51 protein-coding genes and 1 pseudogene (1 of these 52 running past the window's edge) are annotated in these 55,798 nt (G+C 62.9%); 21 read left to right on the top strand and 31 right to left on the bottom strand.

Going from position 1 to position 55,798, the window contains the following annotated elements; all coding sequences use genetic code 11:
• Positions 1-289: 289 nt before the first annotated feature.
• From ACQ7C1_RS18350 to ACQ7C1_RS18305, 10 genes are all read right to left on the bottom strand, one after another.
• Positions 290-757: a cyclic nucleotide-binding domain-containing protein gene (locus ACQ7C1_RS18350; protein ID WP_004679746.1), complete on the bottom strand. Its 468-nt coding sequence runs from the start codon at positions 755-757 to the stop codon at positions 290-292.
• A 97-nt stretch (positions 758-854) separates the two neighbouring features.
• Entirely contained in the window at positions 855-3,569 is a 2,715-nt protein-coding gene (locus ACQ7C1_RS18345; protein ID WP_430959318.1) for an ABC transporter transmembrane domain-containing protein, read from the bottom strand.
• A 173-nt stretch (positions 3,570-3,742) separates the two neighbouring features.
• Positions 3,743-4,888, bottom strand: coding sequence for a glycosyltransferase family protein (locus ACQ7C1_RS18340; protein WP_430959317.1), 1,146 nt, complete (start codon positions 4,886-4,888; stop codon positions 3,743-3,745).
• Positions 4,885-6,132, bottom strand: coding sequence for a glycosyltransferase family 4 protein (locus ACQ7C1_RS18335; RefSeq protein ID WP_430959316.1), 1,248 nt, complete (start codon positions 6,130-6,132; stop codon positions 4,885-4,887). Before ACQ7C1_RS18335 ends, ACQ7C1_RS18340 begins: the two co-directional genes overlap by 4 nt.
• A 9-nt stretch (positions 6,133-6,141) precedes the next feature.
• The gene (locus ACQ7C1_RS18330) at positions 6,142-7,350 is read right to left on the bottom strand and encodes a glycosyltransferase family protein (protein ID WP_430959315.1); all 1,209 of its coding nucleotides are present in this window, start codon (positions 7,348-7,350) and stop codon (positions 6,142-6,144) included.
• 97 nt (positions 7,351-7,447) lie between these two features.
• A complete protein-coding gene (locus tag ACQ7C1_RS18325) occupies positions 7,448-8,620 on the bottom strand; it encodes an ABC transporter permease (RefSeq protein ID WP_430959314.1) in 1,173 nt (390 codons plus the stop codon).
• Positions 8,620-9,618 (bottom strand): ABC transporter permease, encoded by a 999-nt coding sequence (locus ACQ7C1_RS18320; RefSeq protein ID WP_085780650.1) that lies wholly within the window; start codon positions 9,616-9,618, stop codon positions 8,620-8,622. Before ACQ7C1_RS18320 ends, ACQ7C1_RS18325 begins: the two co-directional genes overlap by 1 nt.
• Before the next feature lie 3 nt (positions 9,619-9,621).
• Entirely contained in the window at positions 9,622-11,529 is a 1,908-nt protein-coding gene (locus ACQ7C1_RS18315) for an ABC transporter substrate-binding protein (RefSeq protein WP_430959313.1), read from the bottom strand.
• Positions 11,529-13,418 carry an ABC transporter ATP-binding protein gene (locus ACQ7C1_RS18310; RefSeq protein ID WP_430959312.1) on the bottom strand — a complete coding sequence of 630 codons (1,890 nt, stop codon included), beginning with the start codon at positions 13,416-13,418 and terminating at the stop codon, positions 11,529-11,531. Before ACQ7C1_RS18310 ends, ACQ7C1_RS18315 begins: the two co-directional genes overlap by 1 nt.
• Positions 13,419-13,573: 155 nt before the next feature.
• A complete protein-coding gene (locus ACQ7C1_RS18305; RefSeq protein ID WP_221114836.1) occupies positions 13,574-14,917 on the bottom strand; it encodes an adenylate/guanylate cyclase domain-containing protein in 1,344 nt (447 codons plus the stop codon).
• 635 nt (positions 14,918-15,552) lie between these two features.
• Here ACQ7C1_RS18305 and ACQ7C1_RS18300 point away from each other — a divergent pair.
• Entirely contained in the window at positions 15,553-16,890 is a 1,338-nt protein-coding gene (locus tag ACQ7C1_RS18300; protein ID WP_430959311.1) for a nucleotide sugar dehydrogenase, read from the top strand.
• Here the strand turns inward: ACQ7C1_RS18300 and ACQ7C1_RS18295 are convergent.
• The gene (locus tag ACQ7C1_RS18295) at positions 16,880-18,055 is read right to left on the bottom strand and encodes a DUF3095 domain-containing protein (RefSeq protein ID WP_097598942.1); all 1,176 of its coding nucleotides are present in this window, start codon (positions 18,053-18,055) and stop codon (positions 16,880-16,882) included. The genes ACQ7C1_RS18300 and ACQ7C1_RS18295 overlap by 11 nt on opposite strands.
• A 124-nt stretch (positions 18,056-18,179) precedes the next feature.
• On the opposite strand from ACQ7C1_RS18295, the gene ACQ7C1_RS18290 reads away from it, so the two are divergent.
• Positions 18,180-18,659 (top strand): class I SAM-dependent methyltransferase, encoded by a 480-nt coding sequence (locus ACQ7C1_RS18290; RefSeq protein WP_430959310.1) that lies wholly within the window; start codon positions 18,180-18,182, stop codon positions 18,657-18,659.
• Positions 18,660-18,699: 40 nt separating this feature from the next.
• Positions 18,700-19,200, top strand: coding sequence for a GFA family protein (locus tag ACQ7C1_RS18285; RefSeq protein WP_183704481.1), 501 nt, complete (start codon positions 18,700-18,702; stop codon positions 19,198-19,200).
• A 17-nt stretch (positions 19,201-19,217) separates the two neighbouring features.
• On the opposite strand, the gene ACQ7C1_RS18280 is transcribed toward ACQ7C1_RS18285, so the two are convergent.
• Positions 19,218-19,673, bottom strand: coding sequence for an Rrf2 family transcriptional regulator (locus ACQ7C1_RS18280; RefSeq protein ID WP_430959309.1), 456 nt, complete (start codon positions 19,671-19,673; stop codon positions 19,218-19,220).
• Positions 19,674-19,804: 131 nt separating this feature from the next.
• On the opposite strand from ACQ7C1_RS18280, the gene ACQ7C1_RS18275 reads away from it, so the two are divergent.
• The 9 genes and pseudogenes from ACQ7C1_RS18275 (at position 19,805) to ACQ7C1_RS18235 (ending at position 28,198) form a co-directional block, all read left to right on the top strand.
• On the top strand, positions 19,805-20,710 hold the full coding sequence (locus tag ACQ7C1_RS18275; protein WP_430959308.1) for an NAD(P)/FAD-dependent oxidoreductase: 906 nt from the start codon (positions 19,805-19,807) through the stop codon (positions 20,708-20,710).
• Positions 20,711-20,953: 243 nt separating this feature from the next.
• On the top strand, positions 20,954-21,385 hold the full coding sequence (locus tag ACQ7C1_RS18270) for a DUF805 domain-containing protein (protein WP_430959331.1): 432 nt from the start codon (positions 20,954-20,956) through the stop codon (positions 21,383-21,385).
• Between the two features lie 3 nt (positions 21,386-21,388).
• Complete coding sequence (locus ACQ7C1_RS18265; RefSeq protein ID WP_430959307.1) at positions 21,389-22,156, top strand: hypothetical protein; 768 nt, start codon at positions 21,389-21,391, stop codon at positions 22,154-22,156.
• Positions 22,149-23,421 (top strand): annotated as a pseudogene (locus ACQ7C1_RS18260) (hypothetical protein). The gene ACQ7C1_RS18265 and the pseudogene ACQ7C1_RS18260 overlap by 8 nt, the downstream one beginning before the upstream one ends.
• A complete protein-coding gene (locus ACQ7C1_RS18255; protein WP_430959306.1) occupies positions 23,408-24,364 on the top strand; it encodes an AAA family ATPase in 957 nt (318 codons plus the stop codon). The pseudogene ACQ7C1_RS18260 and the gene ACQ7C1_RS18255 overlap by 14 nt, the downstream one beginning before the upstream one ends.
• The gene (locus ACQ7C1_RS18250) at positions 24,364-25,683 is read left to right on the top strand and encodes a DUF58 domain-containing protein (protein WP_430959305.1); all 1,320 of its coding nucleotides are present in this window, start codon (positions 24,364-24,366) and stop codon (positions 25,681-25,683) included. Before ACQ7C1_RS18255 ends, ACQ7C1_RS18250 begins: the two co-directional genes overlap by 1 nt.
• Positions 25,683-26,756: a stage II sporulation protein M gene (locus ACQ7C1_RS18245; RefSeq protein ID WP_430959330.1), complete on the top strand. Its 1,074-nt coding sequence runs from the start codon at positions 25,683-25,685 to the stop codon at positions 26,754-26,756. Before ACQ7C1_RS18250 ends, ACQ7C1_RS18245 begins: the two co-directional genes overlap by 1 nt.
• On the top strand, positions 26,753-27,652 hold the full coding sequence (locus ACQ7C1_RS18240; RefSeq protein ID WP_430959304.1) for an RDD family protein: 900 nt from the start codon (positions 26,753-26,755) through the stop codon (positions 27,650-27,652). The genes ACQ7C1_RS18245 and ACQ7C1_RS18240 overlap by 4 nt, the downstream gene beginning before the upstream one ends.
• Positions 27,653-27,871: 219 nt before the next feature.
• On the top strand, positions 27,872-28,198 hold the full coding sequence (locus ACQ7C1_RS18235) for a hypothetical protein (protein WP_430959303.1): 327 nt from the start codon (positions 27,872-27,874) through the stop codon (positions 28,196-28,198).
• Between the two features lie 208 nt (positions 28,199-28,406).
• On the opposite strand, the gene ACQ7C1_RS18230 is transcribed toward ACQ7C1_RS18235, so the two are convergent.
• The 3 genes from ACQ7C1_RS18230 to ACQ7C1_RS18220 all read right to left on the bottom strand — a co-directional run bounded on the left by ACQ7C1_RS18230 (position 28,407) and on the right by ACQ7C1_RS18220 (position 33,107).
• Positions 28,407-30,320, bottom strand: coding sequence for an adenylate/guanylate cyclase domain-containing protein (locus ACQ7C1_RS18230; RefSeq protein ID WP_430959302.1), 1,914 nt, complete (start codon positions 30,318-30,320; stop codon positions 28,407-28,409).
• A 193-nt stretch (positions 30,321-30,513) separates the two neighbouring features.
• Positions 30,514-31,392: an FkbM family methyltransferase gene (locus ACQ7C1_RS18225; protein ID WP_430959301.1), complete on the bottom strand. Its 879-nt coding sequence runs from the start codon at positions 31,390-31,392 to the stop codon at positions 30,514-30,516.
• Entirely contained in the window at positions 31,392-33,107 is a 1,716-nt protein-coding gene (locus ACQ7C1_RS18220; protein WP_430959300.1) for an adenylate/guanylate cyclase domain-containing protein, read from the bottom strand. The genes ACQ7C1_RS18225 and ACQ7C1_RS18220 overlap by 1 nt, the downstream gene beginning before the upstream one ends.
• A 258-nt stretch (positions 33,108-33,365) precedes the next feature.
• Between ACQ7C1_RS18220 and ACQ7C1_RS18215 the strand changes: the two genes are divergently transcribed.
• Together ACQ7C1_RS18215 and ACQ7C1_RS18210 are read left to right on the top strand one after the other, a co-directional pair.
• The gene (locus ACQ7C1_RS18215) at positions 33,366-34,448 is read left to right on the top strand and encodes a glycosyltransferase family 4 protein (RefSeq protein WP_430959299.1); all 1,083 of its coding nucleotides are present in this window, start codon (positions 33,366-33,368) and stop codon (positions 34,446-34,448) included.
• A 4-nt stretch (positions 34,449-34,452) separates the two neighbouring features.
• Positions 34,453-35,214 carry a polysaccharide deacetylase family protein gene (locus ACQ7C1_RS18210; RefSeq protein WP_097598944.1) on the top strand — a complete coding sequence of 254 codons (762 nt, stop codon included), beginning with the start codon at positions 34,453-34,455 and terminating at the stop codon, positions 35,212-35,214.
• Here ACQ7C1_RS18210 and ACQ7C1_RS18205 read toward each other — a convergent pair.
• From ACQ7C1_RS18205 to pcaD, 8 genes are all read right to left on the bottom strand, one after another.
• A complete protein-coding gene (locus ACQ7C1_RS18205) occupies positions 35,202-36,125 on the bottom strand; it encodes an alpha/beta fold hydrolase (protein ID WP_430959298.1) in 924 nt (307 codons plus the stop codon). The genes ACQ7C1_RS18210 and ACQ7C1_RS18205 overlap by 13 nt on opposite strands.
• The gene (locus tag ACQ7C1_RS18200; RefSeq protein ID WP_085780906.1) at positions 36,074-36,448 is read right to left on the bottom strand and encodes a GFA family protein; all 375 of its coding nucleotides are present in this window, start codon (positions 36,446-36,448) and stop codon (positions 36,074-36,076) included. The genes ACQ7C1_RS18205 and ACQ7C1_RS18200 overlap by 52 nt, the downstream gene beginning before the upstream one ends.
• Positions 36,449-36,557: 109 nt before the next feature.
• Positions 36,558-37,388, bottom strand: coding sequence for an MBL fold metallo-hydrolase (locus ACQ7C1_RS18195; protein ID WP_430959297.1), 831 nt, complete (start codon positions 37,386-37,388; stop codon positions 36,558-36,560).
• Positions 37,389-37,713: 325 nt separating this feature from the next.
• Entirely contained in the window at positions 37,714-38,760 is a 1,047-nt protein-coding gene (locus tag ACQ7C1_RS18190; protein WP_430959296.1) for a 3-carboxy-cis,cis-muconate cycloisomerase, read from the bottom strand.
• A gap of 228 nt (positions 38,761-38,988) precedes the next feature.
• Positions 38,989-39,600 (bottom strand): protocatechuate 3,4-dioxygenase subunit alpha, encoded by a 612-nt coding sequence (gene pcaG, locus ACQ7C1_RS18185; protein WP_430959295.1) that lies wholly within the window; start codon positions 39,598-39,600, stop codon positions 38,989-38,991.
• A 2-nt stretch (positions 39,601-39,602) separates the two neighbouring features.
• On the bottom strand, positions 39,603-40,352 hold the full coding sequence (gene pcaH / locus ACQ7C1_RS18180; RefSeq protein WP_430959294.1) for a protocatechuate 3,4-dioxygenase subunit beta: 750 nt from the start codon (positions 40,350-40,352) through the stop codon (positions 39,603-39,605).
• A 9-nt stretch (positions 40,353-40,361) separates the two neighbouring features.
• Entirely contained in the window at positions 40,362-40,766 is a 405-nt protein-coding gene (gene pcaC, locus ACQ7C1_RS18175) for a 4-carboxymuconolactone decarboxylase (RefSeq protein ID WP_430959293.1), read from the bottom strand.
• Entirely contained in the window at positions 40,763-41,572 is an 810-nt protein-coding gene (gene pcaD / locus ACQ7C1_RS18170; RefSeq protein WP_430959292.1) for a 3-oxoadipate enol-lactonase, read from the bottom strand. Before pcaD ends, pcaC begins: the two co-directional genes overlap by 4 nt.
• A 404-nt stretch (positions 41,573-41,976) precedes the next feature.
• On the opposite strand from pcaD, the gene pcaQ reads away from it, so the two are divergent.
• From pcaQ to ACQ7C1_RS18155, 3 genes are all read left to right on the top strand, one after another.
• Complete coding sequence (pcaQ, locus tag ACQ7C1_RS18165) at positions 41,977-42,894, top strand: pca operon transcription factor PcaQ (protein ID WP_430959291.1); 918 nt, start codon at positions 41,977-41,979, stop codon at positions 42,892-42,894.
• Between the two features lie 70 nt (positions 42,895-42,964).
• Positions 42,965-43,477, top strand: a complete 513-nt coding sequence (locus ACQ7C1_RS18160) for an MbcA/ParS/Xre antitoxin family protein (protein ID WP_430959290.1) — start codon at positions 42,965-42,967, stop codon at positions 43,475-43,477.
• Positions 43,474-44,169, top strand: a complete 696-nt coding sequence (locus ACQ7C1_RS18155; RefSeq protein WP_430959289.1) for an RES family NAD+ phosphorylase — start codon at positions 43,474-43,476, stop codon at positions 44,167-44,169. The genes ACQ7C1_RS18160 and ACQ7C1_RS18155 overlap by 4 nt, the downstream gene beginning before the upstream one ends.
• On the opposite strand, the gene ACQ7C1_RS18150 is transcribed toward ACQ7C1_RS18155, so the two are convergent.
• Positions 44,166-44,804 (bottom strand): alpha/beta hydrolase family protein, encoded by a 639-nt coding sequence (locus ACQ7C1_RS18150; protein WP_430959288.1) that lies wholly within the window; start codon positions 44,802-44,804, stop codon positions 44,166-44,168. The two genes, ACQ7C1_RS18155 and ACQ7C1_RS18150, sit on opposite strands and share 4 nt — an antisense overlap.
• Before the next feature lie 70 nt (positions 44,805-44,874).
• Here ACQ7C1_RS18150 and ACQ7C1_RS18145 point away from each other — a divergent pair, with 70 nt between their 5' ends.
• Together ACQ7C1_RS18145 and ACQ7C1_RS18140 are read left to right on the top strand one after the other, a co-directional pair.
• A complete protein-coding gene (locus tag ACQ7C1_RS18145; protein WP_430959287.1) occupies positions 44,875-45,057 on the top strand; it encodes a hypothetical protein in 183 nt (60 codons plus the stop codon).
• A gap of 469 nt (positions 45,058-45,526) precedes the next feature.
• On the top strand, positions 45,527-46,228 hold the full coding sequence (locus tag ACQ7C1_RS18140; RefSeq protein ID WP_430959286.1) for a DUF899 family protein: 702 nt from the start codon (positions 45,527-45,529) through the stop codon (positions 46,226-46,228).
• Positions 46,229-46,248: 20 nt separating this feature from the next.
• On the opposite strand, the gene ACQ7C1_RS18135 is transcribed toward ACQ7C1_RS18140, so the two are convergent.
• From ACQ7C1_RS18135 to hutI, 6 genes are all read right to left on the bottom strand, one after another.
• Entirely contained in the window at positions 46,249-46,878 is a 630-nt protein-coding gene (locus ACQ7C1_RS18135) for a J domain-containing protein (RefSeq protein WP_011427926.1), read from the bottom strand.
• Positions 46,879-47,053: 175 nt separating this feature from the next.
• Positions 47,054-47,629, bottom strand: a complete 576-nt coding sequence (locus tag ACQ7C1_RS18130; protein ID WP_430959285.1) for a HutD/Ves family protein — start codon at positions 47,627-47,629, stop codon at positions 47,054-47,056.
• A gap of 5 nt (positions 47,630-47,634) precedes the next feature.
• Entirely contained in the window at positions 47,635-49,308 is a 1,674-nt protein-coding gene (hutU, locus tag ACQ7C1_RS18125) for a urocanate hydratase (protein ID WP_221139336.1), read from the bottom strand.
• 24 nt (positions 49,309-49,332) lie between these two features.
• Complete coding sequence (gene hutG / locus ACQ7C1_RS18120; protein ID WP_221139337.1) at positions 49,333-50,136, bottom strand: N-formylglutamate deformylase; 804 nt, start codon at positions 50,134-50,136, stop codon at positions 49,333-49,335.
• A 235-nt stretch (positions 50,137-50,371) separates the two neighbouring features.
• A complete protein-coding gene (gene hutH, locus ACQ7C1_RS18115) occupies positions 50,372-51,907 on the bottom strand; it encodes a histidine ammonia-lyase (protein WP_430959284.1) in 1,536 nt (511 codons plus the stop codon).
• Positions 51,904-53,166, bottom strand: a complete 1,263-nt coding sequence (gene hutI / locus ACQ7C1_RS18110; RefSeq protein ID WP_430959283.1) for an imidazolonepropionase — start codon at positions 53,164-53,166, stop codon at positions 51,904-51,906. Before hutI ends, hutH begins: the two co-directional genes overlap by 4 nt.
• A gap of 121 nt (positions 53,167-53,287) precedes the next feature.
• Between hutI and ACQ7C1_RS18105 the strand changes: the two genes are divergently transcribed.
• Together ACQ7C1_RS18105 and hutC (ACQ7C1_RS18100) are read left to right on the top strand one after the other, a co-directional pair.
• Entirely contained in the window at positions 53,288-54,634 is a 1,347-nt protein-coding gene (locus ACQ7C1_RS18105) for a formimidoylglutamate deiminase (protein ID WP_430959282.1), read from the top strand.
• 60 nt (positions 54,635-54,694) lie between these two features.
• Positions 54,695-55,417 (top strand): histidine utilization repressor, encoded by a 723-nt coding sequence (hutC, locus tag ACQ7C1_RS18100; RefSeq protein WP_285195561.1) that lies wholly within the window; start codon positions 54,695-54,697, stop codon positions 55,415-55,417.
• A 27-nt stretch (positions 55,418-55,444) separates the two neighbouring features.
• Here the strand turns inward: hutC (ACQ7C1_RS18100) and hutC (ACQ7C1_RS18095) are convergent, their stop codons facing one another.
• Positions 55,445-55,798 carry the 3' end of a histidine utilization repressor gene (hutC, locus tag ACQ7C1_RS18095; RefSeq protein ID WP_085780927.1) on the bottom strand. Its footprint extends 402 nt past the window's final position, so the window shows 354 of its 756 coding nt (coding positions 403-756); the start codon falls outside the window, past its right edge — the gene reads right to left on this strand; the stop codon is at positions 55,445-55,447.

Here is a 55,798-nt window from a genome sequence, read left to right as displayed (position 1 = left end):
ACAACACCGGAAAAATTAAACATGGTTGCTCCCCGCCTGCGGGGCGAAGGGGGCAAGCCGCGAGCGCTCTGTTCCCGCCAGCCTCTCGCTGGGCACGTCCCCTCGCCCCGTTTACGGGGAGAGGGTTAGGGTGAGGGGCAGCCACGCGGCACAAAGGCTGCAGCAGCGGTGGCCTGCCGCCTGCATCTGCTGGACATTGCAAATACAACACGTCAGGACATCAAACAGGTCGAAATGCTGCGCCTCGTCCGTGGCGCGCAGAAAGGGCCGCCGAAATCTTGATTTGATCTTACTGCGCCATCTGCGGCTGCTTTGCCGCCCGCGCTGCGGTCAATTCCGCCGTCGTGTGATTCAGGCGGTCGGCGAGCACGCGCATGATTTCCACGGCCATTTCGGGGAAGTCGCTGAGCAGCTTTAAAAAGTGCTCTTTGCTGATGCGCAATACTTCGAGGGGCGAGGTGGCCCGCACTGTCGCCGTGCGTGAGACATCGCAGAGAATGGCGATTTCGCCGACGATGGAATTGAGCTCGACGTCGGCGACCTTGATCTCGCCTGCCGGCGAGGAGACGATGATATCGGCGCTGCCGGAGAGGATGACATAGGCGGCATCGCCGACATCGCCCTGGTGGAAGAGATCCTGACCGGCTTTGTAGGTCATGCGGTCGGAGGTGAAGGCCAAAAGCTTGAGTTTCGCTGGTGCAATCCTGGAAAAGATCGGCACCCGGCGCAGCATTTCGACTTCGTCTCTCAACAGCATGAGCGTTTCAATCCCCTGACGCAGGGTTCTTGGAACCAGGCGTCTCAATTCCGGGCGTTCCCCCGGGAACGCCTACCATCGCCGCCCCCATAGAATATTACGATAACAGTTCCTTGAACATACCGTTTTTCTCGGAAAGTTCCGGATAGTTTCCCGCTTCCGCCAGCCCGCCGCGGTCGAAGAGCAGGATCCGGTCGAACATTTCGGCAAGCCGCGCATTCGAAAGCACCCAGATGATCGCCGGGCGCTCACCTTCCTTATGCAGGTCTTCGATGATGTTGCGGGTGATCTGATCCTGAACGCGCTGGTCGAGTGCCGACAGCGGCCGGTTGAAGACGAAATAGTCCGAGCGCTTCAGAAGCGCGCGGGCTAGGTTCAGCTTCTGGCGCTGCACCATGGTCAGCCGCTTGCCGCCGGAGCCGACGTCGAATTCGAGGCCGATCGACAGAACATCGTCATAAAGGTCGAGTGCGTCGAAGAGCTCGCCCATGATGGCGCGGATGCGGTCGGAGGCGTCGGCCTGCTGATAGGCGATACGGCCGAAGAGCACATTGTCCATCAGGCTTGCCGACGGGGTGAAACGCTCGGCGTCGTAGCGCTCGATCAGCTCTGCGAGATCGGTCGGAATATGCGCATGGAACTGCTTGCGGGCGCTGACGATCTTATCCATAAGCTCGTTGGTCAGCAGGCCGAAGCGATGGCGCGGTTCGATATAGGCGAAGCTCAGCCGGATGATGGCGGATCGCTCCTCGGGTGTCGCGTCCTCGAAGCGGCGGCTTTGCAGCTTCTGCAGGAGCGCCTGATAGGTCGGAATGTCATCCGCTGTCATGAAGGTCAGCTGCTGGAAGAAGGGATGATCGGGCGGCAGGTCGTGGAAGAGTTCGACGGCGTTCTCGGCGATCTCCAAACCCATGGCGTAGAGATCGGTGCTGAGGCCCGTCTCGCGGAACAGCTGCTGGAAATAGGGATGGGCGGCCAGCCGGCGGTTGGTCATCAGCGGCCGCTTCATCGTGCCGAAGAGCAGGTTTTCACCGACCGTCGCCTGGGCGTTGTAGGCGTCAAAATCGAAAGGTACGACGATGCCGTCAAGACCTTCGTCGCGCAGCCGGTCGCGCAGCGATGCGCGAAGCGCCACGACATGGTCGCTGACCGCCACGTGCACCTCGGTATTGACATTCGAGCGCAGCGCCAGATCAAGGATGTCCTGCGAAATCTGCACGGCGTCGAGCACCGGCCGGATCGCTTTCAGGAGATCGTCCGGCCCGTTGGCGCCGGCCGCCTGGTAATCCACCCAATCGCTGTTGAGGTCGAGCGTCGGGTTGCCGGCCTTCACCGCCTCGATGGAATGCCATTTATACTCCTGCGCTTCCTTCTCGTCGTAGACGGCGTCGATCATCGGCGCGTGCTTGAGGCCGTAGAGCAGATTGCTGGCGAGCGTGCCATGGAAGAAGAAGGTGTCGGCCGAGGCATAGGAGATGCGGCGGCCGGTGATCGATTCCGGCAGCTCGAGCAGGTCGCGTCCGTCGATGGTGATGCGGCCGGAGTCGGGCCAGATCATCCGGCCGAGCGCTTCGGCGAAGGCTTCGGCGCCGCTGCCGTTCGGACCGACGATCGCAACCGTCTCGTTCGGCTTGATTTCGACCGAGACGTGGTCGACGAGGCGGGCGCCGCTGTCGTCGGAGAGCGTCAGATTGGTGACGACGAGTGCGCTGGTCAGTGGGCCGACGGGAGCGGTCGCCAATTCCTGGATGTGGCTCTCGATCAAGGGCTCGACGTTGAACTGCTCGTAGACCTGCTGGTATTTCACCTGCACGTCCTGGCGCATCTGGTCCCAGTCGATCAGCTCCTTCAGCGGCCCGGGCAGGTCTTTGTAGGCTGATATGACGGCGACGAGCTGGCCGATGTCGAGCCGGCCCTGCAGCGCGAGATAACCGCCGATCGCGTAGAACAGGAAAGGCGTGACCTGGGCGAGAAAGTTATTGATGAACTTCACCAGGAACTTCCACTGGTAAAGGTCGTAGCGGATCGAGAAGATGCGGCCGAGCCGCCAGGCGATATCGGCGCGTTCGAGGTTGGATGTGTCGTTGCCGTGGATTGTGCCGATGCCTTCGACGATTTCGCCGACGCGGCCGGAAAGCTCGCGCGCCGTCAGCTGCCGCTGGCGGCCGAGATCCAGCAGGCGCTTGCGCATGCGCGGGATGACGACCGCCTGGACGCCGACGATGGCGGCGGCGATCATGCCGAGCCAGAAATTCTGCACGATGATGAAGGCGAGCGCGGTGATCGCCTGGCCGCCGAGCAGGGCAGGCGAGACGAAGGCGTCGCCGGTGAAACCGCCCATCGGCTCCACCTCGTCCTTGATCATCGTGGCGATCTCGGCCGATTTCACCCGCTTGAAATGGGCCGGCGGAAACCGCAGCACCCGGTCGATCAGTTCGAAGCGGATGCGCCGCAGCATGCGTTCGCCGAGCCGGCCCTTATAGGTGTTGATGTAGAACTTGAAGAGCCCGTTCAGCACCACCAGCGCCAGGAACACCAGGCTGAGGGCCATCAGCATCTGGAAACGGTCGAGCTGCACGCCCTTGAAGAATTCGACATGGCCGATCAGCGGAATGTCATAGGCGATATGCATGAAGGTCTGGGTTGCGCCGGGGCCTTCAAAGCCGTCGCCCTGGATCGGTCCGTTGACGATCTGCTTGGGCAGATCGAAGGACAGGAAATAGGGGATCATCGAGGCCGCGACGACAGCCAGGATCCACAGCTGCTGCAGCCGCGTGTTTTTCCAGATATAGCGGGCGAGGCTCTTTTCCATGGCTAACCGTCAGCTTGCTGGGAAACGGGATGCGGGCGCGGGGACGGGAGGGATTCTTGAGAACAGGACCATGCAGCCGGACCGCCGATATCGCAATCAAAACAAGGCGAAGGGACCGGCTGCAGAAAGGCCGATTCTCGCCGGAACTCTGCTTATATCACAGGATTTTTAAATTAGGCGAGGGATTCGGCAATCATGGAGCGAATGATGGCGGCCGTCTTCTCCGCCCCGTCGAGATCGAGCGAGACCGGCTCCTGGCGAGGCGCTGCCAGCGCCTTTTCGACAGCCTCTTTCACATGGCCTGAGGTCAGCCCCTGTTCCGGCAGGATATCTGCAAGACCCAGCGCCTGTAGCCGTTCTGCGCGCACCGTCTGCTCGGTCTCGCCGCCGGCGACGAAGGGGATGAGGATCGGCCGGCACTGGGTGCGCAGGAGGTCACCGACGGTGTTGTAGCCGGCCTGCGAGATCGACACCCTGGCGCCGCGCAAGAGCGAGGGAAAATCCTTACGGAAGCGCACCAGCGTCACATTCGGGGCTGCGTCCCGCGACAGCCTGGCGAAATCGGCCTCCGGCAGGTTGGGACCTGAGATCAGCAGCCAGCGAAGATCGACCGGCAGCAGCGCCGCCGCCTCCTTCGCCGCGCCGATCAGCTCGGCGCCGACCGCGCCGCCGCCGGCCGATGCGATGATGTCGAAGGTTTCCGTCGGTTCGGGCGCCGGCGGCGGCGCGACGAGGCCGGTATACCGCAGCCTGTCGGCGATCTCAGGCGTCAGCGGGAAGGTATCCTCGAGCCTGATGAAGCCGGGATCGCCATGGACGAGCACGGCATCGAAGTGATCCCTGACCAGGGCGACGGTCTCGGCATCGCGGCCGGCCTTGCGGTTTTCCTGCAGGATGTCGCGCACCGAGCTTACGAGTTTTGGCCGCGGTTCGGTCTCTTCGATCGCTTGAAGCAGGGGCAGGAGTTCGAAGCGCATCTGCCGCCGGCCAAAGGGGAAGGCCTCGATGATGACGACATCGGGCCTTGCGGCATGGAAGGCGTCGAGCAGCAATTGCCGGCGGGCGGCGAGGAATTCTTCGCCGGCCGGCCGGCCATCGGCATCGGCAAGGCCGGAGAAACCGGCATTGCTGGCGACGACCGCCGGCAGGGCGACGGTCTTCACACCCTCGCCGGGAAAACCCGGCACCGGCAGGCCGCCGGTCACGACGGTGACGTCGAAGCCGTCCCTGACGAGTGCATTGGCGATGCGGCTGGCGCGGGCGATGTGGCCGATGCCGAGCAGATGCTGGACATAGAAAAAGATGCGCGGTGCCATCATGACGCCTTCTGCCATTCGGCCTCGAACAGGCCGGCGAGCTGTCTGATACTGGAATGATAATCGAAGTCCTCGCGCACCCGCCTTTCGGCGGTGTCGCCGAGGCGCTGGCGCAGCGCCGGGTCGCGGATCACCGCCTCCAGCGCGCTGGCGAGCAGCGCCGGATTCTCCGGCGGCACGACGAGGCCGTTCTCGCCGTCCGTCAGCAGCTCCGGCACGCCGGATACCGTGGTGGAGATGCAGACGAGGCGCTGACTCGAGGCCTCGACCAGCACGTTCGGCAAACCGTCGCGGTCGCCGTTGGCGGCGATGCGGCAGGCGAGCGCAAAGAGATCGGCGCGGCGGTAGTGATCGAGCACGTCTTCCTGTGCCATGGCGCCCTTCCAGACAATGCGGCCGGAGAGGCCGAGCTCGGCTGCGAGCGCCTTCAGCCTGGCAAGCTCGTCGCCGCCGCCAATATGCTCCATGCGCCAATGGAGATCAGCCGGCAGCAGCGCCAGCGCCCGCAGCAACACGTCGTAGCCTTTCTTCTCGACCGCGCGGCCGACGCTGAGAATGAAGGCCGGATCGGCCGGGTCGTTGCCGGTTCTCTCGGAATGTGCGCCGGAAAAATGGCCGAAGCGGGCGAGATCGAGGCCGTGATAGCTCAAATGTATGGCCTGCTTGCGCGATGTCAGCATGCGCATGTGTTCGTAGCCGGTCCGGGTGCAGGTGACGGTCCAGCGGGCGCTCTTCAACTTTTCCTTCAGTTCCCAGTCGGGCGAGGTCCATATGTCCTTGGCATGGGCCGAACAGGTCCAGGGCGTGCCCGTCAGGATGCTCGTATATTCCGTCACCGAGGCCGGCGTATGGATGAAATGGGCATGCAGCCACTCGCCTCCATCCGGCCATTCGCGCGCCAGCACCAGCGCCTGACCGAGGCGGCGGAAGCGATTGCGGGAGAGGTCGCGCTTGAGGTCGGCAAAGAAGCGTTTGATCAGCGCTTTGAAGCGGGGTTTGCCGTAGGCGGCGGCGAGGCCTTTCAGTACGCGGATCGGCTCCTCGTGCAAATATTCCGGCAGATAGACGACAGGCGCCTTGATCTCGTCATGCACCGGATGGCGCTTCTTGTCGGTCGGTCGGCGCATGGAAATCAGCGTCAGGTCGAAGCCGGCCCGTTCGAGGCCGAGCAGTTCCTGGGCGATGAAGGTCTCGGAAAGGCGGGGATAGCCTTTCAGCACGACGAGGATCTTGCGGCGTGGCGGCAAGGCTGTGCCCTATTCTGCGCCGACGACGGCAAGGTGGGTGGCGCGGCCGTCGAGCCATCGGCCGACAGTCTGCGAGATGTGGTCCAGCCCTTCGAGATGCATATTGCTGCCGCTTTTCGACGGCGGCAGCCGGGAGGGCAGGCGCTTCAGCGCCGCGGCCATGATGGCCGGATCGGCCGATTGTTCCGGCAGCAGCATGTCGACGAGGCCTAGCTCACTTGCCCGCTTTGCGCGCAGCAGCTGTTCCTCGCGCGGCTTGACGCGCGGCACGATAAGGGCCGGCTTGTCGAAGGAGAGGATCTCGCAATAGGTGTTGTAGCCGCCCATGGCGACGACGCCGGTGGCGCCGGCGATCAACTCTTCCATATGATTGTCGAACTCGATCACCTCTATATAGGGAATGGCTTCGCCCTTCTGCACCAGCTTGGCGCGCTCGGCGGCCGGCATATAGGGCCCGAGCACGAAGAGCGCCTTCTGCGTCAGCGTCGGATCGGCCTCGTAGGCGTTCATGACGTCGTGGACGAGATCGGAGCCGTCGCCGCCGCCGCCTGTGGTGACGAGCAGGTAATTGTCCTTGCGGGCGTTGATCGAGCTCTTGCCCTTGGAAACGCTGCGCTGCAGGAAGCCGACAAAATCCATTTTCCGGCGCAGACTGGCCGGCACGTCGAGACCAACGAGCGGATCGTAGAAGTCAGGCGGGCCGTAGACCCAGACGCTGTCGTAATATTGGTCGATCTTCTGCATGATGCTGTTTTTCTTCCACTCGGCCTCGAGCAGATGCGGCGCGTCCATGATCTCGCGCAGGCCGAGCACCAGCACGGTGCCGCGGGCCTTGAGATAGGCGAGCGTATCCTCGACCTCGCCCTTCAATCCCATCGGCTCCTTGTCGACGATGAAGATATCCGGCTGGAAGGTCTCGGCCGTATGGCGGATGCTCGATTCGCGCATCTTCAGCGTCTCGTGGAGATCGATATGGCTGGCGAGCGACGTATATTCGCCGTTGCGCAGCTTGATGACGCTCGGGATCTTCACGAAGTCGACGCGGGCGCGGTAATCGAAGGCGCCGGCGATCGTCGCCCCCGAAATGATCAGGATGTTGAGGCCGCGATAGTCTTCGACCAGCGCATGGGCGATGGTGCGACAGCGCCTGAGGTGGCCGAGGCCGAACGTGTCGTGGCTGTACATGAGGATGCGAGCATCTTCGAGACGTCTGGCCATGGGTGTTCCCTCCGGGGTGAACAACATGAATTAGTACCCCCACCGTCCGGAGGCCAAGAGGCGGGCGCGGTGCCGGAAGGCGCCGCCGAGCTTCCCGCTATTTGTAGGGATCTGCCGCATCGCGCAAGCCGTCTCCCAGAAAGTTGAACGCCAAAATGACAAGAACAACAGGAATGATCGGAAAGAGCAGCCAAGGATAGAAGGCGATGACGCTGACGCTTTTTGCCTCGGTCAGCAGAATGCCCCAGCTGGTGATCGGCGGCCGAAGACCGAGGCCGAGGAAGGAGAGCGCGGTCTCGCCGAGGATCATGCCGGGGATCGAAATCGTCGCCGAAGCGATGAGATGCGACATGAAGCCCGGGACCAGATGGCGGCCGATGATGCGCGGCGTGCTGGCGCCCATCAGCTGCGCGGCCTGTACGTAATCCTCCTCACGCAGCGCGAGAAGCTTGGAGCGCACGGCCCGCGCCAGTCCGGTCCAGTCGATGATGCCGAGGATGACGGTGATGCCGAAATAAATGACGATCGGACTCCAGGTCACCGGCATGATGGCGGCGAGCGCCATCCACAGCGGCAGGCTCGGCAGCGATTGCAGCACCTCGATCAGGCGCTGGACGATGAGGTCGAAGACGCCGCCCCAGTAGCCGGCAAGCCCGCCGATGACGATGCCGAGCACGAAGCTGATCGAAATGCCGATCAGGCCGATCGTCAGCGATATGCGCGCGCCGTAGAGGATGCGCGACAGCACGTCGCGGCCGAGCCGGTCGGTGCCGAGCAGGAACATCTGGCCGCCGATCGCTGGGCAGACGAGGTGATAGTTCGAGGCGATGAGACCCCAGAATTTGTAGGAATCGCCGCGGCAGAAGAAGCGGATCGGCTGTACGTCGTTCGGCCTGTCGGTATAGACGCGGTGCAGCGTGTCGAGATCGAGCGTCATGCTGCGGCCGTAGACGAAGGGACCGACGAACTCGCCCTTGTCGAAGAAATGGACGCGCTGGGGTGGCGCGTGGATGAAATCGACATTGCGCGTGTGCAGGCCGTAGGGCGCCAGGAACTCGACGATCAGGATCATCAGGTAGATGGCGGCAAGGAAGATGCCGGAGATCAAGGCGAGCCTGTGCTGCTTGAACTTCCACCACATCAGCTGTTTCTGCGAGGCGAGATGGATGCGCGATTGCGCCGCCGTCATGCTCTCGGTCGCGTGCGGATCGAAGGGCGCGGTGGAGACGTAATGCGGCAGCGGCGCGCCGGGTGCGGGAAGGGGCGACATTATTTGGTGCTCCTGCCTTGCAGTCGGATGCGGGGATCGAGGAAGCCGAGGGCGATATCGGAGATCAGCACGCCGATGACGTTGAGGAAAGCAAGGAACATCAGGAAGGAGCCGGCCAGATACATGTCCTGGCTCTGCAGCGCCTTGATCAGCATCGGCCCGGTCGTCTCCAGCGACAGGACAATGGCGACGATCTCGGCGCCCGAGATGATCGACGGCAGAATCGAGCCGATGTCGGCGATGAAGAAATTGAGCGCCATGCGCAGCGGATATTTGACCAGCGCCCGCATCGGATGCAGGCCCTTGGCGCGGGCCGTCGTCACATATTGCTTCTGCATCTCGTCGAGAAGATTGGCGCGCAGCCGCCGGATCATGCCGGCCGTGCCGGCCGTGCCGACGATGATGACGGGGATCCAGAGATGGGCAAGGATCGACTTCGCCTTTTCCCAGCTCATCGGTGCGTTGAGATATTGCTGGTCCATCAGGTGGCCGATCGACAGCCCGAACCAGACATTGGCGAAATACATCAGGATCAGGGCCAGCATGAAGTTCGGAACGGCGATGCCGAGCAGGCCGAGAAAGGTCAGCCCGTAATCGCCCCAGCTATACTGATGCGTCGCCGAATAGATGCCGATCGGAAAGGCGATCAGCCAGGTGAGCAGGATCGTCGTGAAGGAGACGAGGATCGTCAGCCACAGCCGTTCGCCGACGACGTCCGAGACCGGCAGCTGGTATTCGAAGGAATAGCCGAAATCGCCGTGCAGCATGCCGGCGACCCAGTAAAAGTAGCGCACGATTTCCGGCTTGTCGAAGCCGTATTGCTCCCGCATTTCCTCGATTTCCTGGAGGTTGGCGGTCTCGCCGGAGGCGCGCAGCTCGGCGATCTGGCTCTCGAAGAAGTCGCCGGGCGGCAGCTCGATGATCGTGAAGACAAGCGCCGAAATGACGAAGAGCGTCGGCACCATGGCGGCGATGCGCCAGAGAATATATCTGAGCACGCCTCAGGCCTCCTTGTACCAGAAAACATCCGGCATGTAGACGCCGAGATAGGAGGTGGGATCGAAGCCGTAGAGCGCTCTCTCCGGCAGGTTCTGCAGCTTGGCGGCGCGAAGGATCGGCTGCAGCGTGCTGTTGATGAGGCCGATCGAGAAGACCTGCTGCGTATAGAGCGACAGCATTTTGTGCCAGATCGCCTGACGCTCCTCGAACTTCGCCGTCGAGCCCCATTGGCCGAGCAGGTCCACCAGCTCTGCAGCTTCCGGCAGGTCTGGTGCGACGCCTTCCTGGCCGGCGGAGAGATAATGCATGCCCCAGAGCGGCCATTGCAGCTGATCGTCGAGCGTCGGCGCAAGACCGGACGGCGACATGTCGGCCGTCGGCACGCCGTTGTCGAGACCATACCAGATCGACATCATGATCGTGCCGCTCATGGCGCGGTTGCGGAAGACGTCGCGCTGCGAGGTGCGGGTATAAAGCGCAAGGCCGATATCGGCCCAGTGATCGTGCACCAGTTCCAGCACGTCGGTATCGAGATTGCTTTCGCCGGCGGTCTCGACGGTGATCTCGGCGCGCCGTCCGTCCGGCAGCAGCCGGATACCGTCGTCGCCGCGCTTGGTTAGGCCAAGCTCGTCGAGCAGGCGGTTGGCCTCATCGGGATCGAACTTCACGAAGGCGTCGGCATATTCCTGCTTGAAGAGCGGGCTGTCGGGCAGCACGGTATCGGCGCTCGGCGTGCCCAAGCCATAGAAGGCGACCATGTTGATCTCGTGCCGGTTGATCGCCAGCGACAGCGCCCGGCGCAGCCGCGCGTCGCGGAAAAGGCCGCGCCACACCTCGTCGGCGCAGTTGAGATTCGGCAAGAGCGTGATGCGCGAGCCGCGCGCGACCTTCCAGAGATTGACCTTCACCGGAAAGCGCTTCTCCGCCTCTTTCAGGAAGGTGTAGTCGTTGAAATCGATGCCGGTCGCCTGCAGGTCGGCCTCGCCAGCACCCGCTTTGGCAGCGATGATCGACGAGGAAGAGACGTTGAGGACGAATCGGTCGAGATAGGGAAGCTGCCTGCCGTTTTCGTCGACGCGATGGAAGAACGGGTTGCGCTCGAAGACGAACTGCTCGGCTGGCAGTGCGGTCGTATTGTGCCAGGGATCCAGCGTCGGCAGGTTGGGATTCTCGGGCCGGTAGGAGCGCGCCATCTTGATGTGCAGGTCCTGCCATTTCTTGGCGCGGTTGGCCTGCATCATCTGTTCCATCTTCGCCTGGTCGGGCTGATACTTCTTGTGGAACTGCTTGAGGTAATGCGCCGGCCCGAAGATGACGAGGGGTTGCGGGCCTGCCAGGCTCGGCAGGAACATCGGGTTGGGTTTTTCCCAGGTATAACGCACCGTCAGCGGATCGAGCATCTCGAAGCGCGGCAGGCTGCCGTGTGGACGAAGCTCGAGCGCACCGCCGCCCGGCGTCAGCTTGTCGTTGAGGATGACGTCTTCCCACCAGTAGCGGAAATCATCGGCGGTGAACGGCGCCCCGTCCGACCATTTATGGCCCTCGCGCAGCCTGAAGGTGAAGACCGTGTCTTCCTCGGAACGGAAATCGGCCAGAATGTCGGGCTGGAACTGCAGGTGCTTGTCGTAGCCGATCAGGCGGGCATAGCCGTAGATCGTCATGAAGCGGATATCTCGCTGGCTGCCGATGATGGTGCGCACGGTGCCGCCATAGGCGCCGGGTTCGAGCCCCATCTCCTTCAGGTTGACGATGCGCGGGCGGGCGGGAATGCGCTCGGCCATCGGCGGCAGGCTGCCTGATGCCAGCCGCTCCTTGAGGAATTCCGGTTCGCTCGCCTGCTCGGCCCGCAGCACCGCCGGCGCGATCGCAGCGCCGACAAGGCCGCCCAGAAAGGTACGACGCGTCACCATCAGCGCAACTCCCGGATATCGGCGCCCTTGCGGGCGCGTACCAGATGGCCGTCGCCGAGGTCGGCATAGGCAAGCTCGGAAGCGTCGTCATGCTCGGCGGTGAAGGTAACGCCCCAGTTCTGCTTGTCGGCAGCGCCGTTTTCCCGGAGCGCCTTGAAATCGAGCGGCCGGTCGAGATCGGGGAAGGGGACGGCGGCAAGCAGTGATTTCGTATAGGGATGCACCGGATCGCGCAGTATGATCTCGCGCGGCGCGATCTCGACGATACGGCCCTTGCACATGACGGCGATGCGGTCGGCCATGTAGTCGACGACGGCGAGGTTGTGCGAGATGAACAGGTAGGTCAGCCCCAGCTCCTTCTGCAGGTCCTTCAAGAGGTTCAGGATCTGTGCCTGCACCGAGACGTCGAGGGCCGACACCGGCTCGTCGAGGATGACGAGCTTCGGGCCGAGCGCCAGGGCCCGGGCAATGCCGATGCGCTGGCGCTGGCCGCCGGAGAAGCTGTGCGGGTAACGGCTGAGGTAACGCTTGTCGAGGCCGATCGCGCCCATCAGCCCCTCGACCTTGCGCTTGCGCTCGGCGCTGTCGCCGCGGTCGTGGATCTCGAGCGGCTCGCTCAGAATGTTGCGCACCGTCATGCGGGGTGAAAGCGAGGAGACCGGGTCCTGGAACACCATTTGGATCTTCGTGCGCAGCTCCTGCAGCTCGGCGCCCTTGACGGCCAGCACGTCGATGACCTCTTTGCCGTCGTTGAACACCACCGAGCCGCCATCGGGGGTGACGGCGCGCATCAGGATCTTGCTGAGTGTCGTCTTGCCGCAGCCGGATTCGCCGACCAGGCCGAGACATTCGCCGCGGCGGATGTCGAAGCTGACGTCGTCGACCGCATGCACGACGGCGGCTTCGTGTTTGCCGAACAGGCTGCGCCTTCGCGTCCTGTAGGTCTTCGACAGATTGGCGACGGAAAGCAGCGTGCCCGGGGTTTCGGCCTGCAGCGGCTTCTTCTTGCCGACCAGCGTTTCAAGATTGACCGGCACGTCGCGCAGCGCCTTCAGCCGCTCGCCGGGTTTCATGTCGAAATGCGGGACGGCTGCCATCAGCGCCTTGAGATAGGGATGCTGCGGATTGCGGAAGATCGCCTCGACCGGCCCTGCTTCCATGATCTCGCCGTGATAGATGACGACCACCTCGTCGGCCATGTTGGCGACGATGCCGAGATCGTGGGTGATGAGCAGCATCGCCATGCCGAGCTTGGCCTGCAGGTCGCGCAGCAGCTCAAGGATCTGCGCCTGGATCGTCACGTCGAGCGCCGTCGTCGGCTCGTCGGCGATCAGCAGCGCCGGCTTGCAGATCAGCGCCATGGCGATCATCGCGCGCTGGCGCATACCGCCCGACAGCTCGAATGGATACATGTCGTAGGTGCGGTGCGGATTGGGGAAGCCGACGAGGCCGAGCATTTCCTCGGTCCTTTGACGTGCTTCCTGCTTGTCGACGTCTGTATGGATCAGCAGCACTTCGCTGATCTGGTTGCCGACGGTGTGCAGCGGCGAGAGCGAGGTCATCGGCTCCTGGAAGATCGTCGCCATGCGCTTGCCGCGCAGATCGCGCATCTCTTCGCTGTCGCGCGGCAGCGACAGGATATCGGTCGTGCTGCCGTCGAGTGGATCGGTAAACAGGATGCTGCCCGACGCTTTCGCCGGATTGGGCAGAATGCCCATGATGGCTTGGCTGATCACCGATTTGCCGGAACCGGACTCACCGACGAGAGCGGTGACCTTGCCCGGAAGAATGCGGAGATTGGCTTCTTTTACGACACGCAGGCGGTCGCCGAAAACCGAGAAGGAGACGTCGAGATTCTCAATACGCAACAGATCGGCAGCGGACGCCATACCAATGAAATTCCCCAGTCTTCTATGTTCCCGTTAAGGCAACACTATCGTACCGCAAACGGGGTGTCTAGCTGATGACAATCAAGGGGAAATTGCCGCGTTTCTCCATCTCTGCCCGGAAAAACCGGCAGTTCTAGCGGCCGCAACCTGGCGTTTTATTGGATGAACTTCTCCATACTTGTGCGCTTGACCTGTTTCTTGGCGTCGCGGTGCAGGAGAATGACCTGTTCGGCTTCGGAAAGTCCGTTCTGCACGGCCTCTCGGAAATGTTCGTCGACATGAATCTCCGGGGCCGGGGCACGTGGCTGCAGCACCGTCACCTTCTGGCGGATGCCGCGCAGTTTCTCCTCGCCGAGCGTCGTCCATTCGCCGCCGCAATAGCCGGCGAAGGCCTGACTGGCGACGACTTCGCGGCCGTATTTCTTGGTCAGGATCTGCAGACGCTGCACCTCGTTGACCGCCGATCCGAAGGCGGAGAAGGTCAACCGGTCCTTGAGGCCGACATTGCCGAACATGACGTTGCCGACATGCAGGCCGATGCCGTAGCCGATCCTGGCCAGACCCTTCTCCTCGCGGTCGCGGTTGAGCTCGGCCACCCGCGCCTGCGCCTGGTAAACGGCGGAAAGTGCTGCCTCGCAGGCGATTTTCGACGGGTCTTTGTGACGCCCGCAGGGATAGACGGCCAGAAAGCCGTCGCCGAGGAAGCTCAGGATCTCCCCGCCATTGCGGTTGAAGGGGGCGGCGATCGCGTCGAAGAACTGGTTCAGCGTATCGATATAGGCCTGGCGGCCCTCCTTTTCGGCATACATGGTGGATTCGCGCATGTCGCCCATGACGAGGGCCGCACGGATCGTTTCACCGTCGCCGCGGCGGATCTGGCCGTTCAATACCCGCTTTCCGGCGTCGCCGCCGAGATAGGTGGTCAGCATGTTGTTGGCGAGCTTGCCGAGCACCGCCATCTTGGCGGCGACCGCCAGATGGTTCTGCATCCGGAGCAGCGCGTCGATCATGTCGTCGGTAAAACCGTCGTGATGGTCGGTCGACCAGGAGCCCATCATGCCCTGCACCGAATCGTCGCCGAAGGGCTGCACGAAGGCAAGGTAATCGGTCATCCGGTCCTTGCGCAGATCCTCGAAGATCGGGAATTCGGCCGGGCCTTCCTGCATCAACCGCCGCCGAATATGCTGCAGGTTGTTGTCGAGCAGGTAATAATAGGGGCTCTGCAGGAAGCGGTCCGGCTTCTGTCCGGCCGGCATGCGGAAGCCCTCGATGGTGACGCCGCTGGCGCGCCGCCAGGTGAAGCTCAGCGCATCATAGAGCGGATGCAGCATCGAAAAGGTCAGGTGCACGCGCGCGATCGGCAGGCCCGCGGCGGCAAGTCGTTCGCAGAAGCCGCGCACGATGTTTTCGAGGTCGTCGCCGGCCAGCGAGGAATGCGTCAGCCATTCGGCGACCCGGTCCAACAGGATGGAGGACACGCTGGATTCGATCGTGCTCATTCTCGGTATGATCCTCATAAGGCACGCCATCCCCAAGAGCCAAAAATCCCCCGGCCGACGCATCTTCATGCGCAGGTCACAAGGAAATCAGGATGTACGAGCGGTAATAATTGTCAACGATCTGCCGAAAGCCCGGCAGCAGCGCCCCCCGGATGGGGGTTCGGACGGGAGGTCCTTTCTCGGTGGTTCAATATCCAACTCAGATAGGGATGCTGCATATGCGAAACAATGGGACCCGGACTCTTTTGTGCGTCGAAGTTGCAGCAAAGGCTGCCGCCGGGGCATTTCGGCCACACCCTACGGGGTCTAGCCATCGAAGTCATGTGACATCCGCTTGGGAGATCGGCGAGGCCCGCCCCTCATCCGCCTGCCGGCACCGACCGGGGTCGAGCCACGGGTCTCGACCCGTCCTTCGGACCCCCGCACGCGGGGAGAAGGGGATATGCCGCGGCCCCTCCGTCCCTCACCAACTTCTCGCAGGGCGCGTCCCCTCGCCCCGCGAGCGGGGAGAGGGTTAGAGGGGCAGCTTTTGCCACCAACCGGACGGCATTATCGCCGGGAAGAACCTCCGGGTTTAATTCCCCGCCATCATGCATTAGATCAGCTTCCCGTGTTACGTTTTGAAAGATCCCGTCTTGGCAACCTCCACCTTCGACACGCTTCAGCAGAAGATCGAAACCCGCGCGGCGCGTGCCGGCATTATCGGGCTCGGTTATGTCGGCCTGCCGCTGGCGATTGCGGTAGCGCGTAGCGGTTTTGCGGTCACCGGCTTCGACATCGATCCCTCAAAGATGGTGGCGCTCGATGCCCGCCGCTCCTACATCGACGCCGTCAGCAACGAGGCGCTCGCAGCCGAGATCGAGGCGGGGCGGTTCGAGGCGACCACGGATTTCGCAGGCCTTGGCGAATGCGATGTCATCATCATCTGCGTGCCGACGCCGCTGACCAAACATCGCGACCCCGATCTTTCCTTTGTCGAGGCGACCTCGCGCTCGATCGCTGAGCACCTGCGTCCCGGCCAGCTCGTCGCGCTGGAATCGACCACCTATCCCGGCACGACGGACGATATCGTCAAGGTCATTCTCGAAGGCACCGGGCTGAAATCCGGCGCGGACTTCTTCGTCGGCTTCTCGCCGGAGCGCGAGGACCCCGGCAATCAGCATTATCACACCGCGACCATCCCGAAGGTCGTCGCTGGCGACGGGCCCGAGGCGTTGGCTCTGATGAAGGCCTTTTACGGCGCTGCGGTTTCGACCGTCGTCCCGGTTTCCTCGAATGCGACGGCCGAAGCGGTCAAGCTCACCGAAAACATCTTCCGTTCGGTCAACATCGCCCTCGTCAACGAGTTGAAGACCGTCTATGCGGCCATGGGCATCGACGTCTGGGAAGTGATCGAGGCGGCCAAGACCAAGCCCTTCGGCTATATGCCCTTCTATCCCGGCCCCGGCCTCGGCGGCCATTGCATCCCAATCGATCCCTTCTACCTCACCTGGAAATCGCGCGAATACGAGTTGCCGACCCGCTTCATCGAGCTTGCCGGCGAGATCAATTCGGCGATGCCGCGCTATGTCGTCGGCAAACTGGCCGAAGCGCTCGACATGCGCGCCGGCAAGGCGCTGAGCCGCAGCCGTGTGCTGGTGCTGGGCCTCGCCTATAAGAAGAACGTCGCCGATATCAGAGAGAGCCCATCGCTGCGGCTGATTGAAATCATCGAGGAGCGCGGCGGCCGCGCCGACTACCACGATCCCTTCGTCGCCGAAATCCCGCCGACGCGCGAATACCAGGCCCTGAAAGGCCGCAGATCGGTCGCGCTGACGCCGGAGACCTTGAGCGGATACGATGCCGTGCTGGTCGCAACCGACCATGACAGGATCGATTATGCGGCGCTCGCCAAAACTGCTGCGCTGATCGTCGATACCCGCAATGTCTTCGACCGGCTCGGCCTCTCGGCCGATCACGTCATCAAGGCGTGACGGAAACGGCCGAAAGCGATTTGCCGGTCATCCGGCTGGCGGCCACCGCATAGCCCCCTGACGCCCCGTCGATGAAATGCATGTGGTCGCGCGAGATCGGCGTCGGCACGAAGCAGGTCATCAAAGCCGAGGACTGGCGATGCAGGCCGTAGCGGGCGATGCCCTTGGCCCGCGCGTCTTCCAGCAGCGTCTCGATCCGTTTCAAGCGGCCGGCGTCGACGTCGACAGTCATCTTCAGCCCGTCATCGAACTTGCGGAAATCGGAATTGCCGGCGACGTCGCGCTTGTAGCGGCGGGCATCAAAGCGTCCGAGTGGAAGGCCGAGCCTGTAGCACGCGAGGATGATGGCGAGCTGCAGGAAAATGATCAGCTTCTGCCACAGCCGTCTTCCCGCGGGCGCGGTGGCCTTGGCCTCGCGATTGATGCCCTTCAGCGAGAAGGCGAATTTCGGGCCGTCGGCCGGCACCGGATGGCTGCCGCGGTTCTGCTCAGCGGTGATGGCGACGATGCCGTTGACGAGATCGCGGAATTCTTCGCCCGGCCGGCCTTCGCCGGGCACGGCGATGATCGAGACGATCTCGCCATTCTCCGCCGCAATCGGGCTCCAGCGGCAGGACAGGCCGGTGAGATCCGGCCGCGTGCCCGGCGCGGCGCGCTCGACGCCGTAACGGCCGAGCTTCATCTGTCGTTCCGCCCAGCTTGTGCCGCCGCCCCAGAACATCGCATAGGTGACATGCGGGCTTGCGGAATAGCGCGCGACGCGCACGTCGAGGCCCTCCGCGCGGGTATCGGCGACCGGCACGATAGCGATGCGCAGCATCAGGCCGAGATCCTCCTCGACCCAGACCTGCACGGCGGCGAGTGCATCCCGCGCCGCCTTCTCCAGCGAACCCGGCAGCGCGATCAGCGCGCCATCGCCGCCGAAGACGAAGGGATAGTCGCCCTTGCCGACTGCATTCAGCACCGCCGAAATGACGCTGGCGCCGGCCATGTTGACGTCCTTGTAGCGACCGCCGGCAATCGCCTGCGTCGAACCGACGATATCGGCAAGCGCCAGCACCCATCCCTCCGGCAGCGGCCGGTAATTGCCGGCATCGGTCACGCCCTCGAAGGCGCTGAAGCGCGGCACGCTCGCAAAGAATTCTTCGTCGGTCCCGGTTGTCATGTCATTGACCATAGCACAGACCCATATCGCTGCTGCAACGCCAATTCCCATCTATGGCAATCGACTTGACAAGGTTTCATGTGTTAGCACGCGCTCACGATTTTCATCACGGATTCGGATTGCGATGAGCCGCCTCGACAGCTTCATTCGCCGGTTGACGGCCCAACGCGACATTCTGAACGCAATCACCGATCTGGTCGAGGACATCGAAGGCTCGGTGCTGGAGTTCGGCCTCGGCAACGGCCGCACCTATGATCACCTGCGCGAAAAATTCCCCGACCGCCGCATCATCGCCTTCGACTGGGAAGTCCGCTCCTATTCCGCCTCGACCCCAGAGCCGCAAGATATGGTGACCGGCAACATCCGCGATTCCGGTCAGGCCTTCCTCGGCATCGGCGCAGCCCTCGCCCACGCCGATATCGGCACCGGCCATGACGAGATCGATGCGGTGACGCTGACCTGGCTGCCACAGCTGATAGCCGGCGTGCTCGCCCCGAACGGCATCGCCGTCAGCGGCCTGCCGCTGGAGCATCCGGAGCTCACGGAGCTGCCGCTGCCGGAGGGAATCAAGGAAGGGCGGTATTTTCTGTATCGGCGCATGTGAGGGGAGAGGAAGCCCCACCCGTCTTTGAAGGAGGAGAAAAATGGAACGCATCGAGATGGAAGTCAGCGGCGGCTGTCAGTGCGGCGCCGTGCGCTACCACGCAACCGCCATGTTCGACAATTCGCATCTCTGCCATTGCCGCATGTGCCAGAAGGCTTCCGGCAACATCTTTGCTGCGCTCGTCGCCGCGCCCGATGATGCGCTCACCTGGACACGTGGCAAGCCGAGCGTCTGGAAGAGCTCGGAGCTAGTCGAGCGCGGCTTCTGCGCCAATTGCGGCACGCCATTGTTCTTCCATCACCTGGAAAACGGTCGGACCAACCTGATGATCGGTTCGCTCGACCATCCGAACGCCTTCCCGCCGCATGCCAATACCTGCACCGAAAACATGGTGGCATGGTTCGACACGATCACGGACATAGAAAATACCGGCGCGACCGAAACCAACGGCGCTGACTGGGCTGCGGCGATCAGGGAAAGCAACAACCAGCACCCCGATCGCGATACCGCCTCGTGGACGGTGAGGGGGCGTGACGGCTGAGCCCTAGGAGCTTCCGCTCACGAGGCACAGGAATAAGCCGCGGCCGAGCGCGCCTTCAGTTTTGTCTCGAAGTCAGCCGCGATTTCCTCCAGCGTCACGCTGCCCAGCCGCCTCAGAAGCAGCGCTTCTGCCTCCTTCATCGCATCGGCCAGCGCACTATTCACCGCCTGCTCGACCAGACATTTGGGCTGATCATCGGCGGGGCCGATGGCGAAGAGGTGGGGGTCGCCAAGCGCGTTGTAGACGTCGAGCAGGGTGATCTCGGACAAGGGCCGCACCAGTGTCCAGCCGCCGCCATGGCCTTTTTCCGAACGCAGATAGCCCTGGTCGCGAAGGCCGGCCATGGTGCGGCGCACGACGACGGGATTGGTGTTGAGCATCTTTGCAATCACCTCGGAGGTTGCCGCATGTTCATGCCGATCCATGTGGATCAGCACGTGCAGCATGCGGGAAAGGCGGCTGTCGTTGCGCATGGTTCTATCCTGTCGATCGAGCGCGGCATTATCGCAAGCAATTTGTAACAAGACAAGTGACATGAGCCTTGACGGCGATGTTTCATGTAACTTATGTTGATTCATGACAGACAATATCCAGGAGTGATCGCATGTCCTACGAAGTCATCGTCATCGGCGGCAATTTTGCCGGCCTGTCGGCAGCCATGCAGCTCACCCGGGCGCGCCGGCGGGTTCTGCTCGTCGACGCAGGCGCGCCGCGAAATCGGTTTTCGCAGGCCTCGCACGGTTTTCTCGGCCAGGACGGGCAGGCGCCGGCGGCGATCATGGGCGAGGGGAAGAGGCAGCTTTCGCTTTATCCGAACATCACCCTGCGCGACGGCAAAGTTGTCCACGCCGAGAAGGAGGGTGAGGAATTCGTCGTCACCGTCGAAGGCGCCGGCGAAGAACGCGCTGCCCGCCTGATTCTTGCAACCGGTGTGAGCGACACTTTGCCTGACATCCCCGGTCTCAGCGAGCGCTGGGGACGCTCGGCGCTGCACTGCCCCTATTGTCACGGTTATGAGGTGAGCGGCGGCGAACTCGGCGTCCTCGCAAACCATCCGCATTCGGCGCATTCAGCCATGATGATCCCCGACTGGGGTGCGACGACCTTCTTCACCCAGGCTCTGTTAGAGCCCGATGAAGAACAGCTGGCGCGGCTGACGGCCCGTGGGGTACGCATCGAACGCAGCCCGATCGTGGAACTGTTGGGCGATAGTCCGAAACTCGAGGCGGTGCGTCTCGCCGATGGCCGTACCGTTCCGCTCGACGCCATCTTCGTCGCGCCGAAAACGGCGATGGCGAGCCCCATCGCCGAACAGCTCGGCTGCGCCTTCGACGACGGTGCCTTCGGACCGGTCATCCGCATCGGCGAAAACAAGGAGACCAGCGTCAAAGGCGTCTTCGCCGCCGGCGATGCCGCGAGCTCCATGCACAGCGGCACGCTCGCCTCCGCCTCCGGCGTGCTCGCCGGCGTGCATTGCCATCAGTCGCTGGTGATGCAGCCGCCTGCTTAGGGCAGAAACGGCACGATATTTCGGTTTCTCAAGCAGATCAGGGACTTTCAAGTCCACCTCGTAGTCTTCGCGTGGAAATCTCAACGCGTTAATCATCGCTATTCAAAATAGTGAGCTGATGGAGCCGACTTATTGCAATTTCTGCGTTTGAATTGTAGCTGTTTCATCCAACGACCATCAAGCAAGACGATGGCGAGACCGCGGATCGCGGGCTTGGGGCAAACAGAATTGGGGGCAATTCAAATGGGGTTTACTGAAGCTGTTCGGACAGTCCTGACGCAGAAATACGCAACCCTTTCGGGTAGTGCCTCCCGCTTGGAATATTGGTGGTTCCAGCTGTTCTATTTCCTGCTGGGGATCGCACTTTTGCTTGCGAACGGTTTGATCAACGGGAACATCTTTTCACAACAATCAAATACGTTCTCGGTGATTGGTGGATTGCTCTCAATCGCAGTGTTCGTGCCGCAGGTATGCCTTCAGGTTCGCCGCTTCCATGACCGCAATATTTCCGGCTGGTGGTATCTCGGATTGCTCCTTTCCTGCATCATCCCGTTTGTCGGTGTTATTTCGCTTCCTGCGATTTTTATCATCAATCTGCTTCGGGGCACCGAGGGTCCGAACAAGTTCGGGGCGGATCCGCTGCGTCCGGAAATAAGAGCAGAGGTCTTTGCCTAGAGCATGACCACCCGCAACGCCGGCCTGCTGGCGGCCCTGTTCCTCGCCGCCTCGGCTTCATTTCCGCCCGTCTGGGCGCAGGACAGCGGCAGCCAGCCCGCCGATAGTCATCAGCCTATCAGCGCAGTCGGGACGGAATATGCCTCACAGTGCTCGCAGAACGGACTGCGCTGTACGCTCGTCTATGGCGATGCGTCCGATCAGGCCAAAGCGGCATCGGGTGCGACATCGTCTCAAGACAAGCCGCCGTTGCAACGCGCGCCGCCATCTTTCCAGCGGGGACCTGTCATCAGCGGCGGCCCTCTGGCCATTGCCGTCGTCCTCGTCGGCTTGGCAGCGGCAATCGGCCTGTGGATGCGTTTCGGAAACGGCGGCGTGCTGCTGTCGTCTGCTCCGCGGGACATCAAGCAACGTCAGGAAGCGCCGCAAAACTGGCGCACCGGCGCCGACGAGGTTGAGGAAAAGCCAAGCGATTTCCTGCAGCGGATTGCGGCGATGGCGGATCGAAGGCAGGCGCTTGTCCTGCTGCTCAGGCATTGTCTGCTGCACGCCGCCGACATCACGGACACACGGCTTTCCCGCGCCGATACGGAACGTGCCGTCTTCGCCCGCTTGCCGAAAACCATGCCCGGCCGCGACCGGCTTGCAAGCTTCCTGACGGCGGTGGAACTCGTTCATTACGGGGGCCGTACCGTTGCGGAGAACCATTTCGGCGTCCTTCTTGCGACCGGGCGCGATCTGCTTGCAGCAGGCAGAGTGGCCCATGCGTAAATTCGCCCCCGTATTAATCCTGGGGCTGGTGCTTGCGCTGGCTGCACTGGCAGTCTTTGCGGTGTCGCGGGGCAGCGATTACGACCGTTCGCCTCTTGGCAACAAGGGGCTGGAATTGTGGCTGCAGACCAAGGGTATCCCGGTCGTCCGTTCCGATCCTCATGTTGTCCAGGCGCGTTCCAAAATCTCGCTGCGCATCGTTCCCCTCTCGATACGCCAGGGCGAGGCTGTCACACCTCGATCAGACGATGAAACGGACCGTCTGGACCCGGAAAACCCCGTTGTGGCGGCAGACCAACATGCCCTGCCGACGCTGATCGTCTTGCCGAAATGGCGCGGCAGCGTGTCGACCGATGGTCTTGCCAGCGTAGCGGGACTGGTCGATCTCGCCGATATCCGCGGCGAACTCGACAGGATCGGTTATTCAGATTTGGGTCTCAATCGCAGCGGGAAGGGATTTGAAGAGGCACACCCGCGCTTGAAGCAAGACCAGCCAATCAGCATCGCCTTGTATCGCGCACAAATTCGATCTGGCCCGCCTGCCGTCCTCCTGCAGGGAGCTTGCGGGCACGCTGACCGGTGCGCTGCTCATCCATTGCGAGAAATATCATCAAGCCTATCTGCTGTCGGATCCCGACCTATTGAACAACCATGGACTGGCGCTTGCCGGTAACGCCACCTTTGCCGTCGCATTGGTCCAGTTTCTCCGCGGCGCCGGCGAGACGCGGCCGGTCTACCTCGATACATCGGGCGAACCTCTCGATAGCGAGGCAACGGTCGACGAGGGGCAATCCTATGAGCGCTCCACCGCCGATCTGAAGCGCTTTTTCGCCTATCCCCTGTCGGCCATCTGGGGAACTGTGCTGGTTGTGGCGGCGATCTGCTTCTGGCGGGGCGCCTATCGCTTCGGGCCGCCCTTGCGTGAAGCCTCCGAAAATATCGAATTGTCGAAGACCGCCGCGATCGAAGCCACGGCGCGGCTCCTGCGGCTTTCCGGCAATGACGGCCGGATGACGGGACAGTTCGTGCTGCATCTGCTCGCCGATAAGGCGCAATTGCTCTTCGGCTCCGGCGCCGGCAATCAGGCAGGCATCGCACGGTTGTTCCAACGCCTGGCGCGTCAAGACAAGGCAGCCGCACAGGCCCTGCACGCCGCTGCCGAGGCGCTGATCGAACGCGGACATGTCATGACGCGCTCGGATCTGCATCGCAATCTCGAGACATTCAGAAAATTGCTAGGGAGCTTTGAGTTTGGATCTAGGTGAGTTTCGCGATCTTATCGCAACGGTTCGTGGTGAAATCGGCAAGGTGGTGCAAGGACAGGACGCCATTATCGATCTCGTCCTGATTTCGATTTTTGCCGGCGGGCACTGCCTTGTCGAAGGGCCTCCCGGCACGGCCAAAACCCTGCTGGCCCGCTCGGTTTCCGCTGCCATGGCGCTGGATTATCGCCGTATCCAGTTCACGCCCGACCTGATGCCGGGCGATGTGCTCGGCGTCAACCTCTTCAATTTTCAGACCAATCAATTCCACCTGACCAAGGGCCCCGTCTTTACCGACATCCTTCTGGCCGACGAGATCAATCGCGCTCCGCCGAAGACGCAATCCGCACTGCTGCAGGCGATGAACGAGCGGATGGTGACGATCGACGGGACCGATTATCTGCTGGGATCGGATTTCTTCGTGCTTGCCACGCAGAATCCGATCGAGCAGCAAGGCACCTATCCCTTGCCCGAAGCACAGCTTGACCGTTTCCTGTTCAAGCTTGTCGTCGATTTCCCTGGCCGCGACACCGAGATCGCCATCCTCTCCAAGCACGCCAAGCAGGCGCTGAAATCGGATTTGCGCAATGCCGGCATCCGTCCGCTTGTCACCAGCGCAACGCTTGCCGAGGGGCGGGCGCTGATCGACGCCATCCATCTGGATGAGACGATCCTGACCTATGTCGTCGACCTGGTGCGTGCCACGCGCTCCGATCCCGATATTCTCTACGGCGCATCCACGCGCGCTGCCGACGCCCTGGCCTCGGCGGTCAGAGTGCGGGCGGCCTTCGAGGGCCGGGATTACGGCTTGCCCGACGATATCCAGGCGTTGCTGGTGCCCGCGCTTCGCCATCGCATCGTTCTTTCGCCTTCGGCTGAAATCGATGGCCGCACCCCCGACGAGGTGCTGCGCAGCATCATGAACCGCGTGGATGCGCCTCGTTAATGCGGCCATCCCGTTACCTGATCGCGCTCGTTCTGATTTTGGCCGCGGTGACGGTCTTCATCAGCGTATGGTGGCGCGATATGGGTTACCCGCTGCTGATGCTGTGGGTCGCGCTTGCGGCATTGACGGCGGGCGATCTGGCGATGTCGGCCTCATCAGGCCGGATGAGCGTGGAATTCGATCTGCCGCCGCAAGGTTTTGTCGGTCACATCGCCCAATTTGCGGTGGCGATCCGGCCGCAGAAGGACGCGGTGCCCGAGAATGTCGAGATCCGGATCGATTGTGCTCCCCAGCTTGCCGTCGGCGAAGGCAGATTGGCGCGTGCTGCGTCCGTCGCCGGAGAAAGCCATTTCAGGGCCGCGGTAAATCTTCGTCTGACGCGACGGGGACGGTATGCGATCCATGTGCTATGGCTGAAATGGCCGTCGCGGCTGAGGCTGCTCGACATTATCGCGCAGATGCCGGTGGAAAAGGAGATCGCCGTCCTGCCTGACATATCGCCGGTCCTGTCGGGAGCGATAAGGACGCAGATCCTGCCGCTGGAAGCCGGCCAGAAGGATCTGCGGCTGCGCGGCGAAGGATCGGAATTCCATCAGCTGCGCGAGTTTGCCAGCGGCATGGACCCCCGCAGCATTGACTGGAAGCGGTCCGCCCGGATGCGCAATCTCGTCGTGCGCGAGATGCGGGCCGAACGAAACCATCAGATCATCTTGTGCATCGATTCCGGACGGTTGATGGCCGAACAGCTCGGCGGATTCACCAAGCTCGATCGCGCCATCAATGCCGCCTTGGCGATGTGCTGGGGGGCCGGGCTTGCCGGCGATCTCGTGGGCTTCTACAGCTTTGATAGCCGCCCGCGCCTGTTCGTGCCTGCCTTGCCCGGAAGAGCGGCCTTTCCGCGGCTTCAGACGATGTGCGCCGAGCTGCACTACGAAACCCAGGAGAGCAACCATACGCTCGGACTGACGCATTTGTCGGGACGGCTGAAGCGGCGTTCGTTGATTGTGATATTTTCCGATTTCGTCGACAGCATCACGGCGGAGCTGATGATCGAAAACATCCAGGTCCTCGCCCGGCATCATTTCATCGTCTATGTCGCCTTGCGCGATCCGATGCTGGCAAAGCTGACGGAACCGGAGGAAATCAGCTTGGACGCGGTCGCCCGCTCAGTGGCAGCGCGCCAGATCCTCCAGGAGAGGCGCACTGTCATGGAAAAGCTGGCTCGTCTCGGCGTACTCTGCCTCGACAGCACGCCGGAGGCGCTGACCTCGGATCTCATTGCGCGCTACATCGAAATCAAATCCCGCGAGATGATATGATGGATCTTGGTATCGACGGCAGGACAGAGACGGGCGCGTCGGTAACCGTCGGCGCCATCCAGACCGACTTGCTGCGCTCGGCGCGCTTTCGCATGGAGCGAGAGGCGCACTGGCGTCAGCTGGACGACCTCGTGACGCGGGCGGAGAAGGGCGGCGCAGCCGCACTCGGCTACGACGATGTCCGCAACCTCGCTGCCGGATACAGGCAGGCGATGAACTCGCTCAGCGTGGCGCGTGACATTTCCCTCGATCGCGCCCTCATCGCCTATCTGGAGAGCCTCTGCGCCCGGGCCTATCTGGTCGTCTATGCGCCCCAGGAAAGTCTCGGCGGGCTGATCACCCGCTTGTTGGTCGAGGGCATTCCTCAGGCCGTGCGCCGATCGGCATTGCCCCTGTTCATCGGCTTCCTGGCTCTCATTCTCGGGGCCGCCGCCGGATACAGGCTCTTTACCCACGACCCGAGCTGGTTCTACACCTTCGTGCCGCCCGACATGGCCGATCAGCGCACTCCGGCAGCATCGATCGATTATCTCCGCTCGACGCTTTACGGCGATGAACGGCATGCGAGCGACAGGCTCGCGGCATTTTCCGCATTTCTATTTTCCCACAACACCACCATCGTCGTCTTCATCTTTGCGCTCGGCGTTTTCATGTCGGTGCCGAGCTTCATCCTGACCTTTTACAATGGCCTCATGCTGGGCGCGTTTTTTGCGATGTTTTCCCGCAAGGGGCTTGGTTACGACATTTTCGCCTGGCTTTCGATTCACGGCGTGACCGAGCTTGCAGCAATCGCTATTGCCTGTGCGGGCGGGGCAAGGCTCGGCCTTGCCGTTCTCGTTCCGGGTATGCGAACGCGCCGGGAAGCCTTGCGCCACCAAGCGCATGATGCCGTCAAACTCGCGATCCTTGCGGCTCTGATGCTTGTCGTGGCAGCCTTCATCGAAGGGGTTCTTCGCCAGACGATCCAGGATCCGATATGGCGCCTCACCATCGGCTGGGGGATGGGCGTCTTCTGGGTGAGCTGGCTGCTGTTCAGCGGCCGCGAAAGCGAAACGCGGGGGGCCAGGCGATGAATCGGTCAGTGGTCAACGGCAGACGCGCGGAACAGTTCATTCCACCGGAAGGCGTGCCGATCAATTTCGCGATCGCCTCGCTCGGCACTCGCTTCGGCGCGCAGTTCCTCGACATCCTCTTTACGGCTCTCATCATCTTCATTTGCACGGTCGTTATCATCTTCACGGGGTTTCTGCCGGCGAGCGCCGATCTGATGCTCGCCGCCTTGCTCGGCTTTTTCTTGCGGACCCCTTATTACATTCTGTCCGAGCTCATCTGGAACGGCCGGACGCTTGGGAAAAGAATTACCGGCATCCGCGTCGTCAACATGGACGGGCGGCGGCTCACTCCGCACCAGGTGACCGCACGCAACCTCATGAAGGAGGTCGAGATCTTCGGCCCGATGGGCCTTCTGGCGGGCATGGAAACCCAAGGGGCTTGGGAGAACGTTTTGGCAGGCCTCTGGCTTCTGGTGGTGGTGGTCGTTCCGCTGGCAAACCGACGCCGGCAACGGCTCGGCGATATCGTTGCCGGCACGCTGGTCGTCGACACGCCGCGCTCCGTGCTGCTCGTGGATCTGGCTTTGTCCGCATCCGCCGCCGCTTCGTCGCAGCCAGCCTTCGATTTCCAGCCGGAACATCTCGATGTCTACGGCAAATACGAGCTGCAGACGCTGGAGGATGTGCTTCGCGACTCGATGAAGGCATCAAACCATAAAGAACTCGCACAGATCGTGCGAACCATTACCCGACGGATCCGATATGGGGACACCGTGAAGCCCGGCCAGGAACTGCTTTTCCTCAATGACTTCTACCGCGCCCAGCGCGAGCATCTGGAGAGCCTAAAGCTTTTCGGAACGCTGCGGGAGAACAAGTATCATGAGCATACGCTGACGGAGGCGAAGAGGCTTGTTTAAGGGGCTGAATGCGCAGGGCAGGCCGGAATCTTGAGCATCGTCACCTCTTAACCGACGGCGCGCATGCCGCGCCCGATTGAATGCCAGTATTCCGCGGCTGTCATAGCCCTTCTGTCGATCGAACACTGAAAGAATTGTGATTTCGAGCTGTAGCCAATTGCCTTTGGAAATGTGCGAAGTCGTTGTGCGCTCAGAGATTGTAACTTAGGGGGCAATATAATGAAGCTGCATATTCTAGGCGCTATCGCGCTTGTTTTTGCAACGGCGGGTCATGCTCAGGCTGACGATCGCAGAGCCACAGCGGCATTCTATTTTCACAGTTTTACGAAATCGGCATGCGGCTTTAACATGACGGCAGAATCGGCAGAAAAAGCTGCAGCCACTCTTGGAATGAGTGATCTTCACGACCCGTTGTTTCCGGCGGTGGCGGCAGTGTGCGCTGAGGTGAAAAAGGGAAATAAAAGCAAGGTCATCAAGATCCAGGTTCCCGCCAACCACAAGGTGAAGCGGAAGGTCATCCTTGAGAAAGCCAAGTGGTGGCAATGATGGGGGGCGAGGTTTAGCGGAGATGACAAAGAAAATGACAACTCGCCAATGTCGGATCACCAAGCAAGCAGGTTGACCGCTTCCACCATGGTCGAGCAGGCGCGGTTGGCATCGACCAAAACGACGTGCACTCCGAACTGGCCGTTGGCGGTGATGTCCTGCCCGGAGCTGCGGATATCACCTTCAGCCCCAAAAATCGCGGCACATTTTATTCGCCGCTCTCCCCAACGAGCTCCCACAGATCAATCTTCTCAGCCCGCCCCTTGACTTGCACCAGCCCCAGCGCCCGAAACGCGAAGCGATCGCCAACGGCGTCATGGATGGCGGCACTGACCAGGATCGACGTCCCAAATTCCTTGTTCAGCCCTTCCAGCCGTGAAGCAACGTTGATCGTATCGCCCATGGCCGTGTACTGCTGTCGCGAAATCGCGCCGAAACTGCCGACGACCGCCGGGCCGGTGTGCAAGCCAAATCGTGTGATCAGCGCAGGACGGTCAGTCCTGCTGTTTTCTTCGTTCAGGCCGTCGATCGCCGCTTTCATCGCCAGCGCGCATCGGCAGCCGTGTTCGGCATGCCTGGCATCCGGTACAGGGGCATTCCACATGACGAAAATGGAGTCGCCGAGATATTGGACGACCGTGCCGTCATGGCTCTCGGCAATGGTGTTCAGCAGCTCGAAATAGGCCGACAGCGTATCGACCACGTCCTCGGGCGAATTCTGCTCCGATATGGTCGTGAAGTCCCTGATATCGGTAAACAGCACGGTCACGTCCTGCCGCTTCGCCTTGACGACCGTTCGCCCGTCAGGGCTGACGATGCGGCGGACCACTTCACGCGGAACATAGAGGGCAAACTGGCCGATGGCGTGACGGCTTGCCGAGAGCGCGCTCGCCAATGTGTTGATTTCCGTTATCCAGGAGTGCGACAGAGCCTTCTCGCTGACCTCGAGATCGCCAATCATGCGCGCCTCGTCAGCGAGGCTGTATAGAGAGCGGCTGACCATGCGCGACAGGACCACCGATGCCGCAACACCCGCGATCAACAGGATGCCGGCAATCAGGAGATTGCGCACGAGCAGCCGGTTGGCCTCGGCAACGAGGTCGTCCAGCGGCACGACGATTGCGGCCGTGCTTCCCCGGAACAGGCCGGACACGCTGACCGGGGCGATCTGGACAAGATAGCTTGCACCATCAAGTTCGATCCGCGCCAGGCCGCCGTTTGCGAAGGCAGGATCCTGCCGCAGCCGGACAATCGTTTCGAGACTGGTATCGAAAGCGTTTGCCGTTATGGCGAAGGCGCCTGAGGTTCTCGACCATATTGCGATGATCCTGCGCATGATGTCAGGGTCAGAATGAGCAACGAGATTGCCGCTACCGTCGATGACATAGGCTCGGGCATGCGGCGAAATGCTCTGTGTATCCAGCAGGCGGCCGATGGTTTGCAGGTGAACGTTGATGCCGACGACCACCCGCCCATCGTCCTTCATCGGCGCCGCGATCGTCAGCGTCGGCACCTTGAGCGTTCCGGTGACATAGGGGCCAACGGAGACCGGGGCGCCGTCCTGAACGACCGATTGATACCACGGGCGTTGCCGCGGATCGAAAGACGCGTCGTCGACATCCCGTTCGCCGATCAGTCTTGCCTTGCCGTCGAGAAAGCCAAGCGTCGATATGACGTTCGCGCTTTGTCGCCCGGCGATCGTTCTGATCGCGAAAGCCGCTTCGTCAGGCGCCGCGAGGGTCTGGCGGACATCCCTCCTTCCAGCGTTGATGACCTGCAGGTACGAGCCGTCAGGGTATCCGGTATAGATGCTCGTTGCCTCGGGGACATTTCGCAGAACTTCGAGAAAGAGGTCCTGTTTCGCCTTGATATCCTGAGGCGGCGCCGAAACGAGCTGCGGCAGGGTGGATGCCAGCGCCACCGCCTCGTAGCCTCCCTCCAGCGTGTGGCGATATCCCTCGATCAGCCGCAGGCTCATCTCGCGCATCTGCTGCGCGCCGGCACTCACGGCAGCATTGCTTCCCTGCCTGAACGCCAACCAGATAATCGGCATCGACGTGCAAAGCAGCGATGCGACGACCAGGACACCGAGATGCACTCTGAGCGGTTTGGACCAGCGCACGAGACTTCCCTCGAATGCGGACACCTCTCAGCGCATCTAACGCCCGAAGCTCGTCTGACTGTGCTTGAAAAGTGCCCCCAACTGTGCAGCTAACCGCTTTTTTCGGGTTTGCACAAGACGTTCCTGGGCTCACGCCCCCGGGGGGCAACACGGACGTCCGCGGCACGGCGCCAGTAATCGTGTCCTGCAGAGCCTAGGGCAAAAACAATACGTTGTACTGATCAATATCGCCAGGCAGATCCCGCACCTTCATCTCTTCCTCGCGGTCCTCGAAGAGCACGACACAATCCTTGTAGAACCCCGACAGCATCGTTATGAAGGCCTTCGTGCCCTCGCGCCCGTAGAACAGCGGCGTGAACTCCATATGAAGCGGCACGCGGCGGGAAAGCAGCGGCTGCATCGAGCGGCAGGCGACCGGCTCATAGCCTTCGATATCCATCCACACCAGCCCGATCGCGGCCGGGTCGATCGAAAGCCCGGCGAGGATTTCGGAGACCGGCTTCACCGGTACGGTGACCTTCCTATCGCTAGAGCCCTGGCGGATGGCGCTGCTCTTGCCGTGATTGTTGAGGTTCAGGAAAAAGTCGATCTCGCCTGCGTGCTCGCCGGCGGCGCAGTTGACGAGACGGACCTTCTCTTCCAGCCGGTTTTGGCGGATGTTGAGTTCAAGCAGCGGGAAATTGCGCGGATCGGGCTCGACGCTGACGATCTTGGCATAGGTGCCGCTCAAGGCGAAATAAACCGTCTGGGTGCCAATATTGCCGCCGATCTCGAGCAGCGTCGCGTCCTTCCTGAGCAGGCCGCGCTCGCGCAGGATGGCGATCAACCGGTCGACGGCGTCGCGCTCGAAATGGCCCTTCCGGAAGACCTTGCGGCCGATATAGTCGGAAGGCGAGAAGGTCATCAGATGATCACCGGCATCGACCGTCATCGAGACGACGCGCGGGCCGATATTCTCGATCAGCAGCCGGCGGCCGAGGCGGGTGTCGAAGAAGCGCGAGGCCGCTCTATTGCGCGCCTTGCGCAACCGGCGGCTCCAATATTTGGCGGTGAGCCAGGGCTTGCCGTGCATCAGGCTTTTCCTTTGAGCGGTTCTGCCGCTTTCTCTCTCGGAACGACATAGACTTTCAAGGGCAGGGCGCGGCCGCGCACGCTGATTTCACGGCTTTGGATGTCGTCAAGATCGGCGCCGGCAAGCCTGGCCACCGGCTCGGAGAAGACGATCGCCGCGTCGAATTCCTTGGCCGCACTTTCCAGTCGGCTCGCGACGTTCACCGTATCTCCAATCGCCGTCATGCTGCGCACCCGGCCATAGCCCATCGTGCCGATGACGGCCGGGCCGGTGTGGATGCCGACGGCGATCCGCAGCGGCAGCGTCAGCTCTTCGGCCAGTTCGGCGGCGAGTTTGTCGATCCCGATGTTGATTGCCGCCGCCGCGTCGAGCGCTTGGCGGCAGGCCTCCTCCGGCGCGGCGTTGAGGCCGAAGAGCGCCATGGCGCCGTCGCCGATGAATTTGTCGAGCCGGCCGCCCGCCTGCTCCACCGCCTTGCCGATGATGGCGAAATAGCGGTTCAGCAGGAAGACGACGTCGAAGGGCAGGCGCGTTTCCGTCAGCGTGGTGAAATGACGGATATCGACGAAGAGCACGACGATTTCACGCTCACGGCCGGGGCTCGTCTCCTGGCTGTTGGCCGGAAGAGCCGCCTCGACGGCCGGCACGAGAAGGGGCGCGACCGAGACATCGGTATTCGGCCGAAGCTGGCAGGCGAGGCGGACATCAGGGCCGGCATTGATGCGTTTCAGTGTCGTCTGTTCCAGCTTGTCGGGCGGCGGCAGCTTCTGGTAATCACCAAGAATCTGTACCCGGCAGGTGGAGCACTGGCCCTTGCCGCCGCAGACCGAATAATGCGGCAGACCGCCGAGCCGGCTCGCCTCCAGCACCGTGAACCCACGCGGCACGCGGATCACTTCGCCGCCCGGATAGTGCACCGCGACCTGATCGAGACGCTCCTTCAGCCTGCGCTGTGTGCGGGCGGCAACGACGATGATCAGCGAGGCCGAGAAGGCGCCATAGAGCCCGGCGCGAACCATGGCGATCTGGCTGCGGATCTCGGGGTCGGAGACATAGTGGGAATTCACGGTCGTTGCGTAAGGCTCGATGGAGGTCAGTTGATAGGTGGGGTCGGCAAGCGTGCGGCCCATTTCGACGAAACCGAGCAGCGACAGCACCGGCACGAGGATCGCCAGCGCCAGCAGCAGCGGTGCGAAACCGCCGTACCAGGGGCGGTAACGCAGCCAGTAATGGATGCCGATGCAGCCGTGGATCCACACCGCGGTCAGGCCGAATGCCTGGCGCAGGCCCGTCGCCGGAGTCCGCAGCCATAACATGCCGACGATCGTCTCGTAATTGTCGATATAGCCATAGAGTTCATGGGCAATGCGGGTGCCGATGACGTGATCGATCAGAAGCAGCGGGATCAGCAGGCCGAGCACCATCTGGGCTGCTTCCCCCTTCGGCATGACCAGGCTGCGCCTGATGTAGATGGCGCGCAGCACCAGGGTCATATGGACGAGGACTGATCCGTAAAACAGGACGGTGCCGGCGGGATTGCGCCAGATTGCCAGGAAAACATGGCGGGCCTTATCGGCCGCGGCGATCGAAACGAGTCCGAGTGCATGGTTCGACAAATGCAAGAGAACGAAGACGAAAATAACCAGCCCCGAACCGAGCCTTGCCCTTCTGATCGAGCGCTCCGAAAAAATCCCTGTGACCGAGGCCGTCGTCATTCATTCCCGTTCTTGTCGATGCAATCGCAGGCCCATAGAGATGGGGAAAGAGGCGGAATTGCTTCCATTGCGATCACATTGCATATGCTTATGCGCAAGTTTTCGGGAGGGCGGCAATAAGGGATTTTTTCGCCGCCAGTCACGATGCCGCACACCATGGGAGGGTTCAACGCGACCGCGTGCTGCATGTGCCTGATCTGGTTATGAATTCGCTTGTGAATGCCGATTGGAAACAGTGTGTCTATGCGAGGGATGCGCATGCGGGTCGCCTTCTATGCGCCGATGAAATCGCCGAACCACCCGGTGCCTTCGGGCGACCGGCTGATGGCGCGGCTGCTGATCCGGGCATTGGAGCTTGCCGGGCATCAAGTCGAGATCGTTTCCGAATTCCGCACTCATGCCCCGACACCGGAGGCGGCCGCGGCGCTCGCACCCGCCATCTCGGCCGAATTGGCGCGGTTACGGGCGAAATGGCAAGCCGAGCCGCGGCCGGATCTCTGGTTCTGCTATCATCCCTATTATAAATCGCCCGATCCCTTCGGGCCGGCAATCGCCGCCGAATTGGCTATTCCCTATGTCACCGCCGAAGCCTCCTATGCAGCAAAACGCGACCGGACGGATTGGGCCGACCGGCAGAAGCGCGTGGGGGAGGCGGTCATGCAGGCGGCGGTCAATATCAGCTTCACCGAGCGTGATCGGGCCGGACTATCAGCCGCCTTTCCGCAGGCGCGGCTTGCGGCTCTCAAGCCGTTCATCGATTCGGCGCTGTTCGAGGCGGTGCGTCCGGCGCCCGATCCCAGCCGGCTGATGACGGTCGCGATGATGCGGGCCGGCGACAAGATGGAAAGCTACGCGATGCTCGCAAAAGCATTGCGGCTGATCGAAAACAGGCCATGGACCGTTTCGGTCATCGGCGACGGGCCGATACGCCGGGAGGTGGAGGCGCTGTTTGCCGGCTTTGCCGGCCGCATCGAGTGGCTGGGCGAGCGGAGCGAGACCGAGATCGCCGGCCTGCTCGCGCGCGGCGGCATCTATGTCTGGCCCGGCTGCGGCGAGGCCTATGGCCTAGCCTATCTAGAAGCCCAGGCCGCCGGCCTGCCTGTCGTGGCGCAGAAAACGGCGGGTGTGCCCGCCGTGGTCGAGGCCGGCGTCACCGGTCTGCTGACACCGGAGGGCGATGTCGCCGCCTATGCCAGGGCCATTGCGGCCCTGCTCGGCGACGGGCAAAAACGCGAAGCGATGGGACAGGCGGCGCGGCGCTTCGTGCTCGAGGAGCGATCGCTTGCGACGGCAGCCCGCGTTCTGGACGAGATTTTGCGCAAGGCGCAGGAACAGGAGTGAGATGATGAGCCAAGGCATGAGCTGGGAACCGCTGCGGCGCGAGCTCGACCGCTGGCGAGCCGCCGGCCGCGTGGCGCGATTCTGGCTGCGCGACGACGACGCCGTCGAGCCGACGCCCGATCTGGAGCAGCTGTTGGCGCTGAGCGGCGGGAACGGGATTCCACTGACGCTTGCCGTCATTCCCGGCCGGACCGGCGAGACATTAGGTGCGCGGCTGGCGGAGGACGCCGGCGTCGCTGTCGCTGTGCATGGCTGGTCGCATACCAATCACGCCGGACCTGAGCGCAAGAAGCAGGAACTCGGCGGCGAACGGCCGCCCGAGGTGGTGCTCAGCGAGTTGCGTGAAGGATTGCAGCGCCTGAAGCGGCTCCATCCCGCCCGCTTCCTGCCGGTGCTGGTGCCGCCGTGGAACCGGATCGACGCCGGGCTCATCCCGGCATTGCCCGAAGTCGGCTTTGCGGCGCTCTCGGTTTATGGGCGGGCAAAAGAGGGCGGGCCGATCCCGCTTCTCAACACCCATGTCGATATCATCGACTGGCACGGCACGCGCGGCGGCCGCAGCGCGGAGGAACTGGTGGCCGAGCTGGTTGCCGAACTCCGCGACCGGTTTGCCGGCAATGGCGAGCCGATTGGTGTGCTCAGCCACCATCTGGTTCATGATGCGGCCGCCTGGGATTTCCTGTCGGACTTGTTTGCGGTGACGGCCCACCACCCTGCCGTCTCTTGGTGGTCGGCGCCAGAACTCCTGCAAGATCAGGCTGCGTGAACGCGCCCGAGGAAGTCCCGCACCAGTTCTGTGACCTCATTCAGATGCGTCTCGAGCAGCCAATGCCCGCCGTCGAGCAGATGCAGTTCGGCCTCCGGCAGATCGCGGAGATAGGCGCGTGCCGACTTTTCCGGCATATAGTGGTCGTTTGGCCCCCAGACGATCAGGGTCGGCGGCCGGTACTCTCTGAGATACTTCCGGTGCTCGGGGAACCAGGCGCGGTTCTCCTTTAATCCGGCGATCAGGTCGATAGCGATTTCCTTGCGCCGCGGCGTGATCAGCGACCAGTGCAGCCGCCAGAGATCCGGCGGGATTGTGTCGGCCAGGGGCGGCGGCAGGTCGTTGAGGAATTCCTCCCGGGACGTCTCCTCGCTGATCGCTTGCGCCAGCGCTTTCCTCATCTCCGCGCGCGGCAGCGCCCACGTCGCCTCGATATCGGCATATTTCGGGCCGAGTGCATCCTCATAGGGAATATCGCCATTCTGGATGATCAGTGCCACGATGCGGCTCGGGTTTCTGATTGCCAGCCGCGCTCCGATCGGTGAGCCGAAATCGTGGAGATAGAGGGCGAAACGGTCGACATCGAGCGCGCCGATGAACGCTTCCAGCCAGGCGGCATAACCATCGAAGCTGTAGTCGAAATCGTCGGGTGTGCCGCTGTAGCCCGCGCCGGGGAAATCCGGGGCGATCAGCCGCCAGCGGTCGGCAAGGCGCGGCATGAGATTACGAAACTCGTAAGACGAGCAAGGATAGCCGTGCGGCAGCAACAGTACCGGCGCCTCCTTCGGGCCGGCCTCACGGTAAAAAATCTCGATACCTGCAACGGTGGTGATGTGATGTCGGACGAGCGTGGCCAGATTCACGTTCGGTCCTCCTGGTACTGCTCGGCGCCCTCCACGGGCCGCAACCATGCCTCGCGGCGTTTGATCCAGAGTTCGTAGCGCGGCGCCAGCGGCGTCGGCGCCTGCGAGAGGATGCCGAGCTTGATTTCCGCCTCCTGGTCATCGGCGGAAAACAGCCGCGAACCGCATCCGGTGCAGAAGCGCCGGCCGTGGAATTCGCCGGTTTCGCCGGAATGTTCAAATTGGCCGGCGGGCCAGACGCCGTAAAAGGTAAAGGCCGAACCGCTTTCCTTTCGGCAGTCGGTACAGTGACAAATGCCGACGCGCAACGGTTCGCCACGAACAGAAAGTTTCACCTGCCCGCAAAGGCATTGTCCGGAGAGCACGGTCATGGCTGATACCCCGTTTCATCGATCTTGCGCTGCCGGGGAAACGGTCGGACCCGGCATCTGTTCCGTTAGCAAGTTGCGAACGGGCCGGCGCCTGCGTGCGCCGGCACCCCTAAATCACCACGGTCTGATTGTCGCGGGCGGCGAAGGCGCCGGGGAAGGCGGCCTCAGCCTGTGCTTCCATTTCGGCCAGTTGTTCGTCCGTGCGGGAGGGGGCGTGGTGGAACAGGGCGAAGCGCTTGGCGCCCGCCATTTTGGCCAGCTCGGTGCCGTGCTCCCAGGTCGAATGGCCGAAACCCTTGAAGCGCTGCATCTCGTCTTCATTGTAGGTGCAATCGTAGACGACGAGATCGGCGCCCTGCATCATCTCCAGGGAGACCGGATCATAGCTGCCGGGAATATGCTCGATATCGTAGATGAGAGCGATCGACCGACCCTGCCATTCGATGCGGTAGCCGATGGCGCCGCCCGGATGGTTCAGCGTGAACGTCTTGATCTCGATGCCCTCATGCGGGGTCAGAACCTGACCGGGATGGAAATCGCGGAAGTTCATCGTCGCCTGACAGATGTCGGTCTTGACCGGAAACCAGGGCGGGCTGATGAACTGCTCGACCATTTCCCGCGTGCTCATCTTGCCGTCGAGGTGCCCGGACCAGATGTTGACGTTGATTGAGGGATAATAGATCGCCTTGAAGAAGGGCAGGCCGATGATGTGGTCGTAATGGCAGTGGCTGAAGAACAGGTCCACGTCGCTGACGCCGTCGGCAAGCAGCGACAGCCCCGCCTCGCGCAGGCCCGAACCTGCGTCGAAAAGCAACCGATGTTTTCCGCAGCGAATCTCGATGCAGGAAGTGTTACCGCCGTAGCGATCGAACTCGGGGCCCGATACGGGAATACTGCCGCGGACGCCCCAAAATTTTATCTGAAACAGTTCTGTCGTCATCGTTTTTCAAACCGGCCTTCCCGCATCGCCATCGTAATCATAGTTTATCCCGATGCGAAGCAGCAGAATTCCACGAGTTTGCCTGCGCCCCCTTTCATTCTCCTAACCGGTAGCGGAAGAAGAAGTATATTCTCCTAAGCAATCGGCTTTCGCTTCGGAAAGCAACCCAGTATGGTTGGTTTTCGGTAAATGGGCTGCGCGGGCAGGGCGTTTTCCGCAAGTCATGCCTATTAGATGGTTGCGCGCGATCGAAAAAGCAAATGCCCGCTCTCGCGCTGGAACCCCTGCCGCCCGGCTTGCCACAGTGCTGGCCGCAGCTGCGATCTCAAGCCGTCCCAAGCCGCTTGATATTTCCTATCAGTCCTCCGGCGAGCCGCAGGCTGGCGGCGGTTGCCATGGTCATCTGCGGCAGCAGCAGCCACTCGAGCGTCCAGGCCGCCCCGGAGCGCTCCTGTTCATGGACAAGAGACTGGTGGATACCCGAGAGCGCAGTGGCGTTGAAGCGGGCGAGCGAGACCAGGACTTCCGCGGCAACCGGGTTCTGCTTGTGCGCCATGGCCGAGGAGGTGCCGCCGCCTGAAATTTCGATCTCGCCGCCCATCTCGGCAAGCAGCGCGATATCCTGTCCCATCTTGCCGAGGCTGCCCGAAATCGAAGCGAACAGGCCGGAGATATCGGCGATCGGCAGACGCGCGCTCTGCCATTGCCTGATGTCGGTGAGGCCGAGCTCCTGGGCGAGCGAAGCGCGGACGGCGGCGGCCTGTGGCCCAAGCTTGTCGAGCGTGCCGGCAGCACCGCCGAACTGGACGGGGAAGCTCTGCTCGGTCAGGCGGTCGCGATAGGTCGCGAGCGGCGCGCGCCAGGCATTGAGACGGTCGGAGACGCTGATGGCGATCGCCGCCTGCATGCGGGTATGGCCCATCAGGCGGTTGCGGCCGAACTGCCGGTCGAGCCCGTCAAGCGCTGCGAGGATGGCGGAAAGTCGGCCGGCAAACAGGAAGACCACCGCCTTCAGGCGGATCATCAGGCTGGTGTCGATGACGTCCTGGCTGGTGGCGCCGAGATGCAGGTTTCTGCCCGCTTCCTCGCCGACCTTGGCGCGCAGCTGCTTGACAAGGTCGGGGACGACGACCCCGTCTTTCGCCGTTGCCGCGCGAAGGCTGGCAAGATCTGGAGAAAAATCGGCGCAGGCTTCGGCAATATTCCTTGCTGCCTCGCCGGGAATAAGGCCGTGCGCGGCTTCGGCCTTGGCGAGTGCCGCCTCGAAGGAGAGCATGGCCCGGATATCCGCCTCGGCGGAGAAATAAGGCGCGATTTCGTCGTCGCCGACAAGGCCGGAGAGGAAGGGGTGGTCGAAGGGCGATGCGGTCATGGTTTGCTCGTTTGTGGTGGTGACCCCCTCATCCGGCTGCCGCCACCCCGGGGTCGAGCCACTGGTCTCGACCCGTCCTTCGGACCCCCGAGGGGAGAAGGGAAATGAGGCGGCGTCGGCGCCTTATGGGCAGGTTCTCTCGCGGCACTGTTCCCCTCTCCCCTCGGGGAGAGGGCAGGGTGAGGTGGCTGCTTGCGCGAAATTCTCCGACAAGCAGCCGGCACACCCTCAAATATCCAGAAACACCGTCTCCTTCGGCCCCTGCAGATGGATGTCGAAACGGCAGGTTGCGCTATCGCGGGTGGCGACCATGGTGGCAACGCGTTCGCGATGTTCGATGCGGGCAAGCAGCGGGTCGCTGGCGTTGGCTTCGGCCTCCTCCGGAAAATACATCCGCGTATGCAGGCCGATATTGATGCCGCGGGCGACGATCCAGAAAGTGATGTGCGGCGCCTGTCTGCGGCCGTCCTTGAAGGGGACCCACCCGGGCTTGATGGTTTCGAAGCTGTAGACGCCGTCGTCGGCCCGGGTCGGGCAGCGGCCCCAGCCGGCGAAGTTCGGGTCGGCGGCGCCGCGCATTTCCGAGGGACTATTGTAAAAGCCGGCGCTGTCGGCCTGCCAGATCTCGACGACGGCATCGCGCACCAGCGCGTCCGCGCCGTCGAAGATGCGGCCGGTGACGGTGATGCGTTCGCCGAGCGTCTTGTCGTTGAGCATCACGCTGCCGAGATCGCTGTCGTAGACGCCTGTGATGTCGCAGAAATTCGGCGTCAGGCCGATATGCACATAGGGACCGGCGGTCTGCGACGGGGTTTCCTTGAGATAGCCGAGCTGCTGCATGGTCAGTTGCCCTCCAGCCTGTTTTCGAACATCGTCGAGCGGCGGCCGCGCAGCACGATATCGAATTTATAGGCGCGCGAATCCATCGGGATCGTGTTGCCCCAGTCGAGCGGCGCGATCAGCTGCTCGATCGCCGCCTTGTCGGGGATCGTACCGACGATCGGACATTTCCAGATCATCGGGTCGCCCTCGAAATACATCTGCGTGATCAGACGCTGGGCAAAGCCGTGGCCGAAGATCGAGAAGTGAATATGGGCGGGGCGCCAGTCGTTGACGCCGTTCGGCCAGGGATAGGCGCCGGGCCGGACGGTGCGGAAATGATAGCGGCCCTCGTCGTCGGTGATGGCGCGGCCGCAGCCGCCGAAATTCGGGTCGATTGCCGCGAGATAGGTTTCCTTCTTGTGGCGGTAGCGGCCGCCGGCATTGGCCTGCCAGAATTCGACCAGGGCGCCGGCCACCGGCTTGGCCCGCTCGTCGAGCACGCGGCCATGGACGATGATGCGTTCGCCGATGGCGCTTTCGCCCGGCCGCGCATAGTTCAGTATCAGGTCGTTGTCGAGCTCGCCGATGATTGAATGGCCGAAGACCGGGCCTGTCGTTTCGGTGATCGTGCCGTCGAGTGACAGCAGCGCGCGCTGCGGCGCGCGCAGCACCGAGGTTTTGTAGCCGGGGGTCAGCGCCGGCGCGTGCCAGGCGCGGTCGCGGGCGAAGAAGGCGCCGGTCTCCGGCTTGTTGTTTGCTCGTTCGGACATTTCTCCCCCTCAGGCCGCTTTCTCGGCGTCCATCTGTGCAAAGGCCTGCTTGGCAATCTTGATCGCGTGGTTGGCGGCGGGAACGCCGGCATAGATCGCCACATGCAACAGCGCCTCGCAGATATCCTCCCGGGTCGCACCCGTATTGGCGGTGGCACGCACATGCATGGCGACCTCATCGTCCTGGCCGAGTGCGGCCAGCAGGGCGATGGTGACGATCGAACGCTCGCGCCTCGTCAGCGCTGGGCGCGACCAGACATGGCCCCAGGCGGCTTCGGTGATCAGCTCCTGGAAGGGGCGGTCGAACTCCGTCGTTGCCGCTATGGCGCGCTCGACATGGGCGTCTCCGAGCACGGCGCGACGGGTCGCCATGCCTTGCCGATAGCGTTCGGAGGAGGAGGCTGTTTCGTTCATGGGCTGCTTTCTCTAGGCGAAATAGAGGTGAGGAAGGCGCGGATGATCGCCGTCAGCGCCTCCGGCTGCTCGACGCAAGGAATATGGGCGCAGTCGCGGATGACCTCGTAATGGGCGCCGGGGATCAGCCGCGCCGTGGAAAGCACCAGATCAGGCGGCGTCGAGCCGTCCTGGTCGCCAACGATGCAGAGTGTCGGCACAGCGATCGACTTCGCGGCCTCGGTGAAATCCGAGTCGCGGATCGCCTCACAGGCGGCGAGGTAACCCTCCACGGGCTGGCGCGTCAGCATGTTGCAATAGCCGGCATAGGCGGTGTTCTCGGGCCGGCGGAAGGCCGGCGTGAACCAGCGTTCCATCACGGCGTCGACGATGCTGCCGATGCCCTTGTCTTCGACGGCGGCGATGCGGGCGTTCCAGCTCTCAGCCGTGCCGATCTTATGGGCGGTGTCGCAAAGGATGAGGGCGCCGACGAGGTCCGGCCGGCGCTGCGTCAGCGACTGGGCGATGAGGCCGCCGACCGACAGGCCGCAGATGACGGCATCCTTGACCGAGAGTAGGTCGAGCAGGCCGGCAAGATCGGTCGCGTGATCCTCGATCGACGAGGGGAGCTGGCCGACGTCGGAAAGGCCGTGGCCGCGCTTGTCGTACAGCACGATGGCGTAATCGCCGGCAAGCCGTACCACGACATCGCGCCAGATGCGGAAATCCGTTCCGAGCGAATTGATGAAGACGATCACCGGCCGGTCGGCGGGAGCGCCGATAAGCTGATAGTGGATCGTCACGTCGTTTATGCGGGCGAACTGCACGTCGCTTCCTCCGTCATCATGAGCTCAGCCGGGTAGCCACTCATCCGGCTGCCGCCACCTCTGCCTGGGTCGAGCCACGCGTCTCGTCCCGTCCTTCGGACCCCCGCGTGCGGGGAGAAGGGATCTGCCGCACCTCTCCCTCAACCTCGATGCCTCGTTTGGCACGTCCCCTCGCCCCGCCTGCGGGGAGAGGGTTAGGGTGAGGGCAGCCATTGGCGCCCCTCCGTCATGCTCGGGCCTGGCCCGAGCATCCACACGGCATCACCAGCCGCGGGTCAAGGCCGAGGATGACCGATTGCGCCTTCTCGTCAACTCGCCACCATCTCTTGGCGCAAAACTGGATGGTTGATCCGGTTAAGTAAAATGATATTTTCAGGGCATCTCGATAACCCAGGAGTTATGGAATGATCGACAGCCGCGTCAAGTTTCGTCATCTGCAGACCTTTGTCGAGGTGGCGCGGCAGAAGAGCGTCATGAAGGCGGCGGAGTTGCTGCATGTCAGCCAGCCGGCGGTGACGAAGACGATCCGCGAACTGGAAGAGGTGCTGGGTGTTGCCGTCTTCGAGCGCGACGGCCGCGGCATCAAGATCACCCGTTACGGCGAGGTTTTCCTGCGGCATGCAGGCGCCGCGCTGACGGCGCTGCGCCAGGGTCTCGATTCCGTCTCGCAGGAGCAGTTCGCCGATGCGCCGCCGATCCGGATCGGCGCCCTGCCGACGGTGTCGTCGCGCATCATGCCGCGGGCGATGGAACTCTTCCTCAATGAAAATACCCGGAGCCGGGTGAAGATCGTCACCGGCGAAAACGCCGTGCTCTTGGAGCAGCTTCGCGTCGGCGATCTCGACCTCGTGGTTGGCCGCCTGGCCGGAGCTGAGAAGATGGCGGGCTTTTCCTTCGAACATCTCTATTCCGAGCAGGTGGTGTTTGCCGTGCGTCCCGGCCATCCGCTGCTCGATAGCCGGCAATCGCCCTTTGCCGGTTTCGCCGACTACACGGTGCTGATGCCGACGCGCGGCTCGATCATCCGGCCGGTCGTCGAAAATTTCCTCATCGCCAACGGTATTTCCAGCCTGCCGAACCAGATCGAGACGGTGTCGGATTCCTTCGGCCGCGCCTTTCTGAGGGCAAGCGATGCGATCTGGATCATTTCCAACGGCGTGGTGGCAGGCGATGTCGCTGATGGGCGGCTGGCGCTTCTGCCGATCGACACCGGCGAAACCAAGGGGCCGGTCGGGCTGACGATGCGCGCCGATGCGGTGCCATCGCTGCCGCAATCGATCCTGATGCAGACGATCCGCGAGGCGGCCGGAGAGCTATCCTGAAGTCCCACTTCCAATTAACTTGCCGGATGCCCAGATTTGGACTAAATCTAGTTCAAGACAGGAGAATGCTATGCAGCAGGCAAGACACAGGGAGCAGGAGCCGGAGCGGCTGGAAACGCAGCGGTTTGCGCCGGCCAATCGAAGGCGGCTGAGCCCGCCGGCCTTGCGGACCTTCCTGGCGATCGCCGATCTCTGGGGGCTCACTGAAGAACAGCGCCTCCTCGTGCTCGGTTATCCCTCCCGCTCGACCTATCACAGCTGGGCCAAGCAGGCGCGTGAGCACGGCGCCTTCACCCTCGATGTCGATACCCTGACCCGCATCTCCGCCGTGCTCGGCATCCACCAGGCGCTCGGCGTGCTGTTTGCCGACGAACGCGCCGGAATCGACTGGCTGCGAACGCCGCATCAGGCGCGTGTCTTCGGCGGCCAGTCGCCGCTCGATATCGTCACAAGCGGCACCCAGGACGGGCTGATAACTGTGCGCCGGTTTCTCGACGGCGCGCGCGGCGGGCTCTATATGCCGCCGAACCGGCTCGACGAGGCATTCACGCCCTACGAAGACGCGGACATCGTCTTCCGGTGAGCGACCGTTTCGCCGAGGCGCCGCGACCGTCCTACCGGCTGATCCCGTCGCAATTTCCGCCGATCGGTCTCTTCGATACTGTGGCGAGGGCGGCCGATCTCGAAGCCGTCATGGAACTTGTGGGATGGACCAATGACCGGCTCGTGGCCGACCGCATCCGGCGGCTTCCCGAAAAGGAATGGGTCTACGGCACGCCCAATGCCAGCATCGTGATGGCGGCATTCCTGCATGTCGCACCCGGCGGCATGCGGTTCAATGGCCCCGATCTCGGCGCCTGGTATGCAGCCGACAATCTGAAGACAGCCGCCGCCGAGGTCGGTCATCATCTCCGCCGCGAGGCTGTGGCGCGTGGGGTGGCGACGATGGCGCGCACCTATCGCAGTTATACCGCCACCCTGATCGGCGACTATCTCGACATTCGCGGCGAACAGACGCTGCGGCCCGATATCTATGACGGCACGAGCTACGCTGCATCGCAGGTGCTCGGCGAAGAGGTGCGCTCGAGTGGCGGCGCCGGCATTCTCTATGACAGCGTGCGGCTGAGAGGCGGGGTGAACGTCGCGGCGCACCGGCCGAGGAATATCCGCGACGTGGTGCAGGCCGATCATTTCGAAATCACTGTTTTCGCCGCCGACCGGCGCATCGATGTGAGGAAGCTTTCCACCCGACGACGGCCAAGAGGCAGTGCCTAAAGCGGCAGGCGTTCGGCCCACGCCTTTGCCGCCTTTGCCATCGCGGCGAGGTGGTCGGCAGCGGAGAAGCCGGAGATTTTCTTGCGCGGCTTGAGGTCGTGATCGCCGTCCTCGAGCCAGAGGATCTCGATCCGGTCGGAGAGATCGTAGCCTGGTACCTCGTCCTTCGTGCCGAATTCGTCGCGTGTTCCCTGGCAGATCAGGGTGGGGGTCTTGAGCCCTGCAAGATGGCCGGTGCGCAGCTTCTCCGGCTGGCCGGGCGGATGGAAGGGATAGCCGAGGCAGAGCAGTCCGGCGATCTTTCCCCTGTCGTAGAGACCGTCTGCGACCATGCTCGCCACCCGTCCGCCCATCGACTTGCCGCCGATGATGAGAGGACCGCCAGCGTCGAGCGCGGCAATCGCCGCCTCATATTCGGGGTTAAGGGTTTCGGCGCGCGGCGGCGGCTTGCGGACTCCGGTGCGGCGGGCGGCCATATAGGCGAATTCGAACCTGGCGACGCGAAAGCCGACGCCGGCAAGCGCGTCGGCCGCCGCTGTCATCGAGGCCGAATCCATCGGCGCGCCGGCGCCATGGGCAAGAAGGATGGTGAAGCGAGCATCCTGCGGCCCCTGCAGCAAAAACCTTTCGAGCATCGGCAATCCTCCATCCGCCCCCGGAACCATGTCGGCAGCCCGGACTTCTTCCCTGGAAAGGAGACAGACAATGTCGACGAATGATGAAAACGTAAAGCCCGAGCAGCGCCGTCCCAAGGATGTCAATGTGGTTCCCGGCAAGCCGGAACCCACCGACGCCGAATCGATGGCGCCGCCGGCCGTGCAGCCGGCTGGGGAGGGCGACAAAAGCGAGCGGCCGGTGGTCAATCCGGTGACCGGCGCCGCCCTTTAGTGGCCGCATGCTAAAGATGATGCAAAAAGCCCTTGAAACGGCGAATGCAAGCGTCCATATAGCGGGCCTGCCTGAAAAATGGATGCGCCCGGTATCGACGTTGTCGAGCTGTTCGCTGTCCGACAGGATAAGGGCGCTCCCCGCAAGGGTCGAGCGCCCTTTTTGCATTCAGGCATCCGGCGTCCGAGCAGTTTTGTGTGGCGAGCGTGCATAATCCCACCAAGATCTATATAGCACTTCGGAATCCCGAAATAGGTTGCGGGATTGAAATCATTGATTATTTCTTCGCGACGACACCGCGCAAAACGGCTCGAATTTCGGAATCCCGAAGCGGGGGAATTTCGGGATTCCGAAGTGGGATATTTTTCGCCGCCCTGTCGATTTTCGCATCTTCCGATCGTCATTCCAACGATGTGCTGCATATTGCCCTGAGGTCGGCACATCATCAGGCAACGACAGGAGGATTGTCATGGATAACCGTCAGCTGGTACCCGCCGCCGTACTCGCGGCCAAGAATGCCGTTCGTTTCCCGAATGAGAGCGAGGAATATCGTATCGCCCGCGATGCGCTGTTGGCCGAAGAGATCGAATTGCGCCGGCACATCGAGCGCGTGGCAAGACAGCGCCGGGCGCTGCCGCCGGGCGGCGAGGTGAAGAAGGATTATCGCTTCGAAGGCGCCGACGGGCCGATCTCGCTGAGCGAGCTCTTTGCCGACAAGGAGACGCTGATCGTCTATAGCTACATGTTCGGGCCGGAGCGCGAGCGTCCATGCCCCATGTGCACCTCGCTGCTGTCGGCCTGGGATGGCGAGGTGCCGGATATCCAGCAGCGCGCCGCCCTTGCGGTGGTCGCGCTTTCGCCGATCGGCAGACTGCTCGCCTTCAAGAAGGAGCGCGGCTGGCACCACCTGCCGCTTTATTCCGATCCGTCGGGCGATTACAGCCGCGACTATCACGCCATAGGCAGAGGCGGCGGCGATGACGCCGCCTACAACGTCTTCACGCGGCGCGACGGCACGATCCGCCACTTCTGGAGCCAGGAAATGGGCGGCGTGACGGCTGATCCCGGCGAGGATCCGCGCGGCGCGCCCGATCTGATGCCGCTCTGGACGCTGATCGACACGACGCCGGAAGGCCGGGCGCCGGACTGGTATCCGAAGCTGTCCTACTGATGGTTTTAGCGCGCGCTGCGTCAGCCGGTGGAGCGGTTTCTGGAGGTCTCGATCCATTCGAGATTGGTCACAGAAGCTTCCGGCAGCAACGACGGATCGAGATCGTAGACGTAGCCGCTCAGCATGTCGGCGGCGCGTTCGGCCGCCTTGATCTTCGCCTCGGTTTCCGCGACCGCCTTGGAGATCGCTTCGATGCGGGCGCGGAACATATGGGCGAGCACATCACGGCCGGACTGCTTTTCCAACCGCTCCAGATGCAGGCCGACGCGCGAGGCGTGGCGTTCCAGCTCGCTCTTGCTGAACCGCGCCTTGCGCAGTTCCTCGGAGAGGCTTTCCTGCATGACCGCGACCGGATCGAAACTGCCCGGCGCCCGCTCGTCGAGCACGGCGTCGGTCACGAGCTTCTCGATCATCACAAGCGCCTGCAGCTCGGCCGCATCGGCGAACTCGACGTCATAGCCGGTATCGTCATAGACCTTGCGGCGGACCGGATCGAGAAGCAGCGCATAGGCTTTCTGCAGATTGTCGAAGGCTTCCGTATCGCCGCCCGAATCAGGATGGGCGACCTTTGCCAGGCGCCGGTAGGCCGCCTTCAGCTTCGCCTCGTCCGCATCGCGTTCAACGCCGAGAATATCGTATGGATCCGTCACACCTGCTCCCTTGCCGCCCTTGATGTCGCGGGCAGTCTAGGTCTTCTTCTGCATCAGAAGGGCAAAGTTTAGACCGAAAGCAGGAACGGCGTCCATGGCCTGATATCGCGATCGCCGATGCTGGCACCCTGATTTTTTCCGAAATCGATCGAAATTCCAAACCGTTAAGGGAAAATCAGTGAGTAGCGATCGAGATGAGATAACATCTGGCCTGGCCGTCGATATCAAGCGCAGCTATCGTCATATCCTCGATCAGCAGCGTGTCGCCGGCTGCAAGCGTCCCGGTCTCGCCCGACCGGCGGAATGACACCATGCCGCGGTGGCAGAGGAACAGGCATGTCGGCGATGGCAACGGCAGGCGCGTGGCGCCGTCGATGTCGATTCGGGCGAGGCTATGGGTGAGGCCGGCCCGGCGCGTCATGACGTTGAGATCGGTGATCGCGCCGTCTTCGAGCCTGGCGGTGACGGGGATATCAGCCGGGAAGGCAAGAGGAGTGCTTTGTGTCGTCAGCAGGACAGCAGCGCTGCCGTCGATCTCGAGCACCATGCCGTTGCCGTCGAGGACCGCCAGCGTCCGGTCGATGCCCGGGAAAATCGAGAACGCCCCGTTTTCCGCGACCGCCGCCATGCTGATGCGCCAGTCGAAATCGTCGATCGAGGCGCCAGGCGGGGAGACGGCGATCTCCACCGTCACCCCCTTGCCGTTCTTCCACGGCATGCGTTTGTAATCGCCGGCGCGCAGGATCCTCATGTGGTTCAGTTCCCGAGAATGCCGGGCAGGCGCAGGCCCTTGTCCCGGGCGCAGTCGAGGGCGATATCGTAGCCGGCATCGGCGTGGCGCATGACGCCGGTTGCCGGGTCGTTCCAGAGCACGCGTTCGAGACGCCTTGCTGCATCGTCGGTGCCGTCGGCGCAGATGACGACGCCGGAATGCTGCGAGAAGCCCATGCCGACGCCGCCGCCGTGATGCAGCGATACCCAGGTGGCGCCCGACGCGGTGTTGAGCAAAGCGTTCAGCAGCGGCCAGTCGGAAACGGCGTCGGAGCCGTCCTTCATCGCCTCGGTTTCGCGGTTCGGCGAGGCGACGGAGCCCGAATCGAGGTGGTCACGGCCGATGACGATCGGCGCGGAAAGCTCGCCGTTTCTGACCATCTCATTGAAGGCCAGCGCCAGGCGGTGACGGTCGCCGAGGCCGACCCAGCAGATGCGCGCCGGCAGGCCCTGGAAGGAAATGCGTTCCCTGGCCATGTCGAGCCAGTTGTGCAGGTGCTTGTTGTCGGGCAGCAGTTCTTTCACCTTGGCGTCGGTCTTGTAGATGTCCTCCGGGTTGCCTGACAGGGCTGCCCAGCGGAAGGGGCCGATGCCGCGGCAGAACAGCGGTCTTATATAGGCCGGCACGAAGCCGGGGAAGGCAAAGGCGTTTTCGAGGCCCTCGTCCTTGGCGACCTGGCGGATATTGTTGCCGTAGTCGAGGGTCGGAATGCCGGCGTTCCAGAAGGCGATCATCGCCTCGACATGTTCGCGCATCGAGGCGCGTGCGGCCTTTTCCACTGCCTTCGGATCGCTCTCGCGCTTGGCCTTCCACTCGGCCATCGTCCAGCCCTTCGGCAGGTAACCGTTGATCGGATCATGGGCCGAGGTCTGGTCGGTGACGATATCCGGGCGGATGCCGCGGCGGACCATTTCCGGCAGGATCTCGGCGGCATTGCCGAGCAGGCCGACGGATTTGGCCTCGCCTGATTTGGTCCAGCGATCGATCATTTCAAGCGCTTCGTCGAGCGTCTCGGCCTTGGCGTCGAGATAGCGGGTGCGCAGGCGGAAATCGATCGAGTCGGGATTGCATTCGACGGCAAGGCAGCAGGCACCGGCCATGACGGCGGCGAGCGGCTGGGCGCCGCCCATGCCGCCGAGGCCCCCGGTCAGGATCCATTTGCCCTTGAGATTGCCGCCATAATGCTGGCGGCCGGCCTCGACGAAGGTCTCGTAAGTGCCCTGCACGATGCCCTGCGTGCCGATATAGATCCACGATCCGGCCGTCATCTGGCCGTACATGGCAAGGCCCTTCTTATCCAGCTCGTTGAAATGATCCCAGGTCGCCCAATGCGGCACCAGATTGGAGTTGGCGATCAGAACGCGCGGCGCATCCTTATGAGTGCGGAAGACGCCGACCGGCTTGCCGGATTGGACGAGCAGGGTTTCCTCTTCCGTCAGCGTCTTCAGCGTCGCGACGATGCGGTCGAAGTCCTCCCAGGTGCGGGCGGCGCGCCCGATGCCACCATAGACGACCAGCTCGTTCGGATTTTCGGCGACGTCGGGGTCGAGATTGTTCATCAGCATGCGCAACGGCGCTTCCGTCATCCAGCTCTTGGCATTGAGATCGTTGCCGCGGGGCGCGCGGATTTCACGGATATTGTGGCGTGGATTGGTCATGACGGTTCCCCTGTCGAGTGAGCTTTATCGTTTCAGGCCGGGTGCTATCTGTTCGAGGCGCACCAGAATGTTTTTGAGATGAATGCGAAGCCTGTCGGCCTTGGCGGCGTCATAGGCGAAGGGCGGCGTCTCGGTCTGCAGATGCGTCGATTGCGCGAGCTCCATCTGGATCGCGTGCACACCGGTCTCGGGCCGGCCGTAATGGCGGGTCGTCCAGCCCCCCTTGAAACGGCCGTTGAGCACGCTGTCATAACCTTCGGCGGCTTGCGTGACGGTAAGCGTCGCCTGCTCGACGGCGCCGTCGCAGGTCCTGCCCATATCGGTGCCGATATTGAAATCCGGCAGCTTGCCTTCGAACAGGAAGGGAATATGCGAGCGAATCGAGTGGCAATCGTAAAGGATCGCTACGCCATGGATTGCCCTGACGCGCTCGATCTCGGCGGCAAGTGCCGCGTGATAGGGCGCATGGAAGTCCCTGAGCCGCGCAGCGATATCGACCTCGGCGGGCGCCTGCCCGTCCTTCCAGATTGGTTTGCCGTCGAAGTCCGTTTCCGGAACGAGACCGGTGGTGTTCTGGCCGGGATAGAGGCTGACGCCGGCTGGATCGCGGTTGGCGTCGATCACGTAGCGATGGAAGGTGGCGCGGACCGTCGTGATGTTGTCGAGCAGCCCGTCATAGAGGTGGTGGATGTGCCAGTCGGTATCGGCGAGGATACGGCCATTGTCGTTGAGGCGGTCGGCGATGTCGGGCGGCACCTCGGTGCCGGTATGGGGGAAGCCGAGGATGATCGGCGAGGTGCCCTGGCGGGTTTCGTATGGTGCGGTCATAGGCAAAGCGCTCCGACGTTGCGGGCGTTACCCCCCTCTGTCCTGCCGGACCCGGGGTCGAGCCGCGGGTCTCGACCCGTCCTTCGGACCCCCACAAGGGCGAAGATCGACCCGCGGATGGGGCTGTGCCAAACAATTGATATTGGAGCGAGCGGGTCCGCCCAGCCGATCTCCCCACTTGTGGGGGAGATGCCCGGCAGGGCAGATGGGGGTGCAAAGTGCACAGACATCACGATCAACCCTCCAAAACCGGCAAAATGCCATTCGAAACCGAGCTGTTCAGCGCCCCCGTCGCCACCAGTGCGGCGGCGGCGGCGAGATCCCCGGCCATATAGCGGTCGCTATCGAGGCTCGGCACCTTGGCGCGGATCGCAGCGATCGCCTTCAAAAGCTCCGGGCTCGTCGACAGCGGCGCGCGCAGTTCGACGCCCTGGGCTGCCGTCAGCGCCTCGATGCCGATAATGGCGAACAGGTTTTCGGTCATGCCGAGCAAGCGCCGGGCGCCGTGGCAGGCCATAGAGACATGGTCTTCCTGATTGGCAGAGGTCGGTGTCGAATCGACCGAGGCCGGGTGCGACATCTGTTTGTTCTCCGACATCAGCGCCGCCGAGGTGACCTCGGCGATCATAAGGCCGGAATTCAGGCCCGGCTTCCTGGCGAGGAAGGCCGGCAGGCCATAGGAGAGGGTGGGGTCGACGAGCAACGCAATGCGGCGCTGCGAGATCGCGCCGATCTCGCAGATGGCGAGCGCGATCTGGTCGGCGGCGAAGGCGACGGGTTCGGCGTGGAAATTGCCGCCAGAGACGACGGAATTATCCGAGAGCACCAGCGGATTGTCGGTGACCGCATTGGCTTCGATCTCCAGCGTGCGGGCGACCGAGCGCAAGAGATCGAGGCAGGCGCCGTCGACCTGCGGCTGGCAGCGGATGCAATAGGGGTCCTGCACCCGCTCGTCGCCCTCGATATGGCTCTGGCGGATGATGGAGTTTTCGAGCAGGCCGCGCAGGGCTGCTGCCGTGTCGATCTGCCCCTTATGGCCGCGCAGCGTATGGATATCGGCATGGAAGGGCGCCGAGGAGCCCATGGCCGCATCCGTGGACATGGCGCCCGTGATCAAGGCGGATTGGGCGGCGCGATGGGCGCGGAACAGGCCGGCGAGCGCCAGCGCCGTCGAGGCTTGGGTGCCGTTGATCAGCGCCAGGCCCTCCTTGGCGGCGAGCACGACCGGTTTCAGCCCGGCGCGTTCGAGGGCTTCAGCGCCGGAAAGGAGTTCGCCGTCGAAAAAGGCTTCGGCCTCGCCCATCATCACTGCCGCCATATGGGCGAGCGGCGCAAGATCGCCGGAAGCGCCGACCGAACCCTTTTCCGGGATCAGCGGGATGACGCCCTTATCCAGCATGCCTTCGATCAGCCGCACCAGTTCCAGCCGCACGCCGGAGGCGCCGCGCCCGAGCGAGACGAGCTTCAGCGCCATGATCAGGCGCACGATATTCTCCGGCAGCGGCGCCCCGACGCCGCAACAATGAGACAGGATGAGATTGCGCTGCAGGGTGGCGACATCGGCGCTGTCGATCTTGATCGAGGCAAGTTTGCCGAAGCCGGTATTGATGCCATAGACCGGCGCGTTGCCGGCGGCGATCTCGGCAATGCGGGCGGCGGCCTTGTTTATGCCGGCATCGAAAGCGGGATCGAGTCTTGCCGGCTCGCCCGTCCAGTAAATAGTCTCGAGGTCGTTGAGCGAGACGGTGCCCGGGTGGAGGGTGATGGTCATCGACCGTTCCTTTCGCCCTTGAAGATACGCGCATGAAGTGGGTTGAAGCCGATGCGGTAGACGAGCTCGGCGAGGGTTTCGACATTCCAGACGGCGAGATCGGCTGACTTGCCGGGCTCGATCGTTCCGGTCTCGGCGATGAGGCCGAGAGCGCGGGCGCCTTCGCGGGTGGCGCCGGCGATGCATTCCTCGACGGTGAGCCCGAACAGCGTCGCCGACATGTTCATGGTCAGCAGCATCGAGGTCAGCGGCGAGGTGCCGGGATTGCAGTCTGTGGCGATCGCGATCGGCACGCCGGCCCGGCGCAGCGCCTCGACCGGCGGCTTCTGCTTCTCATGGATGGCGTAGAAGGCGCCGGGCAGGAGCACGGCGACAGTGCCGGCAGCCGCCATCGCGGCAACGCCGTCATCGTCGAGATATTCGAGATGATCGGCTGAAAGCGCGCCGTATGACGCAGCAAGCTTGGCGCCGCCGAGATTGGAGAGCTGCTCGGCATGCAGCTTGACCGGCAGGCCGAGCGCCTTCGCCTTGTCGAAGACGCGGGTGATCTCGGTCGTGGAAAAGGCGATGCCTTCGCAGAACCCGTCGACGGCATCGGCGAGGCCGAGATTATACATGTCGTCGAGGCCGGGCAGCACGACATCGTCGAGATAGTCGCCGTTGCGGCCTTTGTATTCCACCGGCGTCGCATGCGCGCCGAGATAGCTGGTGGCGACGCGCACCGGTCTGATATGACCGAGAAGGCGCGCGCTCTGCAGCATCTTCACTTCGCCGGCCCGGTTCAGCCCGTAGCCGGACTTCACTTCGATCGTCGTGAGACCTTCGGCAAGCAGCGTATCGAGCCGCGGCAGCGCTTCGGCGACGAGGTCTTCGACCGATAGCGCATTGGTGGCCTTCACCGAGGAAACGATGCCGCCGCCGGCGCGGGCGATTTCTTCGTAGGTAGCGCCGGCAAGGCGCATCTCGAATTCGCGGGCGCGATTGCCGCCGTGAACGATGTGGGTGTGGCAGTCGACGAGACCGGGGGTGACCCAGCGGCCTTCGAGATCCACGATCTCGGATTTCTCGATGGCGGATGCCGGCAATTCGCTTTCGGCGCCGGCAAAGGCGATACGGGCCCCTTCAGTCAGCACGGCGCCTTTTTCGATGATGCCGAGACCTGCTCTGTCGGGCGCCAGCGTCGCAAGCCGCGCATTTCGCCACAGCACCGGCCGGATATCGGCGGATGGGGTACCCTCAGAAAAATTGTTCCCGCTCATCAGCTTTGCGCCTTTCCTTATGCCGAAACATGTATATACATAATCAACAGGTGACAAGAGAAATTTTGCGCGCTTTTCTGGAAAAGAAAGATCGGCGGCGCGGCAGGAGGAGAAGAAGGCCATGACCATACTTCACGCGGAGACGGCGCTGACGTCGCAAGGCTGGCGGAAGAACGTGCGGCTGACGCTCGAAGAAGGTCGCATCGCCCGGGTCGAGCCCGACGCTGCCGCAGCACCCGGCAATGAGCGCCATGCCCTGATCGTTCCCGCCATGGGCAACCTGCACAGCCATGCCTTCCAGAGGGCGATGGCCGGTCTTGCCGAAGTGCGTGGGCCTGCCAGTGACAGCTTCTGGAGCTGGCGCACGGTCATGTACAAGTTCGCCTTGGCGATGACGCCCGATCATGTCGAAGCAGTCGCCGCCAAGCTCTATGCCGAGATGCTGGAGGCGGGCTTTTCTCGTGTCGGCGAATTCCACTATCTCCACCATGACAAGGATGGCGGCGCTTATGCCAATATCGCCGAGCTTGCCGAACGCATCGGTGCTGCGAGCGAAGAGACCGGCATCGGCCTGACGCTTCTGCCCGTCTTTTATGCCCATTCTGGCTTCGGTGGTGCCGCGCCGATTGAAGGCCAGCGACGCTTCATCAATTCGCTGGAAAGCTTCGAAAGGCTGATGGATGGGTGCAGTGTGGTGACCGGCCGGCTCGACGGCGCCCAACTCGGGCTGGCGCCGCACAGCTTGCGGGCCGCCACTCCCGAGGAGTTGGCGAAGCTTGTGCCGATGGCGGGCGACGGGCCGATCCACATCCATGTCGCCGAACAGGTGAAGGAGGTCGAGGACTGCATTGCCTGGTCCGGCGCACGGCCGGTGGAATGGCTGCTCGATCATATGCCGGTCGATCAGCGCTGGTGCTTCATCCATGCAACGCATATGACCGAGGACGAGACGCGGCGGATGGCGAAGAGCGGGGCGATTGCCGGCCTCTGCCCGATCACCGAAGCCAATCTCGGCGACGGCGCCTTTGCCGCGCCGCTCTTCCTCGAAGAGGGCGGCCGTTACGGTATCGGTTCGGATTCAAACGTGCGGATATCCCTGCCGGAGGAATTGCGCCAACTCGAATATTCGCAGCGCCTGGCGTTGCGCGCCCGCAATGTCGTCGCGGCACCTGGCGGATCGACGGCGCTTTCGCTATTCACCCACGCACTTGCTGGCGGCGCCGGCGCGCTGAGAGCGCCGGCCGGCCTCGTCGAGGGTCATCACGCCGATCTCGTTTCGCTCGATACGTCAGCCGTTCCCTACCTCTCGGGCGATCAGATCCTCGATCACTGGCTGTTTGCCGGCGGCGTTTCCGTCGATTGCGTGTGGGCGCGCGGCTTTAAGCAGGTGGAAGGCGGCCGCCATCGCGAGCGCGACGCAATCGACCGGCGGTTCCTTGCCGCAATGGGCGAGTTGCTGGCGGCCTGAAAAAGCACTTTTCCTTTCAAGGCATTCGATCTAGACCGGAGAACCAATCGGAACGTGGCGATGAACCAAAGCAGGGATCTGACCTTGCACCAGCGCATCCTGGGCGAGATCGAGGGGCGTATCGTCTCGGGCGAATGGCCACCGGGGCATCGTATTCCCTTCGAGGTCGACCTCGCCACGCAGTATGACTGCTCGCGTATGACGGTGAACAAGGTGCTGACTCAGCTCGCCAAGGCGGGCCTGATCGAGCGCCGCAAGAAATCCGGCAGCTTCGTCACCCAGCCGCAGGCGCAATCGGCCGTGCTCGAAATCCACGACATCAAGGCTGAGGTGCAGTCGCTGAACCTGCCTTATTCCTATGCGCTTTCGAAGAAGGCGAGCCGCAAGGCGAAAGCGGAAGACAGAAGCCGGCTGGAACTGCCCGTGGCGTCTTCGGTCGTCGAGGTGGTCTGCGTCCACAATGCCGGGGCGCGGCCCTTCTGCCTCGAGGAGAGGCTGATCAGCCTTGAAACCGTGCCTGAGGCCGCCGATGCCGATTTTCTGACGGTGGCGCCGGGGCCGTGGCTGCTCGGCCAGGTGCCGTGGAGCACGGCCGAACACCGGATCCACGCGGTCTCCGCCAGTGCCGAGGTGGCCGCGGCGCTCGACATCGCCCGCAACACCGCCTGCCTGGTGGTCGAACGCCGCACCTGGAGCGGCGCCGGTCCGGTGACCCACGTCCGTTTCACCTATCCGGGCGATCGCCACGCGCTGGTGGCGCGATTCACGCCGGCCTCGCAGTAGGTTCCATATACAAGATGGCGAGTGTTTTCACTCTTCAAACATCTTGCCGCTGCGTGCTTCGAGCCGATAGCGATAGCCGGGATAGACGAGGCGGGCGGTCGAGACCACCTGTTTTGCCGACCAAGTGCGCCGGCGGATCGTCAGGCACGGCTCGGTCTTGAGAATGGTGAGCAGCTTGCATTCCCAGGCCTGCGGCATCGCCGCCTCGACGACATGCTCGGAGCCGCTGAGCGGGGCGGCCGCCGTCAGATAGGCGTTCGGCGTCAGCGTCGTGAAGTCCTGCTTGAGATAGTCGGGAGCGGCTTCCGGATGGACAAAACGGTCCTCGATCTGCACCGGAACGCCGTTTTCGCTGTGCACGATCAGCGAGTGGAAGACCGC

The sequence above is a fragment of the Rhizobium sp. Nf11,1 genome (assembly GCF_050587665.1).
Classification (GTDB): domain Bacteria; phylum Pseudomonadota; class Alphaproteobacteria; order Rhizobiales; family Rhizobiaceae; genus Rhizobium.
This window is presented reverse-complemented; position numbering and strand designations above follow the sequence as displayed.

Coding starts and splice junctions, on each gene's coding strand:
- ACQ7C1_RS18350 (WP_004679746.1), bottom strand. CDS start 757: ATGCTGTTGAGAGACGAAGTCGAAATGCTGCGCCGGGTGCCGATCTTT.
- ACQ7C1_RS18345 (WP_430959318.1), bottom strand. CDS start 3,569: ATGGAAAAGAGCCTCGCCCGCTATATCTGGAAAAACACGCGGCTGCAG.
- ACQ7C1_RS18340 (WP_430959317.1), bottom strand. CDS start 4,888: ATGATGGCACCGCGCATCTTTTTCTATGTCCAGCATCTGCTCGGCATC.
- ACQ7C1_RS18330 (WP_430959315.1), bottom strand. CDS start 7,350: ATGGCCAGACGTCTCGAAGATGCTCGCATCCTCATGTACAGCCACGAC.
- ACQ7C1_RS18325 (WP_430959314.1), bottom strand. CDS start 8,620: ATGTCGCCCCTTCCCGCACCCGGCGCGCCGCTGCCGCATTACGTCTCC.
- ACQ7C1_RS18315 (WP_430959313.1), bottom strand. CDS start 11,529: ATGGTGACGCGTCGTACCTTTCTGGGCGGCCTTGTCGGCGCTGCGATC.
- ACQ7C1_RS18310 (WP_430959312.1), bottom strand. CDS start 13,418: ATGGCGTCCGCTGCCGATCTGTTGCGTATTGAGAATCTCGACGTCTCC.
- ACQ7C1_RS18305 (WP_221114836.1), bottom strand. CDS start 14,917: ATGAGCACGATCGAATCCAGCGTGTCCTCCATCCTGTTGGACCGGGTC.
- ACQ7C1_RS18295 (WP_097598942.1), bottom strand. CDS start 18,055: ATGACAACCGGGACCGACGAAGAATTCTTTGCGAGCGTGCCGCGCTTC.
- ACQ7C1_RS18290 (WP_430959310.1), top strand. CDS start 18,180: ATGAGCCGCCTCGACAGCTTCATTCGCCGGTTGACGGCCCAACGCGAC.
- ACQ7C1_RS18285 (WP_183704481.1), top strand. CDS start 18,700: ATGGAACGCATCGAGATGGAAGTCAGCGGCGGCTGTCAGTGCGGCGCC.
- ACQ7C1_RS18280 (WP_430959309.1), bottom strand. CDS start 19,673: ATGCGCAACGACAGCCGCCTTTCCCGCATGCTGCACGTGCTGATCCAC.
- ACQ7C1_RS18275 (WP_430959308.1), top strand. CDS start 19,805: ATGTCCTACGAAGTCATCGTCATCGGCGGCAATTTTGCCGGCCTGTCG.
- ACQ7C1_RS18270 (WP_430959331.1), top strand. CDS start 20,954: ATGGGGTTTACTGAAGCTGTTCGGACAGTCCTGACGCAGAAATACGCA.
- ACQ7C1_RS18265 (WP_430959307.1), top strand. CDS start 21,389: ATGACCACCCGCAACGCCGGCCTGCTGGCGGCCCTGTTCCTCGCCGCC.
- ACQ7C1_RS18250 (WP_430959305.1), top strand. CDS start 24,364: ATGCGGCCATCCCGTTACCTGATCGCGCTCGTTCTGATTTTGGCCGCG.
- ACQ7C1_RS18245 (WP_430959330.1), top strand. CDS start 25,683: ATGGATCTTGGTATCGACGGCAGGACAGAGACGGGCGCGTCGGTAACC.
- ACQ7C1_RS18240 (WP_430959304.1), top strand. CDS start 26,753: ATGAATCGGTCAGTGGTCAACGGCAGACGCGCGGAACAGTTCATTCCA.
- ACQ7C1_RS18235 (WP_430959303.1), top strand. CDS start 27,872: ATGAAGCTGCATATTCTAGGCGCTATCGCGCTTGTTTTTGCAACGGCG.
- ACQ7C1_RS18225 (WP_430959301.1), bottom strand. CDS start 31,392: ATGCACGGCAAGCCCTGGCTCACCGCCAAATATTGGAGCCGCCGGTTG.
- ACQ7C1_RS18220 (WP_430959300.1), bottom strand. CDS start 33,107: ATGACGACGGCCTCGGTCACAGGGATTTTTTCGGAGCGCTCGATCAGA.
- ACQ7C1_RS18215 (WP_430959299.1), top strand. CDS start 33,366: ATGCGGGTCGCCTTCTATGCGCCGATGAAATCGCCGAACCACCCGGTG.
- ACQ7C1_RS18210 (WP_097598944.1), top strand. CDS start 34,453: ATGAGCCAAGGCATGAGCTGGGAACCGCTGCGGCGCGAGCTCGACCGC.
- ACQ7C1_RS18205 (WP_430959298.1), bottom strand. CDS start 36,125: ATGGTTGCGGCCCGTGGAGGGCGCCGAGCAGTACCAGGAGGACCGAAC.
- ACQ7C1_RS18200 (WP_085780906.1), bottom strand. CDS start 36,448: ATGACCGTGCTCTCCGGACAATGCCTTTGCGGGCAGGTGAAACTTTCT.
- ACQ7C1_RS18195 (WP_430959297.1), bottom strand. CDS start 37,388: ATGACGACAGAACTGTTTCAGATAAAATTTTGGGGCGTCCGCGGCAGT.
- ACQ7C1_RS18190 (WP_430959296.1), bottom strand. CDS start 38,760: ATGACCGCATCGCCCTTCGACCACCCCTTCCTCTCCGGCCTTGTCGGC.
- pcaG (WP_430959295.1), bottom strand. CDS start 39,600: ATGCAGCAGCTCGGCTATCTCAAGGAAACCCCGTCGCAGACCGCCGGT.
- pcaH (WP_430959294.1), bottom strand. CDS start 40,352: ATGTCCGAACGAGCAAACAACAAGCCGGAGACCGGCGCCTTCTTCGCC.
- pcaC (WP_430959293.1), bottom strand. CDS start 40,766: ATGAACGAAACAGCCTCCTCCTCCGAACGCTATCGGCAAGGCATGGCG.
- pcaQ (WP_430959291.1), top strand. CDS start 41,977: ATGATCGACAGCCGCGTCAAGTTTCGTCATCTGCAGACCTTTGTCGAG.
- ACQ7C1_RS18160 (WP_430959290.1), top strand. CDS start 42,965: ATGCAGCAGGCAAGACACAGGGAGCAGGAGCCGGAGCGGCTGGAAACG.
- ACQ7C1_RS18150 (WP_430959288.1), bottom strand. CDS start 44,804: ATGCTCGAAAGGTTTTTGCTGCAGGGGCCGCAGGATGCTCGCTTCACC.
- ACQ7C1_RS18145 (WP_430959287.1), top strand. CDS start 44,875: ATGTCGACGAATGATGAAAACGTAAAGCCCGAGCAGCGCCGTCCCAAG.
- ACQ7C1_RS18140 (WP_430959286.1), top strand. CDS start 45,527: ATGGATAACCGTCAGCTGGTACCCGCCGCCGTACTCGCGGCCAAGAAT.
- ACQ7C1_RS18130 (WP_430959285.1), bottom strand. CDS start 47,629: ATGAGGATCCTGCGCGCCGGCGATTACAAACGCATGCCGTGGAAGAAC.
- hutU (WP_221139336.1), bottom strand. CDS start 49,308: ATGACCAATCCACGCCACAATATCCGTGAAATCCGCGCGCCCCGCGGC.
- hutG (WP_221139337.1), bottom strand. CDS start 50,136: ATGACCGCACCATACGAAACCCGCCAGGGCACCTCGCCGATCATCCTC.
- hutH (WP_430959284.1), bottom strand. CDS start 51,907: ATGACCATCACCCTCCACCCGGGCACCGTCTCGCTCAACGACCTCGAG.
- hutI (WP_430959283.1), bottom strand. CDS start 53,166: ATGAGCGGGAACAATTTTTCTGAGGGTACCCCATCCGCCGATATCCGG.
- ACQ7C1_RS18105 (WP_430959282.1), top strand. CDS start 53,288: ATGACCATACTTCACGCGGAGACGGCGCTGACGTCGCAAGGCTGGCGG.
- hutC (WP_285195561.1), top strand. CDS start 54,695: ATGAACCAAAGCAGGGATCTGACCTTGCACCAGCGCATCCTGGGCGAG.